General features: G+C 67.8%; 57 protein-coding genes and 1 tRNA gene (2 of these 58 cut by a window edge). 17 read left to right on the top strand and 41 right to left on the bottom strand.

Going from position 1 to position 54,658, the window contains the following annotated elements; translation table 11 throughout:
* The 5 genes in view from kdpD to kdpF are tightly spaced (at most 60 nt apart) and all read right to left on the bottom strand, a layout consistent with a single transcriptional unit that may run on beyond the window.
* Nucleotides 1-60: the beginning of a two-component system sensor histidine kinase KdpD gene (gene kdpD, locus METUNV1_RS01245; protein WP_008058041.1), read on the bottom strand. Its footprint begins 2,691 nt before the window's first position; the window shows 60 of its 2,751 coding nt (coding positions 1-60); its start codon is at nt 58-60; its stop codon lies off the left edge, out of view.
* Nucleotides 61-120: 60 nt separating this feature from the next.
* Nucleotides 121-714: a potassium-transporting ATPase subunit KdpC gene (gene kdpC, locus METUNV1_RS01240; protein WP_008058039.1), complete on the bottom strand. Its 594-nt coding sequence runs from the start codon at nt 712-714 to the stop codon at nt 121-123.
* A gap of 14 nt (nt 715-728) precedes the next feature.
* Nucleotides 729-2,810: a potassium-transporting ATPase subunit KdpB gene (kdpB, locus tag METUNV1_RS01235; protein ID WP_008058037.1), complete on the bottom strand. Its 2,082-nt coding sequence runs from the start codon at nt 2,808-2,810 to the stop codon at nt 729-731.
* 8 nt (nt 2,811-2,818) lie between these two features.
* The gene (kdpA, locus tag METUNV1_RS01230; RefSeq protein WP_008058030.1) at nt 2,819-4,558 is read right to left on the bottom strand and encodes a potassium-transporting ATPase subunit KdpA; all 1,740 of its coding nucleotides are present in this window, start codon (nt 4,556-4,558) and stop codon (nt 2,819-2,821) included.
* The gene (gene kdpF, locus METUNV1_RS01225; RefSeq protein WP_008058029.1) at nt 4,558-4,647 is read right to left on the bottom strand and encodes a K(+)-transporting ATPase subunit F; all 90 of its coding nucleotides are present in this window, start codon (nt 4,645-4,647) and stop codon (nt 4,558-4,560) included. Before kdpF ends, kdpA begins: the two co-directional genes overlap by 1 nt.
* Nucleotides 4,648-4,844: 197 nt before the next feature.
* Here kdpF and METUNV1_RS01220 point away from each other — a divergent pair, with 197 nt between their 5' ends.
* On the top strand, nt 4,845-5,558 hold the full coding sequence (locus METUNV1_RS01220) for an alpha/beta fold hydrolase (RefSeq protein WP_008058028.1): 714 nt from the start codon (nt 4,845-4,847) through the stop codon (nt 5,556-5,558).
* Between the two features lies 1 nt (nt 5,559).
* Here METUNV1_RS01220 and METUNV1_RS01215 read toward each other — a convergent pair whose 3' ends face one another.
* The 4 genes from METUNV1_RS01215 to METUNV1_RS01200 form a co-directional block, all read right to left on the bottom strand.
* A complete protein-coding gene (locus METUNV1_RS01215) occupies nt 5,560-5,817 on the bottom strand; it encodes a MoaD/ThiS family protein (protein WP_008058027.1) in 258 nt (85 codons plus the stop codon).
* A 10-nt stretch (nt 5,818-5,827) separates the two neighbouring features.
* Nucleotides 5,828-6,979: a WD40/YVTN/BNR-like repeat-containing protein gene (locus METUNV1_RS01210; RefSeq protein ID WP_008058021.1), complete on the bottom strand. Its 1,152-nt coding sequence runs from the start codon at nt 6,977-6,979 to the stop codon at nt 5,828-5,830.
* A gap of 140 nt (nt 6,980-7,119) precedes the next feature.
* Nucleotides 7,120-8,760, bottom strand: a complete 1,641-nt coding sequence (locus METUNV1_RS01205; RefSeq protein ID WP_008058018.1) for a phosphoethanolamine transferase — start codon at nt 8,758-8,760, stop codon at nt 7,120-7,122.
* Between the two features lie 127 nt (nt 8,761-8,887).
* Nucleotides 8,888-9,691: an AraC family transcriptional regulator gene (locus tag METUNV1_RS01200; protein WP_008058017.1), complete on the bottom strand. Its 804-nt coding sequence runs from the start codon at nt 9,689-9,691 to the stop codon at nt 8,888-8,890.
* 176 nt (nt 9,692-9,867) lie between these two features.
* Between METUNV1_RS01200 and METUNV1_RS01195 the strand changes: the two genes are divergently transcribed.
* Nucleotides 9,868-11,037: a YbfB/YjiJ family MFS transporter gene (locus METUNV1_RS01195; RefSeq protein WP_008058015.1), complete on the top strand. Its 1,170-nt coding sequence runs from the start codon at nt 9,868-9,870 to the stop codon at nt 11,035-11,037.
* 9 nt (nt 11,038-11,046) lie between these two features.
* Here the strand turns inward: METUNV1_RS01195 and METUNV1_RS01190 are convergent, their stop codons facing one another.
* The 3 genes from METUNV1_RS01190 to asd form a co-directional block, all read right to left on the bottom strand.
* On the bottom strand, nt 11,047-11,808 hold the full coding sequence (locus METUNV1_RS01190; RefSeq protein ID WP_008058013.1) for an RES family NAD+ phosphorylase: 762 nt from the start codon (nt 11,806-11,808) through the stop codon (nt 11,047-11,049).
* Nucleotides 11,805-12,200, bottom strand: a complete 396-nt coding sequence (locus tag METUNV1_RS01185; RefSeq protein ID WP_008058011.1) for an MbcA/ParS/Xre antitoxin family protein — start codon at nt 12,198-12,200, stop codon at nt 11,805-11,807. Before METUNV1_RS01185 ends, METUNV1_RS01190 begins: the two co-directional genes overlap by 4 nt.
* 120 nt (nt 12,201-12,320) lie before the next feature.
* The gene (gene asd, locus METUNV1_RS01180) at nt 12,321-13,184 is read right to left on the bottom strand and encodes an archaetidylserine decarboxylase (protein ID WP_008058009.1); all 864 of its coding nucleotides are present in this window, start codon (nt 13,182-13,184) and stop codon (nt 12,321-12,323) included.
* Between the two features lie 309 nt (nt 13,185-13,493).
* Between asd and METUNV1_RS01175 the strand changes: the two genes are divergently transcribed.
* Nucleotides 13,494-14,180 carry a PEP-CTERM sorting domain-containing protein gene (locus METUNV1_RS01175; RefSeq protein WP_008058006.1) on the top strand — a complete coding sequence of 229 codons (687 nt, stop codon included), beginning with the start codon at nt 13,494-13,496 and terminating at the stop codon, nt 14,178-14,180.
* 87 nt (nt 14,181-14,267) lie between these two features.
* On the opposite strand, the gene METUNV1_RS01170 is transcribed toward METUNV1_RS01175, so the two are convergent.
* Nucleotides 14,268-14,543: a cupin domain-containing protein gene (locus METUNV1_RS01170; protein ID WP_008058005.1), complete on the bottom strand. Its 276-nt coding sequence runs from the start codon at nt 14,541-14,543 to the stop codon at nt 14,268-14,270.
* Between the two features lie 217 nt (nt 14,544-14,760).
* On the opposite strand from METUNV1_RS01170, the gene METUNV1_RS01165 reads away from it, so the two are divergent.
* Nucleotides 14,761-17,334: an excinuclease ABC subunit UvrA gene (locus METUNV1_RS01165; RefSeq protein WP_008058003.1), complete on the top strand. Its 2,574-nt coding sequence runs from the start codon at nt 14,761-14,763 to the stop codon at nt 17,332-17,334.
* A 148-nt stretch (nt 17,335-17,482) separates the two neighbouring features.
* Here METUNV1_RS01165 and METUNV1_RS01160 read toward each other — a convergent pair whose 3' ends face one another.
* The 5 genes from METUNV1_RS01160 to METUNV1_RS01140 form a co-directional block, all read right to left on the bottom strand.
* Nucleotides 17,483-17,674, bottom strand: coding sequence for a YjfB family protein (locus tag METUNV1_RS01160; RefSeq protein ID WP_008058000.1), 192 nt, complete (start codon nt 17,672-17,674; stop codon nt 17,483-17,485).
* A 77-nt stretch (nt 17,675-17,751) separates the two neighbouring features.
* Entirely contained in the window at nt 17,752-19,044 is a 1,293-nt protein-coding gene (locus tag METUNV1_RS01155) for a sulfate adenylyltransferase subunit 1 (RefSeq protein ID WP_008057999.1), read from the bottom strand.
* A 38-nt stretch (nt 19,045-19,082) separates the two neighbouring features.
* Nucleotides 19,083-20,033, bottom strand: a complete 951-nt coding sequence (gene cysD, locus METUNV1_RS01150) for a sulfate adenylyltransferase subunit CysD (protein WP_008057997.1) — start codon at nt 20,031-20,033, stop codon at nt 19,083-19,085.
* Between the two features lie 10 nt (nt 20,034-20,043).
* A complete protein-coding gene (locus METUNV1_RS01145; RefSeq protein WP_008057996.1) occupies nt 20,044-22,593 on the bottom strand; it encodes a YbcC family protein in 2,550 nt (849 codons plus the stop codon).
* 89 nt (nt 22,594-22,682) lie between these two features.
* On the bottom strand, nt 22,683-24,236 hold the full coding sequence (locus METUNV1_RS01140; protein ID WP_008057995.1) for an NADH-quinone oxidoreductase subunit L: 1,554 nt from the start codon (nt 24,234-24,236) through the stop codon (nt 22,683-22,685).
* 97 nt (nt 24,237-24,333) lie between these two features.
* Here METUNV1_RS01140 and METUNV1_RS01135 point away from each other — a divergent pair, with 97 nt between their 5' ends.
* The gene (locus METUNV1_RS01135) at nt 24,334-25,248 is read left to right on the top strand and encodes a LysR family transcriptional regulator (protein WP_008057994.1); all 915 of its coding nucleotides are present in this window, start codon (nt 24,334-24,336) and stop codon (nt 25,246-25,248) included.
* Here METUNV1_RS01135 and METUNV1_RS01130 read toward each other — a convergent pair.
* The 6 genes from METUNV1_RS01130 to METUNV1_RS01105 are packed head-to-tail and all read right to left on the bottom strand — an operon-like array spanning nt 25,242 to nt 28,429.
* Complete coding sequence (locus METUNV1_RS01130) at nt 25,242-25,763, bottom strand: cupin domain-containing protein (RefSeq protein ID WP_008057993.1); 522 nt, start codon at nt 25,761-25,763, stop codon at nt 25,242-25,244. The two genes, METUNV1_RS01135 and METUNV1_RS01130, sit on opposite strands and share 7 nt — an antisense overlap.
* A complete protein-coding gene (locus tag METUNV1_RS01125) occupies nt 25,760-26,101 on the bottom strand; it encodes an antibiotic biosynthesis monooxygenase family protein (protein ID WP_008057992.1) in 342 nt (113 codons plus the stop codon). The genes METUNV1_RS01130 and METUNV1_RS01125 overlap by 4 nt, the downstream gene beginning before the upstream one ends.
* On the bottom strand, nt 26,098-26,538 hold the full coding sequence (locus METUNV1_RS01120) for a PaaI family thioesterase (RefSeq protein WP_008057991.1): 441 nt from the start codon (nt 26,536-26,538) through the stop codon (nt 26,098-26,100). The genes METUNV1_RS01125 and METUNV1_RS01120 overlap by 4 nt, the downstream gene beginning before the upstream one ends.
* A complete protein-coding gene (locus METUNV1_RS01115) occupies nt 26,516-27,118 on the bottom strand; it encodes a 2-hydroxychromene-2-carboxylate isomerase (protein WP_008057990.1) in 603 nt (200 codons plus the stop codon). Before METUNV1_RS01115 ends, METUNV1_RS01120 begins: the two co-directional genes overlap by 23 nt.
* Before the next feature lie 10 nt (nt 27,119-27,128).
* On the bottom strand, nt 27,129-27,995 hold the full coding sequence (locus METUNV1_RS01110) for a CmcJ/NvfI family oxidoreductase (RefSeq protein ID WP_008057989.1): 867 nt from the start codon (nt 27,993-27,995) through the stop codon (nt 27,129-27,131).
* A 17-nt stretch (nt 27,996-28,012) separates the two neighbouring features.
* Nucleotides 28,013-28,429 (bottom strand): MAPEG family protein, encoded by a 417-nt coding sequence (locus METUNV1_RS01105; protein ID WP_008057988.1) that lies wholly within the window; start codon nt 28,427-28,429, stop codon nt 28,013-28,015.
* A gap of 135 nt (nt 28,430-28,564) precedes the next feature.
* Between METUNV1_RS01105 and METUNV1_RS01100 the strand changes: the two genes are divergently transcribed.
* Nucleotides 28,565-29,554 carry a GlxA family transcriptional regulator gene (locus METUNV1_RS01100; RefSeq protein WP_043358772.1) on the top strand — a complete coding sequence of 330 codons (990 nt, stop codon included), beginning with the start codon at nt 28,565-28,567 and terminating at the stop codon, nt 29,552-29,554.
* Nucleotides 29,555-29,572: 18 nt separating this feature from the next.
* Here METUNV1_RS01100 and METUNV1_RS01095 read toward each other — a convergent pair whose 3' ends face one another.
* From METUNV1_RS01095 to METUNV1_RS01075, 5 genes are all read right to left on the bottom strand, one after another.
* A complete protein-coding gene (locus METUNV1_RS01095) occupies nt 29,573-30,643 on the bottom strand; it encodes a hypothetical protein (protein ID WP_008057984.1) in 1,071 nt (356 codons plus the stop codon).
* 72 nt (nt 30,644-30,715) lie between these two features.
* Complete coding sequence (locus tag METUNV1_RS01090) at nt 30,716-31,162, bottom strand: HIT family protein (protein WP_008057977.1); 447 nt, start codon at nt 31,160-31,162, stop codon at nt 30,716-30,718.
* 498 nt (nt 31,163-31,660) lie between these two features.
* Entirely contained in the window at nt 31,661-32,359 is a 699-nt protein-coding gene (locus METUNV1_RS01085) for a laminin B domain-containing protein (protein ID WP_232416280.1), read from the bottom strand.
* 78 nt (nt 32,360-32,437) lie between these two features.
* A complete protein-coding gene (locus METUNV1_RS01080) occupies nt 32,438-32,728 on the bottom strand; it encodes a type II toxin-antitoxin system RelE/ParE family toxin (protein WP_232416281.1) in 291 nt (96 codons plus the stop codon).
* Nucleotides 32,729-32,743: 15 nt separating this feature from the next.
* A complete protein-coding gene (locus METUNV1_RS01075; protein WP_008057974.1) occupies nt 32,744-33,025 on the bottom strand; it encodes a CopG family ribbon-helix-helix protein in 282 nt (93 codons plus the stop codon).
* A 236-nt stretch (nt 33,026-33,261) separates the two neighbouring features.
* Here METUNV1_RS01075 and METUNV1_RS01070 point away from each other — a divergent pair, with 236 nt between their 5' ends.
* From METUNV1_RS01070 to METUNV1_RS01055, 4 genes are all read left to right on the top strand, one after another.
* A complete protein-coding gene (locus tag METUNV1_RS01070) occupies nt 33,262-33,465 on the top strand; it encodes a type II toxin-antitoxin system VapB family antitoxin (RefSeq protein ID WP_008057973.1) in 204 nt (67 codons plus the stop codon).
* Nucleotides 33,462-33,842, top strand: a complete 381-nt coding sequence (locus METUNV1_RS01065; RefSeq protein ID WP_008057972.1) for a type II toxin-antitoxin system VapC family toxin — start codon at nt 33,462-33,464, stop codon at nt 33,840-33,842. The genes METUNV1_RS01070 and METUNV1_RS01065 overlap by 4 nt, the downstream gene beginning before the upstream one ends.
* Before the next feature lie 208 nt (nt 33,843-34,050).
* Nucleotides 34,051-34,374, top strand: a complete 324-nt coding sequence (locus METUNV1_RS01060; protein ID WP_008057971.1) for a hypothetical protein — start codon at nt 34,051-34,053, stop codon at nt 34,372-34,374.
* A gap of 516 nt (nt 34,375-34,890) precedes the next feature.
* Complete coding sequence (locus METUNV1_RS01055) at nt 34,891-35,469, top strand: hypothetical protein (protein ID WP_008057967.1); 579 nt, start codon at nt 34,891-34,893, stop codon at nt 35,467-35,469.
* Nucleotides 35,470-35,754: 285 nt separating this feature from the next.
* On the opposite strand, the gene METUNV1_RS01050 is transcribed toward METUNV1_RS01055, so the two are convergent.
* From METUNV1_RS01050 to METUNV1_RS01005, 10 genes are all read right to left on the bottom strand, one after another.
* Nucleotides 35,755-36,906, bottom strand: a complete 1,152-nt coding sequence (locus tag METUNV1_RS01050; protein ID WP_008057965.1) for a ribonucleotide-diphosphate reductase subunit beta — start codon at nt 36,904-36,906, stop codon at nt 35,755-35,757.
* Nucleotides 36,907-37,053: 147 nt separating this feature from the next.
* Nucleotides 37,054-39,927 carry a ribonucleoside-diphosphate reductase subunit alpha gene (locus tag METUNV1_RS01045; RefSeq protein ID WP_008057956.1) on the bottom strand — a complete coding sequence of 958 codons (2,874 nt, stop codon included), beginning with the start codon at nt 39,925-39,927 and terminating at the stop codon, nt 37,054-37,056.
* Nucleotides 39,928-40,220: 293 nt separating this feature from the next.
* Complete coding sequence (gene ampD, locus METUNV1_RS01040) at nt 40,221-40,793, bottom strand: 1,6-anhydro-N-acetylmuramyl-L-alanine amidase AmpD (RefSeq protein WP_008057955.1); 573 nt, start codon at nt 40,791-40,793, stop codon at nt 40,221-40,223.
* A 249-nt stretch (nt 40,794-41,042) separates the two neighbouring features.
* Nucleotides 41,043-42,392 carry a sigma-54-dependent transcriptional regulator gene (locus tag METUNV1_RS01035; RefSeq protein WP_008057954.1) on the bottom strand — a complete coding sequence of 450 codons (1,350 nt, stop codon included), beginning with the start codon at nt 42,390-42,392 and terminating at the stop codon, nt 41,043-41,045.
* Nucleotides 42,362-43,987: a sensor histidine kinase gene (locus METUNV1_RS01030; RefSeq protein ID WP_008057953.1), complete on the bottom strand. Its 1,626-nt coding sequence runs from the start codon at nt 43,985-43,987 to the stop codon at nt 42,362-42,364. Before METUNV1_RS01030 ends, METUNV1_RS01035 begins: the two co-directional genes overlap by 31 nt.
* Nucleotides 43,965-44,207 (bottom strand): PP0621 family protein, encoded by a 243-nt coding sequence (locus tag METUNV1_RS01025; RefSeq protein ID WP_008057952.1) that lies wholly within the window; start codon nt 44,205-44,207, stop codon nt 43,965-43,967. The genes METUNV1_RS01030 and METUNV1_RS01025 overlap by 23 nt, the downstream gene beginning before the upstream one ends.
* Before the next feature lie 107 nt (nt 44,208-44,314).
* On the bottom strand, nt 44,315-45,304 hold the full coding sequence (locus METUNV1_RS01020; protein WP_008057951.1) for a CapA family protein: 990 nt from the start codon (nt 45,302-45,304) through the stop codon (nt 44,315-44,317).
* Entirely contained in the window at nt 45,301-45,693 is a 393-nt protein-coding gene (locus tag METUNV1_RS01015) for a hypothetical protein (RefSeq protein ID WP_043358729.1), read from the bottom strand. The genes METUNV1_RS01020 and METUNV1_RS01015 overlap by 4 nt, the downstream gene beginning before the upstream one ends.
* 322 nt (nt 45,694-46,015) lie before the next feature.
* Nucleotides 46,016-46,092, bottom strand: a tRNA-Pro gene (locus METUNV1_RS01010).
* Nucleotides 46,093-46,160: 68 nt separating this feature from the next.
* Complete coding sequence (locus METUNV1_RS01005) at nt 46,161-47,090, bottom strand: polyprenyl synthetase family protein (protein ID WP_008057946.1); 930 nt, start codon at nt 47,088-47,090, stop codon at nt 46,161-46,163.
* A 184-nt stretch (nt 47,091-47,274) separates the two neighbouring features.
* On the opposite strand from METUNV1_RS01005, the gene rplU reads away from it, so the two are divergent.
* From rplU to proB, 4 genes are all read left to right on the top strand, one after another.
* Nucleotides 47,275-47,586, top strand: a complete 312-nt coding sequence (gene rplU / locus METUNV1_RS01000; protein WP_008057945.1) for a 50S ribosomal protein L21 — start codon at nt 47,275-47,277, stop codon at nt 47,584-47,586.
* 28 nt (nt 47,587-47,614) lie between these two features.
* The gene (gene rpmA, locus METUNV1_RS00995) at nt 47,615-47,878 is read left to right on the top strand and encodes a 50S ribosomal protein L27 (protein ID WP_008057943.1); all 264 of its coding nucleotides are present in this window, start codon (nt 47,615-47,617) and stop codon (nt 47,876-47,878) included.
* 208 nt (nt 47,879-48,086) lie between these two features.
* The gene (cgtA, locus tag METUNV1_RS00990) at nt 48,087-49,217 is read left to right on the top strand and encodes an Obg family GTPase CgtA (RefSeq protein ID WP_008057941.1); all 1,131 of its coding nucleotides are present in this window, start codon (nt 48,087-48,089) and stop codon (nt 49,215-49,217) included.
* Nucleotides 49,214-50,329, top strand: coding sequence for a glutamate 5-kinase (gene proB / locus METUNV1_RS00985; RefSeq protein WP_008057939.1), 1,116 nt, complete (start codon nt 49,214-49,216; stop codon nt 50,327-50,329). The genes cgtA and proB overlap by 4 nt, the downstream gene beginning before the upstream one ends.
* Before the next feature lie 19 nt (nt 50,330-50,348).
* Here the strand turns inward: proB and METUNV1_RS00980 are convergent, their stop codons facing one another.
* Nucleotides 50,349-51,818: a sensor histidine kinase gene (locus tag METUNV1_RS00980; RefSeq protein ID WP_008057938.1), complete on the bottom strand. Its 1,470-nt coding sequence runs from the start codon at nt 51,816-51,818 to the stop codon at nt 50,349-50,351.
* A gap of 116 nt (nt 51,819-51,934) precedes the next feature.
* Here METUNV1_RS00980 and METUNV1_RS00975 point away from each other — a divergent pair, with 116 nt between their 5' ends.
* From METUNV1_RS00975 to METUNV1_RS00965, 3 genes are all read left to right on the top strand, one after another.
* On the top strand, nt 51,935-52,096 hold the full coding sequence (locus METUNV1_RS00975; RefSeq protein WP_008057937.1) for a DUF1328 domain-containing protein: 162 nt from the start codon (nt 51,935-51,937) through the stop codon (nt 52,094-52,096).
* Between the two features lie 45 nt (nt 52,097-52,141).
* Nucleotides 52,142-52,780 carry a response regulator gene (locus METUNV1_RS00970; protein ID WP_008057936.1) on the top strand — a complete coding sequence of 213 codons (639 nt, stop codon included), beginning with the start codon at nt 52,142-52,144 and terminating at the stop codon, nt 52,778-52,780.
* Between the two features lie 104 nt (nt 52,781-52,884).
* The gene (locus METUNV1_RS00965) at nt 52,885-53,292 is read left to right on the top strand and encodes a response regulator (RefSeq protein ID WP_232416282.1); all 408 of its coding nucleotides are present in this window, start codon (nt 52,885-52,887) and stop codon (nt 53,290-53,292) included.
* On the opposite strand, the gene METUNV1_RS00960 is transcribed toward METUNV1_RS00965, so the two are convergent.
* Nucleotides 53,293-54,658: the 3' portion of a TonB-dependent receptor domain-containing protein gene (locus METUNV1_RS00960; RefSeq protein ID WP_008057934.1), read on the bottom strand. The gene runs 641 nt beyond the window's last position; the window shows 1,366 of its 2,007 coding nt (coding positions 642-2,007); the start codon falls outside the window, past its right edge; the stop codon is at nt 53,293-53,295.

Here is a 54,658-nt window from a genome sequence, read left to right as displayed (position 1 = left end):
AGCGGCCCGGGCCGCTGCCAGCAGCGCGTCCGGGTCGGGGCGGAGGGGTTCTTCGCTCATGCCTTCAGTCTAACCCTGGCCGCGCGTGCGGACGCGGCCGGCAGCGGGCGGCCGGGCATGTCAGCGCACACCGTCCAGCGCGCGGTTCAGCAGCACCACGTTCACCCGCGGTTCGCCGATGAAGCCCAGCCAGGGCAGCCGGGCGTGCGCGTCGATCAGTGCGTCGACCGCCCGCCTGTCCATGCCCCGGACGCGGGCGATGCGCCCGGCCTGGTAGTGCGCCGCGGCCAGACTGATGTCCGGGTCCAGCCCGCTGGCCGATGCGGTCACCAGATCGACCGGCACCGGCAGGGCGTTGTCCGGATCAGCCGCCCGCAGCGCCGCCACGCGGGCCGCGACCGCCTCGCGCAGCGCCGGCGCGTTCGCGCCCAGATTGCTGCCGCCGGAGGCGACGCCGTTGTACGGCACCGGGGCGGTGACCGAGGGCCGCGACCAGAAGCGGCCGGGATCGGAAAAGGACTGTCCGATCAGCACGGAGGCACCCGCGCCGCGATGGCTCGGCGCCAGCGAGCCGGCCGCCGCCTCCGGCCACAGCAGCCGGGCCAGCCCGGTGACGGCCAGCGGATACGCAAGGCCGGTGATCAGCGTGAGCAGGACGAACACCGAAAGCGCCGGGCGCAGTGTGCTCAGGCATACGGACAGACGTGCATTCATCGGGTTCTCCTTGTTCAGGCCAGATGCAGCGCGGTAAGCGCCAGGTCGATCAGCTTGATGCCGGCGAAGGGCAGCAGCAGGCCGCCCAGACCGTAGACGAGGCCGTTGCGCCGCAGCAGCGCGGCCGCGCCGAGCGGCCGGTAGCGCACGCCGCGCAGCGCCAGCGGAATCAGCGCGACGATGATGAGCGCGTTGAAGATGACCGCCGACAGGATGGCCGACTCGCCCGATGCGAGCTGCATCACGTTCAGCGCGCCGAGCTGCGGGTAGGTGGCGGCAAAAGCGGCAGGCAAGATAGCGAAGTACTTCGCGACATCGTTCGACAGGCTGAAGGTGGTCAGTGCGCCGCGTGTCATCAGCATCTGCTTGCCGATCTCCACCACCTCGATCAGCTTGGTCGGATTGCTGTCGAGATCGACCATGTTGCCGGCCTCCTTCGCCGCCTGGGTGCCGCTGTTCATCGCCACCGCGACGTCGGCCTGGGCCAGCGCCGGCGCGTCATTGGTGCCGTCGCCGGTCATCGCCACCATGCGGCCTTCGGCCTGGTAGCGGCGGATCAGCGCGAGCTTGGCTTCCGGCGTCGCTTCGGCCAGCACGTCATCCACGCCGGCCTCGGCCGCGATGGCGGCCGCGGTGAGCCGGTTGTCGCCGGTGATCATGACGGTGCGTATGCCCATGCGGCGCAGTTCGCCGAAGCGCTCGCGAATGCCGCCCTTGACGATGTCCTTGAGCTCGACCACGCCCAGCACCTGCGCGCCGTCGGCCACCACCAGCGGCGTGCTGCCGCGGCGTGCCGCGTCGTCGACGATGCGCTGCAGCTCGGGCGAGAAGCCGCCGCCGAGCGCCTCGACATGCCGGCGCACCGCCTCGGCCGCGCCCTTGCGGATCTGCCGGCCCGCCCAGTTCACGCCGCTCATGCGGGTCTGCGCGGTGAAGGGCACGAAGGTGGCGTCATGCGACAGCAGCTGGCGCTCGCGCAGCGCGAACTGCTGCTTGGCCAGCACCACGATGCTGCGGCCTTCCGGCGTCTCGTCGGCCAGCGACGCAAGCTGCGCGGCATCGGCCAGTTCACGCTCGCTCACGCCGGGCGCCGGCAGGAAGGCGGCGGCCTGGCGGTTGCCCAGCGTGATGGTGCCGGTCTTGTCGAGCAGCAGCACATCGACGTCGCCCGCCGCCTCGACCGCCCGGCCGGAGGTGGCGATCACGTTGGCCGCCAGCATGCGGCTCATGCCGGCCACGCCGATGGCCGACAGCAGACCGCCTATGGTGGTCGGGATCAGGCACACCAGCAGCGCCACCAGCGCGGTCACCGTGACCGCACTGCCCTGTCCGCCGGCCTCGACCGCGAACAGCGAGAATGGCAGCAGCGTGGCAGTGGCCATCAGGAAGGCCAGCGTGAGCGACACCAGCAGCAGCGTGAGCGCGATCTCGTTGGGCGTACGCCGCCGGCGGGCGCCTTCCACCATGGCGATCATGCGATCGAGAAAGCTGTCGCCCGGATTGACGGTGCAGCGCACGACGATGCAGTCCGACAGCACGCGGGTGCCGCCGGTGACCGACGAGAAGTCGCCCCCGGCTTCGCGGATGACCGGGGCCGATTCGCCGGTGATGGCGCTTTCGTCCACCGAGGCCGCCCCCTCGATCACCTCGCCGTCACAGGGCACGAGATCGCCCGCCTCCACGCGCACACGGTCACCGACCCGCAGCGTGGTGAGGTCCACGCTGTCCCAGCCGGTGTCGTCGCCGGCGCGCAGCTTCCTCGCATTGCCGCGGCTCTGCAGGCTGCGCAGGCTGGCCGCCTGCGCCTTGCTGCGCCCCTCGGCCAGCGCTTCGGCGAAATTGGCGAACAGCACGGTGAACCACAGCCAGGCGGCATTGGCGCCGATGAAACCGGCCGGCGCCTCGCCCTGCCCGGCCAGCGCCTGCAGCCACAGCACGCTGATCAGCGCAGCGCACAGCCACACCGTGAACATGACCGGATTGCGCCACTGCGCGGCCGGATTGAGCTTGATCACCGCGTCGCGGACGGCGCCGCGCAGCAGCGTGCGGTCGAACAGTGCGGCCGGCTGGCGCGACGTTGACGGAAATGCGTTCATGGTCGTCCTCAGCGAATCAGGTTGATGTGTTCGACCAGCGGGCCGAGCGCCAGCGCGGGCAGATAGGTGAGCGCACCGACCAGCAGCACGGTGAGCACCAGCAGCACGACGAACATCGGGCCGTGGGTGGGCAGCGCGGCGGACACACTGTCGGTGGCTGCGCGCGTCGCACGGATGCGGCCGGCCAGCGTGCCGGCCAGGGCCAGCACCGGCACGATGACCGCGAAGCGGCCGAGCGCCATCGCCAGCGCCAGTGCGCAGTTGTAGAAGGGCGTGTTGGCGGACAGGCCGGCAAAGGCGCTGCCGTTGTTGTTGGCCGCCGACGAGAAGGCGTACAGCACCTCGGTGAAACCGGCGGCGCCGGCATTCAGCAGGCCCGCACGGCCGGCTTCGCTGCCCACCGCGATCGCGGTGCCCAGCAGCACCAGCAGCGGCGTGACAAGGATCGCGATGACCACCGGCTTCATTTCCGCCGGCGATATCTTCTTGCCGAGGTACTCCGGCGTGCGGCCGGTCATCAGGCCGGCCACAAACACCGCCAGCAGCGCGAACAGCAGCATGCCGTAGAGGCCGGAGCCGACGCCGCCGAACACCACTTCCCCCAGCTGCATCAGCAGCAGCGCGACACCGCCGGACAGCGGCATCAGCGAGGCGTGCATCGCGTTGACCGCACCGCAGGACGCGGCGGTGGTGACTGCGGCGAACAGCGCGCTGGCGGCGATGCCGAAGCGCACCTCCTTGCCTTCCATATTGCCGCCGGCCTGCAGCGCACTCGCCGCCTGATCCACGCCCAGCGCAGCGAAGTGCGGATTGCCGGCCTGCTCCTGCGTCAGGATCACCGCCACCGCGGCGACGAACAGCACGGTCATCGCCGCCAGCAGCGCCCAGCCCTGACGACGGTCGCCCACCACCCGGCCGAAGGCCATGCACAGCCCGGCCGGAATGGCGAAGATGGCCAGCATCTGCAGCACATTGGTCCAGGCGGTCGGGTTCTCGAAAGGGTGGGCCGAATTGGCGTTCATGAAGCCGCCGCCATTGGTGCCCAGCATCTTGATCGCCTCCTGCGACGCCACCGGTCCCATGGCCAGCGTCTGGCTGCCGACCACACCGGCATCGGTATGCAACGGTTCGAGCAGCGCGACCGTCAGGTCAGGCGACAGGTTCTGGATCACGCCCTGCGCCGCGAACGCCAGCGCCAGCAGCACCGACAGCGGCAGCAGCAGCCACAGCGTGATGCGCACGACATCGACCCAGAAATTGCCGATGCCGGCCGCGGCGCTGCGGGCGAAGCCGCGCATCAGCGCAAACGCCACCGCGATGCCGGTCGCCGCGGACAGGAAGTTCTGCACCGTGAGCCCCAGCATCTGGGTCAGATGGCTCATCGTGGTTTCGCCGGCATAGCCCTGCCAGTTGGTATTGGTGACGAAACTCACCGCGGTATTGAGCGCGGAATCCCAGGTGGGCGCCGCGAAGTGCTGCGGGTTCAGCGGCAGCACCGGCTGCAGCTGCTGCAGCGCGTACAGAAACAGCGCACCGGCCAGATTGAACAGCAGCAGCGCGCCGGCATAGCCGCGCCAGTCCTGCTCGGCGCCGGATACGCCGCAGGCGCGCAGCAGCCGACGCTCGACGCCGGCCAGCGGCTGCGGCGCGCGCTCGACCAGCAGGGCCAGCACCCGCCCCAGCGGCACCGCGATCAGCCACACCGCCAGCACGAAGGTGGCCAGCAGCATCCACATCTGCGTGGTCATCAGAAATCCTCCGCGCGCCACAGCGCGTAAACCAGATAGAGGGCCAGCGCGACCGCCAGCGCGGCACAGACGGGATAGAGCGGATTCATGGCGACGAGTCCCCGGTCAGCAGCGGCGCCCGCACCATGCGGACGTCCATGGATGAAAGGCTAGACAGGCCGGTGCAAAGACGGCCTATAAATCGCGGACGCCTGCGTAAACACCGCGTAAACGCGCCATCGCGGCGGCAATCTTTCTGCAACCGGCGCGTGACGGTTCTGCAGCCCGTGGCCTTCAAACTGTGCGGATGGCCCCGCCTCCACCCATCCATACGCTGGTACTGCTGCCCGGACTGGACGGCAGCGACCGCTTCCTGCGGCCGCTGGTCGAGGCGCTGCCGGCGCACATCCGGCCGCGTGTGCTCAGCTATCCGCGCGATGGGGATCAGCGCTACCCGGCGCTGCTCGCCGGCGTCAGCGCGCAGGTGCGCGATCTCGAGCGCTACTGGCTGCTCGGCAGCTCGTTCGGCGGGCCGCTGGCGCTGCGGCTGGCCGCCGAGGCGCCGTCGCGCGTGTGCGGCGTGGTGCTGTCGACCAGCTTCGTGCGCATGCCGCGGCCGGAGCTGGCGAAGTGGGCGCCGTACGCGAATGCGGCGGTGATCGGCGCACTGCGCACGGTGCGCCGGCTGCCGGTGTGGCTGGGCCGGTCGCCGTCCGACCCCTTCCGCCGCGCCAAGGCCGACACCTGGCGCGGCGTGTCGTCGCGCGAACTGGCGGCACGGGTGCGCGCGGTGATGCGGGAGGATGCCTCCGCACTGCTGGCGGCGCTGAAGGTACCGCTGCTCTGCCTCGCAGCCGAACAGGACAGCGTGGTGCCGGCCCACAATCTGGACGCGATGCGCGCACTGCGCCCCGACCTCCGGGTGGCCCATCTGCCCGGCTCGCACATGGCGCTGTTCCACCACGCGGACAGCGCGGCCCGCATCATCACCGGCTTCATCGACCGCCCGACCGATCGCTGACTCAGCCCCCGCTGAGCGCCTGCACGATCACCAGTTCGCCCTGCGGGTCGGCCGGCCGGCCGAGGTCGTGCACCGGCTGTCCGTCGACGAAGAAACGGATGTGGCGGCGGATGCGCCCCTGCTCGTCGACCATGCGGAAGGCGATGCCCGGATACTGAAGGTCGAGCGCGGTCACCACCTCGGCCAGCGTGGCGCCGTCGGCCTCGGCCTGCGCGCTGTCGGTGTAGCTGCGCAGCGCCCCTGGAATGAGCACTTTCACGGCAGCCCCTTCATCGGGCAGCAGGTTCGGCCACCTCGACCGCGTAGATGTCGGGCAGGTGGCGGGCGATGCAGCACCAGTGCGCACCCTCGTCGGTACTGGCCCACAGTTCGCCGCTGGTGGTGCCGAAATAGAGGCCGACCGAAGGCTGGCTGTCCGCGGTCATCGCCTGCCGCTTCACGGTCCACCACGCCTGTTCGGCCGGTAGGCCGGCGTCCTGCCGCTGCCAGCGCTCGCCGCCGTCGCGGGTGACGAATACCGCCGGCCGTCCGCCCGGGCTGGTACGCGGCCACACCGAGGTGCCGTCCATCGGAAACACCCAGGCGGCGTCGGGGTCGCGCGGGTGCACCACCATCGGAAAGCCGATGTCGCCCACGTCGGCCGGCATGCCGCCGCCGATGTGACGCCAGCGGGTGGCGGGCCGGTCCAGCCGGAAGAGGCCGCAGTGGTTCTGCTGGTAGAGCCGGTCCGGATTGGCCGGGCAGAGGCGGATGCAGTGCGGGTCGTGGAAGGTGGCGTCATTCACGTCGAAGCCCTCGACCACCTTCAGACCGTCGATCAGCGGCGCGAAGCTGCGGCCGGCGTCGAAGGATTCATGCACGCCGCCGCCGGACATCGCCATATACATATGCGCGGGGTCGCGCGGGTCGATCAGGATGGAATGCAGCTTGGGGCCGTCCGGCGTGCCGTCCTGCACCGTGCCCATCCACTTTCGGTACTGCGGATCGTCGTTGATGGCCGAGCACGGTGCCCAGCTGACGCCGCCGTCTTCCGAGCGGAACAGGCCCTGCGGGCTGGTACCGGCGTACCACACGCCCGGCTCGCTCGCGTGCCCCGGTGTGAGCCAGAAGGTGTGGTCAACGCTGCGCCCCCTGCCGTCTTCGGCCTTGGCGAACGCCGGCGGCCGAGTGGCTTCGGCCCAGTTCCGGCCGAAGTCGGTGGAGCGGAATATCGTGGGGCCGAGGTGACCGGTCTTGGCCGCGGCCAGCAGCGTGCGGCCGTCTCGCGGGTCGAGCACCAGATGACTGATGACATGGCCGAGGAAATGCGGGCCATCGACCTGCCAGGTCCGGCGCTCGGCATCGGCATGGTAGAGCCAGGCGCCCTTGCGGGTGGCGACCAGCAGCGTGACCGGGCCAGCGGTGTCGCGGGGTGGGTTCATGACGCATCCTCCAGAGTCGGTCGGATTTCCGGCGGCCCGATCGGCCACCGGCATGTCCGGTCGACGAAGCAGCGGGCGCCGTTTCGACAGTCGACGGCCGCGTCATGATGCGCCGCCGGCGACGGCGCGCCCAGCCCCGCTCAGCTGGCGGGTTGCGTCGCGGGCACCGGCTCCAGACCCAGTTCGCGGTTGTAGTAGAGGATGTTTTTCGGGCCGTCGCACATGCGGGTGCGGATTTCGAAGGCCGACATGAGCACGCAGAACAGGTCGTCGTGCCGCATCGGCGTGTCGCGGTGGGGTCTGAGCTGTTCCATCGTGTAGTCGAAGTGCCTGCCCAGCCACACGATGGCCGGTACGCGGAGCTGCTCCTCCGGCGCCAGCATGCGGGGCGCCGAGTGCAGATAGAGCCCGCTTTCGCCCAGCGACTCGCCGTGATCCGACACATAGAGCATGGCGGTCTCGTACTCGCCGTCATAGCGCTTCAGCAGTCCGATCACCTCGGCCAGGAAGTGATCGGTGTACAGGATGGCGTTGTCGTAGGCGTTGTCGATTTCCTGCTTGGAGCAGTCGCGCAGCTCCTTGCTGCGGCACACCGGCGTGAAGCGTTCGAATTCCTTCGGGTAGCGGCGGTAGTACTCCGGTCCGTGGTTGCCCATCTGGTGCAGCACGATGAGCATGTCGCGCCCCTTGTGCGACTCGATGTAGCGGTCCAGCCCGTCCAGCATGCCGACATCGCGGCACTCGTCGTCGCAGGCCGGATTGCGCTTGGGCGAGCGGAAATCCTCGTAGGTCATCCGGGTGGCGACGCCCTTGGAATCGGAATTGTTGTCGCGCCACAGCACGTGCACGCCGTTCTCGAACAGCACGTCCAGCGCGTTCTCGGTGCGCAGCGCCTCGCCGCGGTTGAAGTGCTCCTGCTTCTGCACCGAGAACATGCAGGGCACCGACTCGGCGGTGGAGGTGCCGCAGGCGGTCACGTTGCGCAGGCTCACCACGTCTTCCTGCGCCAGCCGCGGGTTGGTCGGCCGGCCATAGCCGTTGAGCGAGAAGCGGTCCGCGCGGGCGGTTTCGCCCACCACCAGCACCACCAGTTCCGGCCGGTGCTGCGGGCCGATGTGCTGGGCGTCCTCCGCCACCTGTCCGAGAACACCGGTGTCGCGCTGCTCGAAATGCTCGCCGACATAGCGCACCAGTGAATAGCTGAAGAAGATGGGGTTCGCGTACATCCGCGTGGTCTTGTGCTCGCGGATGAAGGAGGCGTAGCCCGAGGTGAAGGGTGCCGCCACCGCGACCAGGCCGACCAGCAGCAGCAGCGACAGCAGCGCGCGCGCGCCCAGTTCACGCCAGATCGACGTTGTACGCGGCCAGTTGCGCACGACCCACCAGGCGGGCAGCACGCCGAACAGCACGGTGCGCCAGATCAGGCTGAAGCTGAACAGGCCGGCCACTTCCTCGCGCTGGGTGGCTGCGATGTTCTCGATCATCACGGTGTCGATCACCACCGCGTACTGGTCCATGAAGTAGGCCGCCTGCGACGCCGCGACCAGCAGCGTGGCCAGCACCCAGCGCCCGGCACGGCCGGGCGTCAGCAGCACCAGGAAGAGCACGGTGGACAGCGTGAAGAACAGCGTGAGCGACGACAGGAAGGGCAGATTCGCACCGGTCAGCGGATAGACCTCGCCGAGCCGTTCGAACAGCTCGAGATTGCCGGTGACCATGATGAACAGCCCGGCGAGCGCGGCAATGCGGCTCTGCGGGGTGAGAACTGAAAATTTGCGCACGATCGAATTGTGTCCGGCGGAGCGCTTCAAATGATTAAGGAAGCCAATAAACCGCCGGCGGCCCGGTGCCCCCGGGTGCGCGGCCTCGCTCCGGCTGCGCATTATAGGGAGGTGCGCCGCCCCGTACTCAGCGGCGTCGCCAGGCCGACGGCGTGCAGCCCATTTCCAGCCGGAACATGTAGGAAAAGGCGGAGGTGGAGGCATAGCCGAGGTCGAGCGCGATGTCGGTCACGTTGCGCCCGGCGCACAGCCATTCCACCGCCAGAAACACCCGCAGCCGGTGACGCCACGCGCGCAGCGAGAGCCCCACCTCGCTTTCGAAGCGGCGCAGCAGCGTGCGGCCGGACCAGCCCAGTTCGCGCGCCCAGGCGTCCGCGCTGCGGTCATCGGCCGGCTCGGACAGCAGGGTTTCGCACAGATGGTGCAGCTGCGGGCTGCGCGGCCAGGGCAGGTGGAAATCCTGCACCCTGAGCCGCTGCAGCTGCGCGCGGATGAGCGCGTTCAGCGTGCCGATGTAGTCCGCGCTCTCGGCACGCGTGCCGGCCGCCTCCAGTTCGATGATGAGGGCGCGCATCAGCGGCGACACCGACAGCACGGTGCAGGTGGCTGGCATGTCCAGCCCGGGCACGTCGGCCACGTAGAGATTGCGGAAGGCGGCGCCGTGCAGCGCGCCGGTGGTGTGCGGCACGCCGGTCGGCACCCAGATCGCCTGTTCCGGCGTGATCACGTACCAGGCGTCGGCCACGGTCACCACCAGCGTGCCGGAGGTCGCGTAGACGAGCTGGTTCCAGCCGTGGGTGTGCATCGGAAAGATTTCGCGCGGCGCGAGGTTCTGCGCACGCATCACCACGTCGGCCGGCAGCGTGTCGAATTCCGGCACCGCTATCGTCGTCCATTCCTGCAGCCGGAACACCGCGCCCTCCTCCCGCATCGTCTGTCCGCGCCCCGTGAGCTGACGCGGCGCCCTGTCATTTCATCGACAGCGATGGTCAGTGTATCGAAAGACATACCGATCACGGCGCCCTAGCATGGCAGACCCTCCCTGTCCGCCGCACCGCCATGTCTGCCGCTTCGCTTCCCCTGCCTCACGCATCACCGGAAACCCGCGTGCGGGTCATCCTGGCCGGCATCTGCGCGCTGGTGCTGACCGTCGGCCTCGCCCGCTTCGCCTACACGCCGCTGCTGCCCATCATGCGCAGCCAGGCCGGGCTGTCGCACGTGGCCGGCGGCTGGCTGGCGACCATCAACTACGCCGGCTACATGACCGGCGCGCTGATCGCCGCCTCGGTCAGCGATCTGCGCTTCAAGTACCTGTTCTACCGCTTCGGGCTGGTGGTCGCGGTGATCAGCACCGCCGCCATGGGCCTGACTGACGACACCGTGCTGTGGGGCGTGCTGCGCTATCTGTCCGGCGTGTCCAGCACCGCCGGCCTGCTGCTCGCCTCCGGTCTGGTGCTGAACTGGCTCATCCGCAACGGTCACCGGCCGGAACTGGGCCTGCACTTCATCGGCCTCGGTCTGGGCGTGGCGGTGTCGGGTGTCGCGGTGGCGGCCATGGTCGAGTGGCTGCGCTGGGACCAGCAGTGGCTGGGCCTGGGCCTGCTGGGCGCGGTGCTGTTCGTGCCGGCCTGGCGCTGGCTGCCGCCGCCGGTGGTCACGCAGGCGGACGGCCGCGCATTGCCCGCGAGCATGGTGGCGCCGCCGGCGACCCGCTGGACCGGCCTGCTGATGGCCACCTATTTCTGCGCCGGCTTCGGCTACGTGATCAGCGCCACCTTCATCGTCGCCATCCTGGAAAAGCTGCCGCTGCTGGCCGGGCGCGGCGGCTGGGTATGGGTGCTGGTCGGTGCCACGGCGACGCCGTCCGGCTTCATCTGGGACCGCGTGGCGCGTGCCGTTGGCCAGATCCCGGCGCTGCTGATCGCCTACGCGCTGCAGACCGTGTCCATCCTGCTGCCGGTCGTCAGCGACGACCCGCTGCTCAATCTGCTCGGTGCGGCGCTGTTCGGCGGCACCTTCGTCGGCATCGTGAGCCTCACGCTGACGCTGACCGGGCGCCACTATCCGGATGCGCCGGCCAAGGCCATGGCGCGCATGACTTTGAGCTATGGCGTGGCGCAGATCGCCGCGCCGGCGATGGCCGGCTATATCGCGGCAGCCACCGGCAGCTACCGCGGCGCGCTGGCGATGGCGGCGGCCTTCATGATCGCCGGCATGGTGCTGCTCGAACTGCTGCGGCGGACCGACACGATGCCGGAGGCGCCCGCCGGGCACTGAGCCGCGGCTTCAACCGCCACCGCCGAAATCGCCGGCATCGATGCCGAACCACACCACGCCCGGCGTCTTTTCGACCACCACGGTGTCGCCGTCGAGCCGGTAGCTGAGCTGCAGGTGGTGGCGCGGGTTGGCCAGCACCGCCGGATTGAACACCGCGCAGTTCTGACCGGCCGGGCGCCGGACCGACTGGATGAGCAGACCGGGGTGCCCCTCGCGGTGAATGCGCGCGCCGACCGACTGCGGAAAGCGGTAGTCCGCCGGGTGCAGCAGATCCGGCCAGTCGGCGGTGAGCGGCCGGAAATCCAGCAGCGCCGCCTGGCAGCTCACCATGTACACCTTGCGCTCGGCCACCACCGATTCGCGCTCGAAGCCGGCGTCGGCCAGCAGGCCCATGCGCCAGTGCCAGGCGGATTCATACACCGTGGTGTCGACCGACTCCGAGCCGTACCACACGCCATGGTGGCCGTCGGAAAAGCGGCTGGCCTGCCAGTGCTGGAACGGCCAGGCGATGGCGTTGAACCAGGCGGCGTCCTCGAACGGGCGGTGCACGACAGGCGTGGGCGAGCGGTAGGGCGGCGGCTTGGCGTCGCCCTCCACCTTCTGCGCCAGCGCCCATTCGGCCGGGTCTTCGCTCAGATCGTCGAACAGATCCTGCGAACTGCGCAGCGACACGATGTTGCGGAACACGTCCTGCCGGACATCGGCCAGCGTGAGCCGCGCAAACAGATCGCCCTGCCCCGCCGGCACGCGGCCGGCATCGGAACCACTCACTGGCCGCGTGCCCGGTCGAGGTAGGCGCGCACCATTAGCAGGCCGGCGAAGCCCCACTCCTTCACCACCTCGACCGGCGTCAGGTTGTCGAAAGCGCGGTTGCGGGTGCTCATCCAGCGGTAGGCCAGATCGCGGTTCTGCGGAAACAGCAGGCGCAGATTCTTGTGGATGCCCAGCAGATGACCGACCCGCTCGTACTGGTCGCGGCTGCCGCCGATCGGCTCGCCGCGGCGGTAACGCGCCAGCGCCGCGCGGTTGCTGGCGGCGATGCCGAGCAGCGCGGCCTGGTCTTCGGTGCCCAGCTGCCAGTGGTCAAGCAGGGTCATGGTCATGCGGGCCAGCGCGCCGCGGTCTTCTGACCCGGTGACGGGCTTGTCGGCCAAGGCGCCCATGGCGGCTCTCCTGTGGGAATCGGTTTCAGGCTTCAGCATAGCCTATTGGTTTCGATTCACACTGATTTTGTTCCGAAAGAAACAAAATCTGCACACGGGTTGGCCGCGCAGCGTGCCGGGTCAGCCGGGCAGCGCCTCCGCCATCGCTTCGCCCATGCGCACCGTGCGGCCCGGCTGCCAGTCCGGACGGGCGCGCAGCACGCCCTTCGGGAACAGCATCACCACGGTCGACCCGAGCAGGAAGCGGCCCATTTCCTCGCCGCGGGCGAGCCGGATGTCCTGATCCTCGTAACGCCACTCGCGCAGCGCGCCGGTGCGCGGCGGATTGATCAGGCCGTGCCACACGGTCTGCATGCTGCCCACCACCATGGCGCCGACCAGCGTGAGCACGAAGGGGCCGAAGGCCGATTCGAACAGGCACACCACCCGCTCGTTGCGCGCGAACAGGCCGGGCACGCCCGCCACGGTGGCCGGATTCACCGAATACAGGCTGCCCGGCACATGAATCATGCGCAGCAGTCGCCCGTCGCAGGGCATGTGGATGCGGTGGTAGTCCTTGGGGCTCAGATAGATGGAAATCGCGTCGCCGCCTGCGAAGGGCGCGGCCAGTGACGCATCGCCGCCGACCAGCGCGCGTGCGCTGTAGGGGTGGCCCTTCACCTGCAGGATGGTGTCGTCCTGCAACCGCACGCAGTCGATCACCGCGCCATCGACCGGGCTGACGAAAGGCGCATCGGCCAGCGGACGCGCATCCGGGCGCAAAGCGCGGGTGAAGAAATCGTTGAAACAGGCGTAGCGGGACGGATCCGGCTCGACCGCCTCGCTCATGTCCACGCCGTACTTGCGGATGAAGCGGGGGATGATGCCGCGCGTCCATGCGCCACGCGAATTGGCAACGAATTCGGCGAAACGGGTCAGGCCCATCTGGGGCGTCACGTGCTGCATCAGCACGAACAGGCGATCGCGAAGATCAGGTGACGACATTGTCGGATCTCATATGGGGGCGCCTTTCCGGGCCGATGCGAAGGCGGGCGGACAGACGTCAGCGCGCTGCGCGGCCGGAGCACCCCGTTTTTTTGGTCCCGCATATTAATTGAAGCACCGCACCCCGGCATGCGCCACGCAGACAGCGCGCACGTCAGCGCCCCGGGCGGAAGCGGTATCGAAGCACTGATCACGATGCTAGGCTCATCACTTCACCCGACCGCACACCCCACCCGCCCCCTCACCCGACGCCCGGTCGGCACACCGCAGCGCGCGACCGCACGTGCGTTACCGAAACAGGAGCACGACATGAAAACTCTCAGTCCGGCACTGCTTTGCCTCGGCTTCGCGCTCAGCCCCGGCGCCTGGTCCGCCAGCGGACGGATCGACAGCTTCGGCGCCAGCCAGACCACAGTGCAGACCGGCAGCACGGTGGATTTCTTCGTGTCCTTCAGCGTGAATACCTCGTCGCGTATGGACGGCGGCAACGACGCGGTCGAACCGGCACCGGTCGAGGGCGACCAGCAATGGGTGATGAACTGGTACGGGTACGAAGCAGAAAGCGTGAGCGCGGTCTTCCTGCAGGCCGGCGGCCAGAACTTCGCCGACTATCCGTCGTCAGCGCCAGGAAGCGGGTATGCGAACGGCTGGTCCTTCTCGCTGCTTTTTCCGACCGAAGGCAGTTTCGACATTGTCGTGGGCGGCGGCTGGAGCGCGGTCAATGCGGTGTCCTACGGCAGCGAAATCGCTTCCAGAACCTGCACCGGCGACGGGGACGGCGGCCTGAGCTGCTCGTCATGGGTGTACAGCTATCCGCAGTACGACACCACTACCTCGGCCGACGGATCGTTCGACGGCAGGTCGATCACCATCAACGTGACCGCGGTTCCTGAACCGACGGCCGCGGCGCTGTGGCTGGCCGGGCTGGGTGGCCTGCTGGCCGGCCGATCGGCCGACCGGCGTCGCCGCCGCGCGCGGGTCGCGCGCCCCGACTGAAAGAGAACGGGCCCGGCTTTCGCATGCTGTGCGAAAAACCGGGCCCGTCGCGTCGTCCGGCGTCTGCAACCGCCGGAAAACCCTCGATCAGCTGTGCTTGTAGTGCTTGCGCAGCGGCTTCACCACTTCCCACGACGACTTCAGGCCCTTCGGGAACACGACGAAATCGCCGGCCTTGATCACCACCTTCTCGCCACCGCGCGGCGTGACGTGGATTTCACCTTCCAGCAGGTAGGCGCTTTCGGTCATGTCGAAATCGAGCGGAAACTTCGACACTTCCTTTTCCCAGATGGACCAGCTGGCGACGCCCAGCTGTTTCAGTTTCTCTTCCGACGGATTGTGTTCAACGACGATCTGGGACATGTGAGCTCCTTGGATGGGTAAAGCGGAAAACCGGTCGTACGGCCCCCGGGACGGGGTGCCGGACAGCACGGGCCGCATTGTAGGCACACAGTGCGACGCACCCGGCGCGCCCGGCCTGGATCGCCGCCGGCGCGGCACAGCGGCGGGCACACTGCGACGCGCCGGCAACACCTTCGCGTAAGCTCGGCCCGCCCGCTGAACACTTTTCCCGCTCCGCATGCGCAAGACACCGCCTTCCGCCGACGCCCTGCTGCCCGCCGCCACCGTCCGCGTGCGCGGCGCGCGCGAACACAATCTGAAGGACATCGACGTCGATCTGCCGCGCGACGCGCTGGTCGCGTTTTCCGGTGTATCCGGCTCCGGCAAATCCTCACTGGCGTTCGGCACGCTGTACGCCGAGGCGCAGCGGCGCTATCTGGAATCGGTGGCGCCGTACGCGCGCCGGCTGATCGACCAGGCCGGCGTGCCGGATGTCGACAGCATCGAAGGCCTGCCGCCGGCGGTGGCGCTGCAGCAGCAGCGCGGCACGCCGGGCGCGCGCTCATCGGTGGGCAGCGTGACCACGCTGTCCAGCCTGCTGCGTCTGCTGTATTCACGCGCCGGCCGCTACCCGGCGCGCCAGCCCATGCTGCAGGCGGAGGACTTCTCGCCCAACACGCCGCAGGGCGCCTGCCCGGACTGTCACGGGCTGGGCCGCGTGTTCGAGGTGAGCGAAGACACGCTGGTGCTCGACCCCTCGCTGACGATACGGGAAGGCGCAGTCAGCGCCTGGCCGCCGGCCTGGCACGGGCAGAACCTGCGCGACATCCTGGTCAGCATGGGCATGGACATCGACCTGCCGTGGGCGAAGCTGCCGCGCAAGGTGCGCGACTGGATCCTGTTCACCGACGAACAGCCGGTGGTGCCGGTGTATGCCGGCCTGACGCCGGAAGAGACGCGCATCGCGCTGCGGCGGAAGATGGAGCCGAGCTATCAGGGCACCTTCACCAGCGCGCGCCGCTACGTGCTGCACACCTTCGCGACGACGCAGAGCGCGCTGATGAGAAAGCGCGTGTCGCGCTACATGCGGGCCAGCGACTGCCCGGCCTGCGACGGCAAGCGGCTCAAGCGGGAGGCGCTGGCAGTCACCTTCGCCGGGCTGGACATCGGTGCGCTGTCGCGCCAGCCGCTGTCCGAAGTGGCACGCCTGCTGGCCCCCGCCGCCGCCGGTGAGGCGGACGCACGGCTGTCCGAGGAAAAACGCCTCGCGGCGCAGCGGCTGGCCGGCGACGTGGTCGACCGCATCGAGGTGCTGCTGCGGCTGGGTCTCGGCTATCTGACGCTGGAACGCAGCACGCCCACGCTGTCGCCGGGCGAACTGCAGCGGCTCAGGCTGGCCACCCAGCTGCGCTCGCAGCTGTTCGGCGTGGTCTATGTGCTGGACGAACCGTCCGCCGGCCTGCATCCCACAGACGGCGAGGCGCTGTTCGACGCCCTGCTGCAATTGAAACAGGCGGGCAACAGCGTGTTCGTGGTCGAGCACGACCTCGACATGATCCGCCGCGCCGACTGGGTGGTCGATGTCGGTCCGGGCGCCGGCAGCGAGGGCGGACGCATCGTCTACAGCGGGCCGCCCGAGGGTCTGGCGGGTGTCTGCGGGTCGGCCACCGCGCGCTTTCTGAAGTCGGACCTGCCGGCGCCGCGTACCCCGCGCACGCCGTCCGGCTGGCTGGCGCTGCACGACGTGAGCCGCAACAACCTGCACCGGCTGGACGCGCGCATACCGCTCGGGGTGCTGTGCGCGGTGACCGGCCTGTCCGGCTCCGGAAAGTCCAGCCTGATCAGTCAGGCACTGGTCGAACTGGTGGCCGAACACCTGGGCCACGTGGTCGAAGCGGAGCCGGAGCACGACGACGGCGAACAGCCGCCGGCCGACAGTGCGCCGACCGAAGGCCGGCTGGGCGGAGGCGCGGACGCGATACGCCGGCTGGTGCGCATCGACCAGAAGCCGATCGGCCGCACGCCGCGCTCCAACCTCGCCACCTACACCGGCCTGTTCGACGAGGTGCGCAAGCTGTTCGCGCAGACGCCGGCGGCGCGCAAGCGCGGCTTCGACGCCGGGCGCTTCTCGTTCAACGTGGCCAAGGGCCGCTGCCCGACCTGCGAGGGGGAAGGCTTCGTCAGCGTCGAACTGCTGTTCATGCCCGGCGTGTACGCGCCCTGCGCCGACTGCCACGGCACCCGCTACAACCCGGCCACGCTGGCAGTGACCTGGCAGGGCCGCAACATCGCCGAAGTGCTGGACCTCACGGTCGATCAGGCCTGCGAGGTGTTTGCGGACGAACCCCGGGTGCGCGCCCCGCTCACGCTGCTGAGCCGGCTCGGCCTGGGCTATCTGCGGCTGGGCCAGCCGGCCACCGAACTGTCGGGCGGCGAGGCTCAGCGCATCAAGCTCGCCACCGAACTGCAGCGCAGCGGACGAGGCGGCACGCTGTACGTGCTGGACGAACCGACCACCGGCCTGCATCCGGCCGACGTCGAACGCCTGCTCGGCCAGCTCGAAGTACTGGTCGATGCCGGCAACAGCGTGGTGCTGGTCGAACACGACATGCGACTGGTGGCGCGCGCGGACTGGGTGATCGACATGGGGCCGGGCGCCGGTGCGGAGGGTGGCCGCATCGTTGCGCAGGGTACGCCGGCCGAAGTCGCACAGGCGGCGGACAGCCGCACCGCGCCCTATCTGCGCCGGGCGCTGCAGGGCAGCGGCACGATGACGGCGGCGAAGAAGGCGGCGATGAAGCGGAACAGATGAAGGGGCGTGCCGGCGGACGACCCGCGACCGGCACATGTGAAACGGGGCGCCGCAGCGCCCCTTGAATGAATATCCGGCATCCGCCCTGCCCGCGCTGAGTGACCTGCTTCAGGCCGCAGCATTCGGTGGGCGCGGACGGGCGCCGGGATCAGGCGTAGGTGTCGATGATGTTTTTCGACGACGGTGCGACCGGCTGCGGCGCCGGCAGGGCCTCCAGCAACTGGGCCGCGCTCTGCGCCTGAATGTCGAGCGCCTTCTTCAGCACCATCGTGCCGGCGGCGTCAGCCACCCGCTGCTGCGACATTGCGGTGGCCGCACTGGCGATTGCGGAAACGTCCATGAATGCTCTCCTGCACCGTGAAGCGGCGCGCAGTCCGTATTAACGGCCTGCGCGCCGCCGTCTTGAACGGGCGCGGCTCAGGCCTCCGCCGCCGGCCCGTCCGCCTCCACGATCATGCCCGCGCCCACGGTGCCGTAACTGCCCTCGTCGATCACCACGAAGGCGCCGGTCGAGCGGTTGGTCGCGTACGCGTCGGCGAACACCGGGTGAGCCAGTCTGAAACGCACGCGGGCGATGTCGTTCATCGCGAGCCTTTCGGCCGGCAGGCGTTCCTGCGTATTCACGTCCAGCCGGTGATCGATGGCCACCAGCTTCGCGCGGACTTCGCGCGTCGTGTGCCGGATCAGATAGGTGCGCGCGCGGTCCATCGGCTGCGCCGACAGCCAGCACAGGTCGGCGGTGATTTCGCGCAGCACCCGCGGCGGCTGTTCCGGCGCCACGATCATGTCGCCGCGCGACACGTCGATGTCGTCCTCGAGCAGCAGCGCGACCGACTGTTCGGCGATCGCGCGGTCGAGCGTATCGCCGCCGATCTGGATCGCCTTCACCCGGGTACGCAGCCCGGACGGCAGCACGCTGACCGGGTCGCCGACCGCGATCCGGCCGGATTCGACCCGCCCCATGAAGCCGCGGTAGTCGTGCAGCGCCGGGTTGGCCGGGTCCTGCGGGCGGCACACCCACTGCACCGGAAAGCGCAGCGGCTGCGCGTGCGCATCGGCGCGGGTGTGTGCGGTTTCCAGCATGTCCATCAGCGTCGGTCCCTCGTACCAGTCCAGCCGCTCACCGCGCTCGACCACCATGTCGCCATGCAGCGCGGACATCGGCACGAAGCGGACCGTGCCGATGCCGGCGCGGGCGGCGAACGCGAGGTAGTCGGCGCGGATGCGCTCGAACACCGACTGCGCGTGATCCACCAGATCCATCTTGTTGATCGCCACCACCAGATGGGGAATGCCGAGCAGCGCCGCGATCCAGGTGTGCCGCCGGGTCTGTGTCTGCACGCCACGGCGCGCGTCGATCATGATGATGGCCAGATCGGCGGTCGAGGCGGCGGTCACCATGTTGCGGGTGTACTGCTCGTGCCCCGGCGCGTCGGCGATGATGTAGGTGCGTCGGCCTGACGAGAAGTAGCGGTAGGCCACATCGATGGTGATGCCCTGCTCGCGCTCGGCCTGAAGGCCATCGGTCAGCAGCGACAGGTCTATCGTTTCCAGCCCGCGCCGCGCCGACGTGCGTTCGATCGCCTGCAGCGTGTCGGCAAGTATGGCCCGGCTGTCGTGCAGCAGCCGGCCGATCAGCGTGCTCTTGCCGTCGTCCACGCTGCCGCAGGTCAGAAAGCGCAGCAGGCCGTTGTCTTCCGGAATGTTCATATGCAGTCCTCGATGACAGGTCGCATGGCGACCGGTATTCAGAAATAGCCTTCGCGCTTGCGCTGTTCCATCGACGCGTCACCGGTCTGGTCGTCCAGCCGGGTGGCGCCGCGCTCGCTCTGTGCGCTGCGGGCGGTTTCGAGCACGATGCGCTCGATCGTGTCGGCGTCCGACTCGACCGGGGCGGTGCACGAAATGTCGCCCACGGTGCGGAAGCGCACCCGCCTGACCGTCACCCGCTCGTCCGGCCCCGGCACATTGGTCAGCCCGCCGCCGGCCAGCGGCACGTTCACCGGCATCAGCAGCCCGTTGCGCTCGACCACCTCGCGCGCATGGGCGAAGTAGATGGACGGCAGCGCCAGCCGCTCGCGCGCGATGTACTGCCACACGTCGAGCTCGGTCCAGTTCGAGATCGGGAAGGCGCGCACGTGCTCGCCGGCATGGGTGCGGGCGTTGTAGAGATTCCACAATTCTGGGCGCTGGTTCTTCGGGTCCCACTGCCCGAACTCGTCGCGGAAACTCATGATGCGTTCCTTCGCGCGCGCCTTTTCCTCGTCGCGGCGCGCACCGCCGATGCAGCCGTCGAAGCCGTGTTCCTCGATCGCTTCGAGCAGCGTCACCGACTGGTGGCGGTTGCGCGATTCATGCGCGTGCTTGAGCACCACCGAGCCGCGCCGGATCGAATCCTCCACCGAGCGCACGATGAGCCGTTCGCCCAGTTCCGCCGCGCGGCGGTCGCGGAAGGCGATCACTTCGGCGTAGTTGTGACCGGTATCCACATGCAGCAGCGGAAACGGGAAGCGGCCGGGCCGGAAGGCCTTTTCGGCGATCCGCAGCAGGCAGACCGAATCCTTGCCGCCGGAAAACAGCAGCGCCGGGCGTTCGCACTGGCCGGCGACCTCCCGCATGATGTGGATGGCCTCGGCTTCCAGCCAGTCCAGATGCGACAGCCGGGTGGCGTCGGGCAGCATCGGCATGCGTGCATTCATGACATTGACCTCACTGGACAGTCGGTGCGGACGCTACGGGTACCGCAGCGTCGCTGAAAGGCAGGTCCTGCCACTGACCCGCGTGGTAGCGCAGCAGCCGCGCGCCGTCGAAGCGCCACAGGTGCAGCCAGCCGTGATCGACCAGCTGGCGCACCACCGCGTGCGTGGCCAGCACCCGCTCGATGGCGGCCGCCGGCGCGTCGATCGCCACGGTGAGCCGCACCGGCGCATGCACCCAGCGCTCGCCGTCGTGCAGCGACTGCCGCGACAGGCCGACGCGCAGATCGCCGCCATTGCCCTCGAACACGCCGATGCGGCCGCCCACCACGTTGTGCAGCAGCTTGTTGCCGCTGCCGAAGTGATCCGGCGCGCAGGTCGAGGCGTGGTACTGCCAGTTGATCCAGTGCGTCACCAGCATAGGCGCGGTCATCAGCAGTTCGAGCAGGCTGCCGTCCGGGTCGCTCGCGCTGTCGTAGTCGTGCAGGAAGGTGCGTCCGTCCAGCACCGCCGACTCGCTGCGCGCCCGCGACGCGATGATGAAGGCGGCATTGCCGGCCAGCCCCCACTCCGGCCGCGTCTGCGCACCGTCGTTGGCGCGCCGGCGCAGCTGGGCCAGCAGTTCGCCGTGACCGGTGCGCGGATCCAGCCCGAGCCGCGGCGCGCGCTCGCGCCTGACCTGGTCGCCGGCCTGGGCGAACACCGGCGCCAGCGCGTTCCAGCGCGCCTGTGCTTCGGCCGGCAGCAGGTCGAGGTCGAAGCCCTCGATCTCGTCGGTGGTGGTGTTGTGCAGACCGGCGACGAACACGGTGTCCGGCGGCAGGTCGAGGCCGCGCTGTACCAGCTCGGCGCGCACCTCGGCATCGTTGAGCAGCCGCGCCAGCGCGCGGGCATTCACCTCGCCGGTCTGGCCGCAGCAGGCGCCGCAGTCCAGCGCCGCGGCGTGCGCGTTGTTCGCGCTCTGGCTGCCATGACCGACCAGCAGCACCAGCGGCGCGAGCCCACGCTCCAGACCCATGGCGCGCAGCACCCGCGCGGCGAGCGCGGCGCGGCTGTCGAGGTCGAGACCGGCCAGCGCCGGACGGCACAGCGCGCGGTAGCGCGACGGCAGACCGTCCAGATGGTCACGCGCGCGGGCGGCACGCGACGGCCGCAGCCAGCGCGCCAGCTTGCCGACATAGCTCACGCCGGCCGCCTCGACGAAGGAGAAGGCCGCGCCCGGCCAGCGGCTGGCGGCCCGCCAGGAGCGCTGGCCGGCGAACTGGCGGCCCCGCGCGGCGCCGGCCGCGCGGTCGAGATCATGCGCGGGCCCGGTCTGCGCGCCGGCGCCTTCGATCCGGTCGCTCACCTCGATCGCCGGCGCCAGCAGCCCGGGCAGCTGCGGCCTGCGGGCGTCGGTGGCCAGCGGGGTATAGGCGATCGGCAGGCCGAAGAAGCCGGCAAAGCCCAGCGTGCGGATGCCGGGCCACACCGCCTCCAGCGCCCGCCGCATCGGCTCGCTGCGCACGTCGATGCAGAAGGCCGCCTGCACCTCGGGCCTTACCGCCGCGCCCTCCAGCGCGCGCGGGCTGCTGGCGCTGCCCAGGCGCAGCGCGAGCTGCCGCTGGTAGCGGGCGTCGAGCGCCGCCTGCCACACCTCGTCGATGCGCAGGGCGTCTTCGGCCTGCGCCAGCGCGAGCGGTGCGCGGGCCCACGCGGCCTGTACGGTGGCGAAGGAACGCTGTGCCGCCTCGTCCGCCTTGCCTTCGAGCAGCAGCGCGCCCCAGGCCAGACGGATGGCCAGCAGGTCGCGCAGATGCGGGTCCTGCTCGCCGCGCTGCGCGGCCTCCCAGCCGAGATAGGCGCACCACGAGGCCCAGCCATTGACGGTCAGCAGCACCGATTCGAGATAGTCGGCCCACACGTGTTCGGGCAGGCCCAGACGTTCCAGCACCCAGCGCTCGGCCTGCGCACGGTCGGCAGGCAGCGCGTGCAGCCGCCGGCTCAGGTCAGGCAGGCCCATCAGCACGCCGATGCCGTGGTCATGGCTCAGCGTATCGCGCCAGAAGGCGTACAGCCCGCCGGCCCGTTCCGGCTGCCAGTCGGCCTGGTGCTCGTCGAAGTAGGCGGCGCAGGTCTGGCTCACCTGATGGGTGATGGCCTGCCGCCAGGACAGCCGCTCGTGCCGTGACGGGTCGTCGTCGAGCACATCGATCAGCAGCGGCAGCCGCGGCAGCGCGGCCGGCTGCTCGAGCGCGGCGATGCAGGCGGCGGCATCCGGTCCGCCGGACGGCTGCAGCGCCCGTGCGGCGTCCAGATCGGCGGCGCTGAGGGCGCCGCTCTGCCAGGCCTCGCGGATGTAGTCGCGCGACGGAAACACCGGAATGCCGGCCAGCACCGCCATGCGCGCCGCCACCGCCCGCACGCTGCGGCCGATGCGCGACCAGTGCGGGTTCACCGCGATCGCGCGGTCCAGCGGCCAGGCGGGCGCAATTGCGCTGCAGGCGCGGGTGCAGGCGTCGTCGATCCGCTGCTGCAGCCGCCCGTCGTCCAGCAGGACGCCGTGGGCAGACACATCGTCCATGCCGGGCTGCGGGGCAGCAGGCGCATACGGGTGTGCGGATTCGGGAACAGTCGTCATCTGCATGGTCATCTCCATTCGATCAGATCAGGTCAGGACTGCGACGGGGCCGCGGCCACCGGCGGCACCCAGCGGGCCGGCCACAGGCCGAGAGCCAGGCGGGTGTAGAACTCATCCACGTAGAAGCCGGCGTAGCTGAGCCGGCGCCAGGCCGACAGCCAGTGCGGGCGGGTCTGCAGCACCGCCATGCCGGCGTAGAGCAGGGTCATGCCGGCCAGCGCGACGGCGCCGGTCAGGTCGTCCGGCCGGTCGGCCAGACCGAGCGGCAGGTGGTGTGCGAGACCCGCGGCCAGCGTGAGCAGGGCCACCGCCGCCAGACCGCTGCCGGCCTGCCACCAGGCGGCCTGCGAACCTGCGGCCGGCGCAGCGGACGCGGGCAGCCAGAGCAGCGGCGCCCAGGCCAGCGCCAGCACCAGCGTCCACCACGCCGGCCAGTCGATGCCGGTCCAGCCGGCCAGGGCCAGTACCGTAGCCGCGGTCAGCACCGGCGCCAGCAGCAGGCTGGGCAGCGAGGCCCGCTGTTCGCCCAGCATCATGCGCAGCCGGGTGTCGCGCACCGCGGTCGAGGCGGCGAGGAAGGCGTGCGCCTTGTAGAGCGAGTGGCCGATCAGGTGCAGCGCCGCGAACACGTACAGACCGAGGCCGCACTCGAGCACCATGAAACCCATCTGGGCCACCGTCGACCAGGCCAGCCTGACCTTGATGCTCACCCGGGTCAGCATGACCATGCCAGCCAGCAGCGCGGTCGCCAGACCGGCAATCACCAGCAGCCAGCGCGCGGCGGGCACCGTGTCGAGGAGCGGCGAGAAGCGGATGAGCACGACGCCGCCGAGATTGACCACGCCGGCGTGCAGCAGCGCGGACACCGGCGTGGGCGCTTCCATCACCTGGATGATCCAGCCGTGGGCCGGCAGCAGCGCGGTGCGCAGGACCACCGCCAGCGCCACGCAGAGCGCGGCGGCCTGCAGCGCCGGCGAGGCGCCGTGCGCCGCGACGTGCGCCCACAGGTCGGACAGCGAACCGCTGCCCACCGTGTACCAGGCGAGCGCCGCCGCCGCGATCAGCAGCAGGTCGGCCAGACGGTCGGCGAGATTTTTCTTGTGCGCCGCCAGCAGCGCGAACGGCCGGTCGGCGTAGAAGCACAGCAGCCGCTGCAGCGCGATGCCCACCAGTGCCCAGGCGGCGATCAGCAGCAGCCAGTGATCGGCCACCAGCATCACATGCACTGCCGCCAGCACGCCGGACAGCGCGCTCACGTAGCCGCGCTGGCCGGCTTCACCCTGCAGGTAGCGCGACGAGAACACGCCGATCACCGTGCCCACTGCCTGCACCAGCACTGCCATCGCTGCGGTGAAGGGGCCGAGCGCCACCCAGCCGTCCAGCCGCGGACCGGCCAGCCCTTCGCCCAGCCACAGCACGGCCGGCACCGCCAGCGTGGCCAGCAGCGCAGCGGCCGACAGGCGGGTGAAGCGCTGCCACAGCGCCGCCCCCTCCGCCGCCGACAGCCGGCCCAGCAGCATGGGCACACACATCAGCAGTGCCGGCAGCAGGGCCAGCGCGCCGGATTTCAAACCCCAGGTTTCCATGTCGCCACTCCTCGATCAGATTGCTGTCGATGATGTGGCGCAGGGAACGTTCTGTAAAATACAATGAACAGAATGTTTTGTTCTGTTCAAAAGAACGATGAATCTCGAACAGCTCAACTTCCATCACCTGCTCTACTTCTGGCGCGTGGCCCGGGCCGGCCATCTGACCCGCGCCGCGCAGGAGCTGCACGTGTCGCAGTCGGCGCTGTCGGCACAGATCCGCCAGCTGGAGGAACGCCTCGGCGAAGCGCTGTTCGAGCGCGCCGGCAAGCGGCTGGTGCTCACCCGCACCGGGCAGATGGTGATGTCCTACGCCGAGGACATTTTCGGTCTGGGGCAGGAAATGCTGGGCCGGCTGCAGGGCCAGGCCGAAGGCATGATCCGGCTGCGCGTCGGCAGCGTGTCCACGCTGTCGCGCAACTACCAGGAGAACTGGATACGCCCGCTGCTGACCGACAGCTCGGTGGTGCTGACGCTGGAATCCGGCCTGCTCGACGGGCTGGTCGAGCGGCTGATCACCCATCAGCTCGACGTGGTGCTGTCCAACGAGGCGGTGGCGGCGGACGCCAGCCGCCCGCTGCACTGCCGCTTTCTCGGCAGCCAGGCAATCTGTCTGGTCGGCCCGCCGGACAGCGGCCGCGCACAGCCGATGCGGCTGCCGCAGGATCTGGACGGCGTCGATGTCGCGCTGCCCGGGCCGCGCCATGCGCTGCGCGCGCAGTTCGACGCGCTCTGCATGTCGGCCGGCGTGCGGCCGAGGCTGCGTGCCGAGGTCGATGACATGGCCATGCTGCGACTGATCGCGCGCGACAGCGGCTGGCTCACCGTACTGCCCGAGGTGGTGGTGCAGGACGAACTGCGGACCGGCACGCTGGTGATGCTGGGCCGCTCCGCCGAACTGCGCGAACACTTCTATGCCATCACCACCCCGCACCGGCACCGCATCGAGCGGCTGGAGAACCTGCTCGCCGGCTCCGGTCTGGCGGGCGTGGACGCAACGCCGGCTCAGTAGGGCCGGCCGTCGCGGTGGCAGAACACCCAGCGTCCGTCGATCAGATCCGCCCTCAGGTCGTCGTCCGGGTAGCGGGCCTGGTCGCCGCTGCTGCGGTCGCCGATTTCCAGATAGACCACGAGCGCGTCGGTGTCGTTGATCAGGTGATGGGCGTTGCCGCTGCCGGCCGCGAAGCCAGCGCACATGCCGGGCGCGAGGCGGGTCAGGCCCGTATCGGTGTGCAGTGCAGGCGCGCCTTCCAGCACGTAGATGAATTCGTCCTGCCGGCTGTGCGCGTGGCGCAGCGCGGACATCGCGCCCGGTTCGAGCCGGGTCAGATTCACACCGAAATTGCGCAGGCCGAACAGCTCGCCGAGCACGCGCTTCGTGCGGCCCGCCATGCGTGACGCGAAGGGCTCCGGGTAAAGCGAAGGCCGGTTGCGCGGCGGCAGGTCGGCGGCGAGCACGGCGACCGGATGTGCAGGTATCTGTGTGGATGCGTCCTCGGGTGAGCCGGATGAAGGCGCCGGCTTCATGGCTGCAGCCTCCAGCCCCAGGCACGTTCGACCCGCGCCACCCGCAGTGCGTAACGCGCATACCAGCGTTCGCGGCCGGTCTGCCGCGCGAGCGCATGTTCGGCGTGCGTGCGCCAGGCGGCGATGGCTTGTTCGCTCACCCAGTAGGACACGTTGAGGCCGAAGCCGTCCGGGTTGCGGGCGCGCTCGATGCCGAGAAAGCCCGGCTGCTGCGCCGCCAGTTCCACCATGCGCTCGGCCATGTCGGCATAGCCATCGTCGCCCGGCGTGCGCCGGGCGGAAAAGATCACCACGTAATAGGGCGGCTCGGGGGTGTCGGCAAAAAGGCGTGTGCTCATGAAGACGACCAGGTGGAAGAAATGCGGGTGCAGTGCGCCCTGATCAGCGCGACCGTGCGGTCGCCGACCCGGAATTCACCGGTCGCCATGCACTGGCGGCGACCGATGCGGTGGGCATGGATGTGACCGAGCAGCCAGTCGCCGGCACGGCTCGGGCCGAGGTAGTCGACGGTCAGGCTGGCGGTAACCAGACGCGCGTCGGCCGGCAGCTGTCCGGCGATGAAGCCGACCAGGAAGATGTCGGCCAGCGTGGCGATGACGCCGCCGTGGGTGATGCCCAGACCGTTGCAGTCCTCGCCGGCGATGCGGGCGGCGAAGCGGTCGCGGTTCCCGCCGGGACCGGCGTACACGGTGCGCCCGCCGAAGAAGGGGCCGCGCAGCACGACCGGCGTGCAGCCGGCCGTTGCATCGTCGTCATGCGGAATCTGCGGCGGCATCGAGCGCGTCCTCCAGCTGGTCATTGCCCCAGTACAGCGCGTCGCCGACAAAGAAGCTGGGCGCGCCGAACAGGCCGCGGCGCCTGCCCCGTTCGGTCTGTTCGCGCAGCGCCTGCTTCACCTCCGGCGACTGCGCGCGGGCGATCACCGTCTCCGCCTGCAGACCCAGGCCGGTCAGCAGCGCATGCATCGCAGCCGGGTCATCGATGTCGGCGTCCTGTACGAAATTCAGTTCGAACACCGCGGTGCAGAAGCGGGCGATCCACGGCGCGTCGCTGTGGGCGAGCGCGATGCGCGCCGGCAGCAGGCTGCTGCGCGGAAACTGCGACGGCCTGCGCCAGGGCAGTGCGTGGCGTGCGCACTGCCGCTCGAGATCGGTCCACATCCAGGCCAGCTTGGCCGGCTGCTGCAGGAAGGGCGAGCCCTGCCAGCCGGCCGCGCGGAACACCGGGCCGAGCAGCAGCGGGCGCCACAGCACGCGCAGGCCGCGCGACCGCGCCAGCACGTCGATGTGGGCGGTGCTCAGATAGCTGTAGGGGCTGGCGAAGTCGAACCAGTATTCGATGGCTGCATCGTTCATCGCCGCGCCCTCAGTCGAACAGCACCAGACAGCGCGCCTCGATGCTGGCGCGCAGCGGCGCGTCGCCCGGCGCGGCCGGGTCGAGGAAGGCCGCGTGCGGCGTGAAGCGCGATACCCCGCTGGCCTGCGAGTCGTACTGCTTGAACACCAGCACCTCGCGCGTCGTCATGCCGGAAAAGTAGTGCCAGCGATGCCGCGGCGAATGCTTCAGCACATAGATTTCGCCACTGCGCTCCGGATAGCGGATTTCCGCCGCCACCAGATCCTGCGCCATCACCGAGCGGGCGTCGCACAGCGCGAGCGGCGCATCGAACACCGGCTCGATCAGCGACCGCCACACATTCACCACCGCGAAGCGGCGTACGGCGGCACGCGCGGCTTCGTCGCCCAGCACCCGGGCCAGCCGCAGCTGGCCGCTCGCTTCCGAATAGTCGTTATGCACGCGGCCGACCGCCGACGGCTGGGCGTTCTGCCGGCCGAAAGTGAGCTGCCGCTCTTCCCGGCTGCGCCGGCGGATCTGGTGATCGAAGCACAGCGCGCGGGCGCCGCCGGTCGCATCGCAGGCGATGGCTTCGACCTGCGGGTAGTAGCGGGCACGGATGCGCGCGTCATCGCTCACATCGTCGAGCGCATCCGGCACCGTCTGCAGCTCGAAGCCGTGCCGCTCCAGCGTGAAGTGATGCGCCGCCGGTCGGGCATCGACGATGTCGACCACGTGGGTGCGGTAGCTGCAGTTCTCCCACGGTTCGCCGTCGGGCGGCGGATACATGTAGTTGAACGGCATGCCCGCACTGTCGTGCAGGTAGTCGAGGCCGCCGGTAGTACGCGCCAGGCGGGCGGTGTCGGTGTGCGGAAAGCGCAGGTGCGGGGGGTTCAATGTCAGCTCCTCGGTCGTCAGTCGGCGAACGCCCACAGAAGACGCACGACCCACGTCGTCTGCAGCGCAATCTGGACCACCATGAACAGGAAACGCAGGCGGATCGCCCGGCGCCGGCCCGAACTCAGGTGCGCCACGCTCTGCCCCGCTCGTGCCGCCAGCACCCACAGCGCGCTGCCGTCTGTAATGCCGGCGTGACCGCCGAGCAGTGCAGCGGCGACCAGCGCACCGAACAGCGGCAGGTTCTCGCAGCAGTTCGCGTGCGCCCGGCACAGCCGGCCGGAGAACGGCGACACGTCGTCACCGGCCGGACTGAAGGCCTCCGGGGTGCGCTGCCGGGTAACGACGAGCCAGAAGCGCATGACCGCGATCGCGATCAGCAGCGCCAGCGTGAGCGCAGCGTAGAGCAGCAGGGCAAGCAGCGACGGCGACATCGGACGGTCTCCCGGTGAGCCCCTGCCGTGGCCGTCGGGCGGCGTCCGGCATCGGTGGCGAGGTGTTCATGCTGCCGCCGCGGCGCATTCCGATCGAGTGTCCATATCGACATTGATCGGGCTAATATGGACATCATGAAAACCGCCGTACTCATCCTGCCCGGCGTGCTGGACATCAGCCTGGGCATCACGCTGGACGTGATGAACACCGCCAACCGCCTGTGCCAGCTGGCCGCGCGCCCTGCCCTGTTCGACGTGACGCTGACCGGCACCGGGCGGCGCCGCGAACGCAGCGGGTCCGGCCTGGAAGTCGGCCCGCTGGCGCGCATGAGCGACCTGCCGGCACCCGATCTGGTGCTGCTGCCGGGTGCCAACCGGGCGACCCGCGGCGAACTGGAAGACTGGCTGTCCACCCGAGACGTGCTGAAGGCCATGGAGCGCGTGGGCGGCTGGCTGGAAGGCGGCGCCGCGGTGGGCGCGTCCTGCGTCAGCACCTTCGCGCTGGCGCAGGTCGGCCTGCTCGACGGGCGGATGGCCACCACCAGCTGGTGGCTGGCGCCATGGTTCCGCGAACGCTTTCCGCGGGTCGATCTGGACATGGCGCGCATGGTGGTGAGCGACGGCCCGGTCAGCACCGCCGGCGCCGCGCTGGCCCAGGCCGACCTGATGCTCGCTCTGGTGGCGCGCCACGGGTCCGAGGAGCTGGCGCGCAACTGCGCACGCTTCCTGATGCTGGACCACCGGGTGTCGCAGAGCCGGTACGCGATCGCCTCGCATCTGGCGCGCCAGACGCCGACGCTGCAGCGCGCCGACCGCTGGCTGCAGACCCGCCTGGGCGAACCGGTCACGCTGGCCATGCTGGCCGACGCGCTGCACATGACGCCACGCACGCTGAGCCGGCACTTCGCCTCGGCGGTCGGCATGTCGCCGATCCAGTACGTGCAGAAACTGCGCGTCGAGCGCGCCACCCAGCTGCTCGAAACCGGCCACGCGTCGATCGAGTCGGTGGCGGCGCAGGTGGGCTACGCCGACCCGTCGATGCTGCGCAAACTGCTGCGCCGCGAGCGCGGGGTTACGCCGCGCGGAGTCAGACCGCGGGCCGGCCGGGCGGCAACGGGCGAATGAACGCGGCCGACCGGCTGCTCAGATGTTCTTGAAAATGCCGCCCAGAATGCCGCCGATCAGCCCGCCCAGCTCTGCGGCGTCCATCTTGCGGTAGCTCGCCTGCACCTTGGCGATATGACGTTTCAGGTTGCCGGTTTCCCGCGCGTAGATCTGTTCGAAACGCTCGGCATTCGCACGGAACACCGGCAGCAGGTCGTCGCGCAGGCCGGACGGAAACGCGGCAACCAGACGCCGCTCGCCGATGGCACCCAGCGGGTAGATCGCGTAGGCGCCGCCTTCGACCATCTGTTCCTCGGTCTTGAAAATGCCCTGCATGTCGGAAATGTAGGCTGCCTTCTTCAGCGAGAACTCGTGGTAGTCGGCCTTCCGGATCGCGTAACTCGACAGTGACTTCTCGAACGGCATGTTCAGCCCGAGCAGTTCGACCACATGGCCGAGCGGACTCTGGCTGGACACGTAGCGGCGCGCCTTGAGCGTGGACAGGATGCGCGAGATGGCCGCACCGTCCAGCGCGTAATAGCCGTTCTCCTTCGAAAACACCGAGAACCAGACACGGGACGCGAGCTCGGTCCGGGCCGACGCCGCCAGCGCGATCTTCAGATGCCGGTACAGCGCGTCGGAAAACCCCTGTTCGAGCTGCTTGATGTTGCGGAAGAACTCCTCTTCCAGCCAGGTGTAGGAGGCCGCGTAGATGACCGACACGGCGTCCACCAGCGCGGGCAGACGGCTCTTGATCGACGCCGGCACCTCGATCTCGAACGCGTTGAAGAAGCCGATGCCCGGGATGTCATGCCGACCGGACGACACCTTCGGCGCCAGCGGGTCCAGCGTGTTCAGCACGCAGATCTGCAGCGCCGGCGTGCCCAGCGCCGCGGCGGCACGCACCGTGTACAGCTTGTCGCTGAACAGGAACTCGTCGGCGCCGGCGGCACGAAAGCTTTTCTCGCCGGAAAAATGCCGGAGGATGGAGCCGGCCGCGAGGCGCTGTATCTCGTCCTCGATCGCCCGCGACTGTATGCGCAGCTCCACCAGGCTGGGCGAAGGAAACCGGCTTTCCAGCCGGGTGATCGGGTCAAGCTCACTGAACATCCGCTGCTTCATGCATCCCCCGGCAATAAAGGTCATCCGCCCCCGGACCCGCTGCACATGCAGCCGGTGCGGTCACTCAGCGCGCAACGCGCCAGCGAGCTTCAGGGCATACGCGTGCAGCGCTTCCATGCCGGGTTCCTTGCGCGGCCACGACAGCCCCACGCCGTCGTCCGCGTGCCGCGGCAGCACGTGCATGTGGAAGTGGAACACCGTCTGGTCGCCTTCCTTGCCATTGGCCTGCAGCAGCGTCAGCCCGGGCGGATCGAAGGTGTCGCCGATGGCCGCGGCCACGCGCTGCACGGTGCGCATCACCGCGGCACCCTCTTCCGGCGTGATGTCGAACAGCGTCGCGGCATGCCGTTTCGTCGCCACCAGTACATGGCCCGGATTGACCTGGCCGATGTCCATGAAAGCCATGGTCAGATCGTCCTCGAACACCCGCGCCGCGGGCAGTTCGCCGCGGGCGATGCGACAGAAGATGCAGACGCCGGGCGGCGAGGTATCGACGAATCGGGGCATGAGGGATGAACTCCTGTTTCGGAAAGGCGGAGGGCCGCTGCGGGGATGCTTGTGCGCATGCGGGGAGGATGACGCTGACGATACACGAGGCAGGGCACGTGCCGGCCAGCGTCCTGCGGGGCGGGGTGCGGATGCCCTACAGCCCTGAAGGCCGGCGGTCCAGACTGGAAACGATGCGGTGCCCTGACCGCCTGCCCTCATTTCTGGAGGACGCCGGAATGATCAGGCTAGTTACCGCTTCACCCGCGCTTCACCCGTTATCGCGATTGGCTGCATGTGCGTGCGCCTCATCCGCTGGCCGGCGGCCCTGGGGGACGACTGGCCGCGCACGCATGAAAGCGCCCAAACGGCCTATGTAAGCCAGCGGAGCGTGCCGTGACCGTCCCGCTCGCTAACGGACGGGGAACGGAGCAGAGCGCGCCCCATCGTCAGACCGATGAGGACACTGATGGCCGCAGCGCCCACGGTCATCCGCTGACGGACAAAACACGGGACGTCTCAGACCGCCGCGCGCTGCCTGCGGCGCGCAGCGAATGCCACGCATCCGATACCCGACAGCAGCATCAGGGCCGCAGCCGGTTCCGGCACCAGCGCCACGTTGTCCAGATAGCCGACGTCGGCACCGGTCTGATATTCCGCGCGAATCTTCAGCGCACTGAGGTTAGACAACACCGCCAGAAACTGCGCGTCGGTCGGGGTGGCGCCCGAAAGGCTGCCCAGCCGCCATCCGGTCGGCGACAGCGGCACCGAATACGAGGTCCAGCCGTTGTTGACCGGATTGTTCGCGGTGTCATACACGACGGTGAGGCCGCCGCCGGAAAGGATCACATCCTCCGCGTCGAACTGGTTCGGCCCGCCCGGATAGCGCTGCATCAGGTCGAAGGTCAGCTGCGAACCGAGGGCGCCGGCGAAGTTGCCGAGGAACAGCGAGGGCGCGACGAAGTAGGTGACGCCGCCGGTGGTCAGGTCGTCGATGAACACATTGCCGCCCGGATTGCCACCGGTGGCGCTCCAGGTCAGCGGCCCCTCGATGTCACCCTGGGCGCTCCAGCCCTCGGCATCGGTGTCGAAGGTGCTGGTGACGGCCAGCGCGGGGAGCGAAGCGGCGAAAAGGAATGCCGGTAGGGAAATACGAAGTGTGGTGCCTTTCATTGTCGTCGGCCTCCAATGGTCAAGCAGATCCGGGAACGTATTCAACCCGCCGACATGGTGATCCTAAGGTGGTCGGGACTGCAAGCGTCGCCATTGGAGGTCACCGCGCCGGGTTCAAGCGCCCTATCCACCCTCACGCCGATGCCGTACCGCAAGCACGACGACGACATCGCGACCGGCGTCGTAGTCATACAGGGCCACGCAACCGGTTCGGCCGCGTGAAATGACCAGTTCCCGGAGGTCGTGCTCGACCTTGCGTCCGATCAGGGGATGCTCGCGCAGCACAGCGAAGCCGGATTGCAGGATGGGCAGCGTCTCGGCAGCAGTTGCAGGCGCATCCGCCTGCAGCAGGAAATCGGTCAGACGTTTCAGATCCGCCAGCGCGCGAGGCGCCAGCACCACACGGGTACTCACGATCCCGTCCGCTGCTCAGATCGACGACGGATCAGGCTTGCGCGCGGGTTTTCCTTCGGCGCGCGCCTTCAGGTAATCGAACACCTCGTCAGCATCCACCACCAGTCCGTAACGCGCGACCTCTTCACGCGCCAGCAGCGCATCGGCCACGAAGGCTGTGCGACGTTCGGCCAGTTCGGTCTGCAGTTCGAGCGCCTCGACCATGAAAGCGTGCGCACTTTTGCCGGACTGCTGCGCCACCGCAGCGATACGCGCCTTCAGTTCGTCCGGAAGTTTCAGCGTGGTCGTAGCGGTCATCGCGGCCTCCTGAATATGGGTAACACCATAGTTGCACCCGCCAGACATCACAGACGCCCCCAGCGCAACCTGCAGCACTTCGGCGCGACGCTTGCTCATGCGTGAGCATCAGGACCCGAACACACGCTCGGAGCCCTTGCTGCACAGGAAAACGGGTCTGTCCCCGGCTAACCTTTGCGCAGCACATCCAGATTGGCGCATCATGTCATCAATTTCGATGCAAATAAGGACATCCCATGCGAACGACCGTGACGATAGACGACGCCCTGTACGAGCGGGCGCTCGAAGTGGCCGATCCGTCCATGGACAAGGCCGACCTGTTCCGCGAAGCGATCAAGACCTATGTCAGGGTGCAATCGGCCAGACGGCTTGCCGCGCTGGGCGCAACCCAGCCCGACATGCCAGACATCCCGCGCGCCCGGACTGGCGCCCCCCAGTGAGCGGAATCCTTGTCGATACCTCGGTGTGGGTGGATCACTTCCGCCACGGTAACGACACGCTCATCGGGCTACTGGATCGCGACCTCGTGCTGATCCACCCGCTGATCATCGGCGAACTGGCCTGCGGCACCCCACCAAGCCGCGCGCAAACACTGACCGACCTCGCCAGCCTGCAGCCCGCCCGTCAGGCCAGCGCGGCCGAAGTACTGGCTTTCATAGACCGCGAGCACCTGTTTGGCCTCGGCTGCGGCATCGTGGACATGCACCTGCTCGCCTCCACCTTGATCACGCAAGGCGCCAGATTGTGGACGCTGGACAAGCGGCTGGACATGCTGGCGGAGCGGTTCGGCGTGGCGCATCGGATTGGAGCGCACTGACTGATCGGGTCCAAGAGAATCGGCCCGGAACAATTGGGGTCTGTCCCCTATAAGTCCACTTCGTCCTGCAGGACCGAGGCGGCTGGCAGTCTGCCGAGATGGTGCGGCGGTATGCGCACCTGTCGCCGTCGGTCAACGCACGCTATGCAGGAGAGATTGATAAGGAGCTTTCGCGGGATTCCAACTCTTAACGCGGCCGTTTATAGTTATGCACGCGATTTACGATGTTGCCATGGAAGATGGGGAAGTAATGGACGTAAAGCTAGCGGTCGAACACGCAAAAGCCCAGATCAATGCGCTTTTCGGAGAAGAGGGCATCAAGAACGTCGGCCTCGAGGAGGTGATGTTCGACGAAAAACAAGCCGTCTGGCGCGTCACGATTGGCTTTTCACGCCCATGGGACGAGCCGAAGAATGCTCTCGCAGCCCTCGCAGGGCAAAACTCGTTTTGGCGGCGAGCATATAAGGTGGTGACCATGGACGATGTGACGGGTAACGTGATCTCCGTTAAGAGTGTGGACGTTCCCGAGTGACCTCTCTTTCGGTGCTGGTGGACAGCAACCTTCTACTCCTGCTGATTGTTGGGCTTACCTCTCGCGACTATGTCGCCAAACACAAGCGGCTCAGGGAATTCACGCCCGAGGATTTCGATCTGTTGAAGGAACAGTTGAGCGTTGCGTCTGAAATCCTAGTAACGCCGAACACGCTCACTGAGACTTCCAATTTGATTGATCACATCGGGGAGCCAGCGCGATCGAAAATATTTTCTAAGCTACGCGAGTTGGTCTCATTGTCGAGTACGCGTGAAACCTATCTCCCAAGTCACTCGGCGCTCAGTCGACTGGAATTACCTCGCTTAGGACTTACTGACTGTGCCCTCTTGGATGCGTGTGCGTCGGGCACCCCATTAATCACGGTCGATCTTCACCTCTATCTCGCCGCAGTCTCGGCAGGTAATAAAGCTCTAAACTTCAATCACCTTCGAGACGCACGGCTTTAGTGTGGTTTGTCGCCTAACTCCCAGCCAGTTCGGCTATTTCAGATAGAAAATGGAATCCGAAGAGGTAATTGCTGAGCTTCGCAAGCAGCTAGATCATGTCGAGGCGCAAGGAGCCAAGGACGTTCAAGTTTCTGCCTTGAGGTCGTATTTGGCGGCCATTGAGAAGGATGCTGGTGCTTCGCAAGCCTACAGAAGGCAGCAACATGAGGGCATGCTCGCGCACTATTCAGCGAAGAACGAGCACAGCATCGAAATGCTGAAAGCTGTACTCGAGGCGGGAAAAAGCGCGCTGCAGTCGCTACTTGTCATAAATGGTGGTGCGGTCGTAGCCCTGCTCGGAGTCTTCAGTAGCTTGGCTGGTAGAGAGGGGGGAGCTTTGCTCGCTCGGTATTTATCTTTGCCTCTTTTACAGTTTGGGTTCGGCGTTCTCGTTGCTGCCTTAGGCTTCGCGTTCCGTTATTTCAGTCAGGCGCTCTACTCTGAAGGCAACACAGATAACGATAGCTACAGGAAAGCTGGGGACTGGTTCCGTTACGCGGCCATTGCCTCGGCGGTATCCGGTTACATGCTATTCGGGTTTGCCGTCGTTAATGCCTACCATGCGGTAGTGTGGTCTTTTTCTCGCTAATCATTCTTCGCGATCTCGGGATTCCAAATGTCCGATGACATCGGTTCGAACGTCAGTGCGGCATCCGATTTCTGTGTAACGACTCAACCGAGGCCATAATGATGGGGCGCGTCGACAGATTTGGATAAGCTCCCCACTGCCGCCGGACTGTTAATCCGTGGATCAATCTGCGCGACAGCACGCCAGATGAGGCAAAAAAATTGGGGCGCCCGCTGGCGCCCCATTTTTTTGCCGGTCCGCAGACCGTGCAGATGAATCAGTCCCGCGAGCGGGCACCGACCTACATCAATCCCAACTCAACGCCCCACCCGTCTGATACTCGATCACCCGGGTTTCGAAGAAGTTGCGTTCCTTCTTCAGATCGATCATTTCGCTCATCCACGGGAAGGGGTTCTCCGCCCCCGGGTAAAGCACGTCCAGACCGATCTGCTGTGCGCGGCGGTTGGCGATGAAGCGCAGGTATTCCTTGAACATGTTGGCGTTCAGGCCCAGCACGCCGCGCGGCATGGTGTCTTCGGCGTAGCGGTATTCCAGCTCGACGGCCTTGCGGAACAGCGCCTTCAGCTCTTCGCGGAATTCCGGGGTCCAGAGGTGCGGGTTTTCGAGCTTGATCTGGTTGATCAGGTCGATGCCGAAATTGCAGTGCATGGACTCGTCGCGCAGGATGTACTGGTACTGCTCGGCGGCGCCGGTCATCTTGTTCTGGCGGCCGAGGGCGAGAATCTGCACGAAGCCGACATAGAAGAACAGGCCTTCCATCAGGCAGGCGAACACGATGAGGCTTTTCAGCAGCTGCTGGTCGGCTTCGGGCGTGCCGGTCTTGAAGGCCGGGTCGGTCAGCACGTCGATGAAGGGAATGAGGAACTCGTCCTTGTCACGGATGGAGGCCACCTCGTGATAGGCGTTGAACACCTCGCCTTCGTCCAGACCCAGCGATTCGACGATGTACTGGTAGGCGTGGGTGTGGATGGCCTCTTCGAACGCCTGGCGGAGCAAATACTGGCGGCACTCGGGCGCGGTGATGTGGCGGTAGGTGCCGAGCACGATGTTGTTGGCGGCCAGCGAATCGGCGGTGACGAAGAAGCCGAGATTGCGGCGGACGACGCGGCGCTCGTCTTCGGTCAGGCCGTTCGGAGACTTCCACAGTTCGATGTCGCGCTGCATGTTCACTTCCTGCGGCATCCAGTGGTTGGCGCAGCCGGCGAGGTACTTCTCCCAGGCCCACTTGTACTTGAAGGGCACGAGCTGGTTCACGTCGGTACCGCCGTTGATGACGCGCTTGTCTTCGGCGCGGATGCGGCGCATGTGCGCGTCACCCTGGGCGGCCGGCGTGGCCGGCGGGGACATCGGCAGGTCACGCACATCCGGCGCCGGGGTGCGCATCGCCAGGCCGGGCTGCGGCGCGGTCATCGGCAGGTCGTCTTCGAAACTCAGCATTGTTGTTTTCTCCTTCAGTCGGCGCGCGGGCGCGCCGGGTAGTGCGTCATGTCAGGTGGGGCGATGCGCGGAGCTGGCTCGCTAGTCCCTGGCCCCTAGCCCCTCATCCCCGCCCGCGCCTGCAAAGCAGGCACGGGCGGGACGTCCTTATTGGCAGGCTTCGCAGGTGGGGTCGTCGATCGCGCAGAACTTGGGCGCCGGCTCTTCGGCCTGGCTCGGCACCGCGTTCAGTTCGCCGCCGCGGCCGGTGGATTTCTCGGCGTGAGTGGCGCCCATGGCGCGCAGGTAGTAGGTGGTCTTCAGGCCGCGCAGCCAGGCGAGCTTGTAGGTTTCGTCCAGCTTCTTGCCGGAGGCGCCGGCCATGTAGATGTTCAGGCTCTGCGCCTGGTCGATCCACTTCTGGCGGCGCGAGGCGGCTTCGACCAGCCACTTCGGCTCGACTTCGAAGGCGGTGGCGTAGAGCGCGCGGATGTCGGCCGGGATGCGGTCGATGCGCGACAGCGAGCCATCGAAATACTTCAGGTCGGCGACCATCACTTCGTCCCACAGACCCAGCTTCTTCAGGTCACGCACCAGGTGCTCGTTCACCACGGTGAATTCGCCCGACAGGTTCGATTTGACGAACAGGTTCTGGTAGGTCGGCTCGATGCTGGCATCGACGCCGATGATGTTCGAAATGGTGGCGGTCGGCGCGATCGCCAGGCAGTTCGAATTGCGCATGCCGTAGTTCGCGATGCGGTTGCGCAGCGCGTCCCAGTCCATGGTGACCGAGCGGTCGACTTCGAGGTAGCCGCCGCGCTGTTCGGCCAGGATGTCCAGCGAGTCGTGCGGCAGGATGCCGCGGTCCCACAGGCTGCCCTTGTAGCTGGAGTAGCGGCCGCGCTCTTCGGCCAGTTCAGTCGAGGCCCAGTAGGCGTAGTAGGCCACCGCTTCCATCGAGCGGTCGGCGAACTCGACCGCCGCGTCGCTGGCGTAGGGCGTGCGCAGTTCGTGCAGCGCTTCCTGGAAGCCCATCAGGCCCATGCCGACCGGGCGGTGCTTCAGGTTGGCGTTGCGCGCCTTGCCGACCGAGTAGTAGTTGATGTCGATCACGTTGTCGAGCATGCGCATCGCGGTGCGGATGGTCTTGCGCAGCTTGTCGTGGTCGAGCGCCTTGCCGCCGTTGCCGTCGTCCTTCAGGTGGGCGACCAGGTTCACCGAACCGAGGTTGCACACGGCGATTTCGGTGTCCGAGGTGTTCAGCGTGATTTCGGTGCACAGGTTGCTGGAGTGAACCACGCCGACATGCTGCTGCGGCGAGCGCAGGTTGCACGGGTCCTTGAAGGTGATCCACGGGTGGCCGGTCTCGAACAGCATCGACAGCATCTTGCGCCACAGCGACACCGCCTGCGTCTTCTTGAACAGGCGGATTTCACCGCGCGCGGCCTTCTCTTCATAGCGGGTGTAGGCCTGCTCGAAGGCGCTGCCGTACAGGTCGTGCAGGTCCGGGCAGTCGGCCGGCGAGAACAGCGTCCATTCGCCGTTTTCCATCACGCGACGCATGAACAGGTCGGGAATCCAGTTCGCCGTGTTCATGTCGTGCGTGCGGCGGCGGTCGTCGCCGGTGTTCTTGCGCAGGTCGAGAAATTCCTCGATGTCGAGGTGCCAGCTTTCCAGATAGGCGCACACCGCGCCCTTGCGCTTGCCGCCCTGGTTCACCGCGACCGCGGTGTCATTGACCACTTTCAGGAAGGGGACCACGCCCTGCGACTTGCCGTTGGTGCCCTTGATGTGCGAGCCGAGCGCGCGCACCGGCGTCCAGTCGTTGCCCAGACCGCCGGCGAACTTGGCCAGCAGCGCGTTTTCCTTGATCGCCTCGAAGATGCCGTCGAGATCGTCGGCCACCGTGGTGAGGTAGCAGGACGACAGCTGCGGGCGCAGCGTGCCGCTGTTGAACAGCGTCGGCGTCGAGCTCATGAAGTCGAAGCTGGACAGCAGCTTGTAGAACTCGATCGCACGCTCTTCGCGATGGATTTCGTTCAGCGCCAGACCCATGGCCACGCGCATGAAGAAGATCTGCGGCAGTTCAATGCGGCGGTCGCGGATGTGCAGGAAGTAGCGGTCGTACAGCGTCTGCAGGCCGAGATAGTTGAAGCGCAGGTCGTTGCGGTGGTCCAGTGCGGCGCCCAGCTTGGCGAGGTCGAACTGGGCCAGCTTGGAATCGAGCAGTTCGGCTTCGATGCCCAGCTTGATGTAGCGCGGGAAGTATTCAGCGTAGGCGGTGGCCATCTGCGCCTGCGACACCTCTTCGCCCAGCACTTCGTGACGCACCGTGTGCAGCAGCAGGCGGGCGGTCACGTAGCCATAGGCCGGATCCTGCTCCAGCAGCGAGCGGGCGGCCATGATGGCCGACTTGCGCACTTCCTCGACCGGCACGCCGTCGTACAGATTGGACAGCGTGGCATTCAGGATGGCGTCGACCGACACCACGTCGCCCAGCGCCTCGCACGAGGCTTCGATCAGGCCGCGCAGCGCGGCGAGATCCAGCGGCAGGCGGCGGTCGCCGTCCACCACGTGCAGCACCGGCTCGGCGGCGGCCTGCGCCACCTCGTGCTGCTTGGCCGCACGTTCGGCGGCGCGCTTTTCGCGGTAGAGCACATAGGCACGGGCGACGTCGTGCTCGGCCGAGCGCATCAGCGCCAGTTCGACCTGATCCTGGATGTCTTCGATGTGGAAGGTGCCGCCATGCGGCTGGCGACGCACCAGCGCCTGCACCACCGAGGTGGTGATGCCGGCCACCTGTTCGCGCACGCGCGCCGAGGCGGCGCCCTGCCCGCCATTCACCGCCAGGAAAGCCTTGGTCACCGCGATCGAAATCTTGGCCGGCTCGAAGTTCACCACCGCACCATTGCGGCGGATCACCTTGTAGTCGGCGTGCAGCGCGGCAGCGCTCGGCAGTTCGTCGATATTGATCTGATCGATACCGGCGGACGGCGTACGGCTGATGGCGCTGGTGTGGCCAGCTTCGGCGGTCAATTGCATGCGGGCGTCTCCCGGTGGGCCGTCGAGGGCATCGACGACGGGGTTTGAGATAGGAACGTACGGGGTGGTACGGGGTGCTGCAGAAGGTACTTCCGGCACTCACACCACTAGATATAGTGGTCGATGAGCACTGAGCTACTAATTCTAGTGAGCCACCCTCTCCCCCGCAAGCGCGATTTTTCTGCTAGGCGGTGTCACCGGCGGCGTGAAAAGACCCTGCACCGCGCAGGGGATCAGCGCCGGAAAAGGCATTGCGGGAGAGATTCCGGCTCAAACGCCGGCAGGACGGTGGATCAGTCCGGACGAACCGCGTCCGGCAAGCGTTTCCAGTCGAAACAGGCGCCCGGGTCCACCTTGCGGCCGGGCGCGATATCCGAATGGCCTACCACGTCCGCCACCGGGTGCCGCCGCTTCAGCGCGGCCACCAGCGCGCGCAGCACCGCGTACTGGACGTCCTCGTAGGGCAGCACATTGCAGCCTTCGAGCTCGATGCCGACCGAAAAGTCGTTGCAGCGGCTGCGCCCGCGCCAGCTGGACACGCCGGCGTGCCAAGCACGACGCACCGTGGGCACGCACTGCAGCAGTTCGCCGTCGCGACGGACCACGAAATGCGCCGACACGCGCAGCGGCGCGACATCGACGAAATACGGGTGAGCCGCCGGGTCGAGCCGGTTCAGGAACAGATCCTCGATGTAGGGGCCGCCGAACTCGCCCGGCGGCAGGCTGATGCAGTGCACCACCACCAGCGACACCGGGTCGGCATCCGCGCCGTCCGGCCGGTCAGGGTCGGGCCGGGCGTCCTGATTCGGCGATTCGACCCGGCGGGCGGTGGTGCACCAGCCGTCGGCGTCTATCGTCAGTTCCATGACCGCGTCGCTCCACCGCCGTGTTCCAGGCCCAATCGGCTGCCACGGCCTGTGGGAGCGGCGCCCCGCCGCGATTCCGCGGTGGATCGGGAGCGTGTGGTGTTCAACTGGCGCATCGCGACGGGGGCGTCGCTCCCACAACGACGCACCGGCGCGGGAGCATGGCTGACTGCACCGGGCACGCTCATGACCGCGGCGCCGCTTCCACAGCGGCGCACGGGTACGGAAACCGGCGTACGGCCGGGGAATTCAGTCATTGATGCCGAGCCGCTGCAGCCGGTAGCGCAGCGAGCGGAAGGTGACGCCGAGCAGACGGGCGGCGGCGGTGCGGTTGTAGCGGGTCTTGCGCAGCGCGTCCTCGATGGCGGCGCGCTCCATGCGGTCCAGGTAGTCCTGCAGCGGCAGTTCGCCGGCCGGCAGTTCGGGCGTTTCGTCGTCGACCGGCATCAGGCCGAGGTCGGCCGCCTCGATGCGTTCGCCGCCGCACAGCGCGTAGGCGCGCTCCAGCACGTTTTCCAGCTCGCGCACATTGCCCGGAAAAGGATAGGCGCACAGCGCGTCCACCGCTTCGCGGCTGAGCGCAGGTGGCCGGTCACCGCCGGCGGCGATGCGGGTGAGCAGCGTGCGCGCCAGTTCCGGTATCGACTCGCGGCACTCGCGCAGGCTGGGCATGCGCAGCTCCAGCACGTTGAGGCGGTAGTACAGATCCTGCCGGAAGCGGCCTTCGTCCACCATCTGCTTCAGATTGCGGTGGGTGGCGCTGATCAGCCGCACATCGGTCGCTTCTTCGCTGCGGGCGCCGACCCGGCGCACCGACTTTTCCTGGATGGCGCGCAGCAGTTTCACCTGCATGGCCAGCGGCAGGTCGCCCACTTCATCGAGGAAGAGCGTGCCGCCCCGCGCGGCCTGGAAAAAGCCTTCGCGGTCGGCATCCGCCCCGGTGAAAGCGCCCTTGGCGTAGCCGAAGAATTCGGACTCGACCAGGTTTTCCGGAATGGCGCCGCAGTTGACCGCGACGAAGGGCCCGTCGCGCCGTGCGCCGGCTTCGTGGATGAGCCGGGCGGCGCGCTCCTTGCCGCTGCCGGATTCGCCGTGGATATGCACCGGCGCGCCACTGCGCGCCAGCTTGGCAATCAGTTCGCGCACCTGGGCCAGCGCCGGCGACTCGCCGACCAGCACATCGGCGCCCACCGCCTCCGGCTCGCTGCCGCGGCGCGGCAGATCGAGCGCGGAGCGCACCAGTGCGCGCAGCTGTTCGATCGACACCGGTTTGGCAAGATAGTCGAAAGCGCCCGCCTTCAGCGCAGCGACCGCGTTGTCCATGCTGCCGAAGGCAGTGATGACCGCCACCGGCAGTTCGCGATGGTGCTCGGCGATGTGGCGCACCAGATCCATGCCCTCGCCGTCCGGCAGGCGCATGTCGGTCAGGCAGAGCGCGAAACGCTCGGCCGCCAGCAGTTCGCGCGCCTCGCCGACCGACGCGGCGAGCGACGCGTGCAGCCCCATGCGCGCCAGCGACATGGCCAGCAGTTCGCGCAGGTCGTCCTCGTCATCAACGACCAGCACCTTCAGCTCACGCTCGGTTCGCCGCCTTTCCATGATTCCTCGATGCTCCTGTTCAGTCCGCGCAGGCGAAAGCGCGCACCCGGTGAATTATCCACGAAGTCCAGCCGCGCCCCGTTGGCGTCGCTCAGTTCCCGCGCGATGTACAGACCCAGTCCGGTGCCGCGGCTGTGGGTGGTGAAGAAGGGTTCGAACAGATGGGCGCGCGCGTTGTCCGGCACGCCCTGGCCGTCGTCGACGATGTCCATGCGGGTGCCGTCGTCGTCGCTGTGCACCGTGATGCGCACCGCGCCCTCCGCCGCACTGGCGTAACGCAGCGCATTGCCGAGCAGGTTCCACATGACCTGGTGCAGGTGGCCGCGGTCGAACAGCAGCAGCGCCGCACCTTCGCCCTCGCCTTCGATGTGCACGCGGCTGCGGACGTCGGGCTCGCGCATCGCGTATTCCTCGACGAAGCCGCGCAGATAGGCGACCAGATCTAGCAGCTCCGGTTCGGCGCGGTCGCGCCGTCCCAGTTCGAGCACGTCGCTCACCATGCGGTCGAGCCGCAGCGCGTTGTCAGCGATGATGCGGGTGAGCCGCGCCTGCGTGTCGGCGCGCCGTTCGTCGGCCAGCAGTTCGGCCGCCTGGCTGATGGCGGCCAGCGGATTGCGGATTTCATGCGCCATGCTGGCGGTGAGCCGGCCCAGCGCAGCGAGCTTGATCTGCTGCGCCTGTTCGCGCAGTCGGGCCAGGTCCTCGATGAACACCAGATGACCGCCGCCCTCGCCCGCCGGCACGCAGCGCACCCGCAGCGCAGCAGGTCGCGAAGGCAGGTCCAGCGCGAACACGCGCTCGCGCGACAGATCGGCCAGCGCGTCGATCGCCGCCGCCAGCGCCGGCGAATAGTCGGCCAGCGTGACCGGCCGCGGCATGACCGGGTCGAGCAGGCGGCGCGCCTGCGGGTTCGCCTGGCGTACGTGCCCGCCGGGATCGACCACCAGCACGCCGTCGTCCATGTCGCGGATGACGCGCTCGTTCACCCGCATCTGCTCCGCCAGATCGCGGCCGCGGTCGCGCGCCAGCGCTTCATTGGCGATCACCCGCCGCGCCAGCAGCCGTACCGCGATCGCGGTCGCGAAATAGCCGATGCTGATGGTGCCGACATGGACGAAGCGGGCGGAATCGCTGCCGATGTTCACCCACTGCATGGCCTGTTCGAACAGCATGGCCAGACTGGCCACCGCGGCATAGAACAGCGCGAGCCGGCCCTGCCCCATCAGCGCGGCGAACGCGAGCACCACCACATGCATGAAAGGCAGACCGCTGCCCACGCCGCCGGCGGCGTAGGTCAGCAGCGTGAGGAAGAGGATGTCGCTGAGCACGCCGGCGGTCAGCCGCGCGTCGAAGGTGGGCAGCAGCCGGTCCAGCCCGGCCATCATGCAGGCCGCGAACAGCCAGTAGGCGCGCACCACGGTCGAGAACAGCGGGCCTTCATAGTCGCCGAAACTGATTTCACCGGGCACGCCGTACACCAGCGCCACCAGCACCGACGCGATGACCAGCCGGTACAGGCTGAAATAGCGCAGCGAAGGCATACCGACCGGCAGCAGGCCGCGCGCGCCGGCCTCAGTCGCGACCGATGTGTGCATTCCGGTGCTCGATGCTGCAGAAATGCCGCTGCTCGCCATCGGCCAGCGCTTCGCCCTCGGGCAGACGCAGCCCGCAGTGGGCGCACTGCACGATGCGCTCGACCGGTTTCTGCTGCGGCGCCCGCTCGCGCCGCCCGCTGCCGTCACGGACCGACGGGCGCTTGAAGAACCAGATCCAGGCCAGGGCGGCCAGCAGCAGGAAAAAGAGGATGCGCGACATCGGGGTGCTCGGGAACGACAGACATGAAGACGCGCCAGCGTACCAGCTTGCGGCGGCTGCCCGTCAGCGGCTGCTGCGCTCACCCCGTACGGTGCGCATGACGTCCTTCATGGCCGGACCTTCGCGCACGGCGACATCACGGCCTCGCCCCGGCACCAGCAGGGGCCGGCCCTGTCCGGGTCCGGCAGCGGTGTGCCGGAGGCGTCGATCTTCACCACACGCGTGGTCGCCGACACCACGCCTTGCCGGTCGACGTCCACGAACGCCACCCATCCGGTGTTGTTGTCCTCGTCCTCGAAGCCGTCGAACACGAAGTTCCCGAGGGAGTAGAGGACGGGCTTGCCCCGGAAGACTTCATGGTCCTGGACGACATGGGGATGCCCGCCGATGACCGCGTCCGCCCCGGCGGCCAGCAGCGCACGCGCCGCGGCACGCTGCCTGCGGTGCGCACGGGGTTCGTGTTCCACGCCCCAGTGCGGCACCACCAGCACGACATCGGCGCCGTCATGCCGCGCGCGGGCGATGTCTAGCGCCGCCTGATCGGTATCCAGCCAGGCCACGCCGGGCCGGCCGGGCGTGGCGGCAAACCAGCGCGGGAAGAAATCGAGATAGCCGAGCAGCGCGATCCGCACACCCTTGCGCTCGATCATCAGCGCGCGGTGCGCGGTCTTCAGATCAGGGCCGCCGCCGAAGGTCTGCACGCCGGCGGCCCGCAGGGCGGTAAGGGTTTCGGCGAAATCCTCGCGACCGAAGTCGCCGGCGTGGTTGTTGGCCACGCCGGCAACATCGAACACCGACGAGAACACCCGCAGTGCCGGCTGCGCGGTGCGGAAGGAAAAGGGCTTTTCCGCATCCGGTCTGCCCTGCGTACCGGCGGACGATTCGAAATTCGCCACCCTCAGATCGGCGGCGGCAAGCAGCCCGCGCACGTGGGCGAAGGGATCGCCGCCCTCGGCAATGAGCTGGCCGGTCCGTTCGCTTTCGGCCAGCATCACGTCGCCGACAAAGGCGATGCGGACTACGCTGTCGGCAGCGCGGGCCAGGGTGGTCCCGAGAACCATCAGCATGACGAGCGCAACAGCTTGCCAGCGACTCATCGGGCAGCTCCGCAGGCGTAGGCGAGGATGCGGCCGAGCCGCGGTTCAACCACTTCGATGCGACCGGTATCGAAGGGCTGATGCGTCTTCTGCGAAGAAATGAGGCGGACGTCCCCGTCCGCCGCCTTCGCGTGGACCTCGACCAGCAGCCAGGGCTTCGCCCTGGGTGGCGCGACCAGCGTCGCGCGCAGGCTGAACACCCCGGCCTCATGCCATGCACCGCCCAGCGCATCCACCTCGGCGCGGACCGGTATCACGGTCTGCTGCCCGTTGTAGTCCACAACGCAGGACACGTGAGGCACCGCCATGGCACAGCATGACCACAACACGCCGATGCAGACGCTGAAGGCGCTGAGTTTCCGGGTGCAGCAGAAAGGTTTGTCGCTCATCCAGCTGTTCATTCCGCATCGACACGGCCGGGCGCAACCCGCTTGCGCGGCCGGCTGTGCCCTCCCGTCGCAGTAAGGGCTGAATACTCGCCTGCGGCAGCGCGGTCTGCAACGCGTGCGTGCCGGGTGTCCGGAAACCGGCCGGCGGGAGCGATGCGGAAGCGTCTTGCGTACTTCGGGTGAAACGATGAGTACGGAAGGTGCGGGACGCGTGGCGGCGTGCGGAAGCCGGGCGCCATGGAATGCACGGCATGCGGCGCGAACGCGCCAGACGCGAAAAACAAAAAAGCCACCCCGAAGGGTGGCTTTTCCGCGGGATTTCTGGTCGGGGAAAGAGGATTCGAACCTCCGGCCCCTGCGTCCCGAACGCAGTGCTCTACCAGGCTGAGCTATTCCCCGAACTTCACTTCAAACTGCGGAGCAGCTCTTTGTGCCTCGTCGCCGTAAGCAACGAGGCGCGCACTATACTAAAACTTTCGCTCGACTGCAAACTTTGCGAGATCGAGCAGACTTTGCAGGTAGTCGTTGGCCGGCAGACCGTCGAGTTCCGCGATCGCCAGCGCCGCTTCTTCACGGGCGCGGACCCGCGCGACTTCGAGCGCACCGCTGTCGACCACCGCCTTCATGACCGGCGCCCAGTCATCACGGCCGCCCTCTTCGATCGCATGGCGCACTGCGGCCACCTGGTCCGGCGTGCCGTTCTTCATGACGTGGATCAGCGGCAGCGTCGGCTTGCCCTCGGCCAGATCGTCGCCGAGATTCTTGCCGATCGAACCTTCGTCGCCCGAATAGTCGAGGATGTCATCGACCAGCTGGAAGGCGGTGCCGAGGTGCATGCCGAAGCGGGCAAAGCGCTCTTCGACGTCGGGTTCGGAACCGGCCAGCATGGCACCCAACCGGCTCGCCGCTTCGAACAGCTTGGCCGTCTTGTAGCGGATGACCTGCAGGTAGCGATCTTCATCAACGTCGGCGTCATGACAGTTCAGCAGCTGCAGCACCTCGCCCTCGGCGATGATGTTGGTGGCTTCAGCCAGCACCGACTGCACCCGCATGCTGCCGACCGACACCATCATCTGGAAGGCGCGCGAGTACAGGAAGTCGCCGACCAGCACCGACGCTGCGTTGCCGAACAGCGCATTGGCGGTCTTGGCGCCGCGACGCAGTTCGGATTCGTCGACCACGTCGTCATGCAGCAGCGTGGCGGTATGGATGAACTCGACCACCGCGGCCAGCTCGGTCCGGTGGTCGCCGCGGTAATTGCAGGCACCGGACGTGAGCAGCACCAGCGCAGGCCGCAGGCGCTTGCCGCCGGCACCGATGATGTACTCGGCCACCTGGCGCACCAGCACCACATCGGAGTGCAGGCGGGCGCGGATCACGGCGTCCAGGGCACGCATGTCATCCGCAATCAGGCTGTAAAGACGGTTCAGAGAAGACAAGGAAGGACTGCCGGACGCGGAAAAACGCGGATGGTAGCAGCGCCCCAAAACCCGTCAAGCCGTTGATGTATTGGGGGCTTTGACACGGCCTGCGGTACTTCGCTATACTTGTGGATTCCCTTAAACCTTACTGGGGTTACACATGTACGCGGTCATAAAAACCGGCGGCAAGCAGTATCGCGTCGCTGCCGGCGAAAAAATCAAGGTAGAACAGATACCTGCGGATGTGGGCTCGGAAATCGTGATCGACCAGATTCTGATGGTCGGTGAGGGCGAATCGGTCAAGATCGGTTCCCCCCTGGTTGCCGGTGCCAGCGTTCGTGCAACGGTGCTCACGCAAGGGCGCCACAAGAAGGTGACCATCTTCAAGATGCGCCGTCGCAAGCACTACCAGAAGCATCAAGGTCATCGTCAGAACTACACTGAACTGCGCATCGACGCCATCAACGGCTGATCGCTGAACTTTTCCAGGAGCACATCTCATGGCACATAAAAAGGGCGGCGGCAGTACCCGTAACGGCCGCGACTCGGAATCGAAACGCCTTGGCGTCAAGAGCTACGGCGGCCAGCTGATTTCCGCAGGCAGCATCATCGTGCGTCAGCGCGGCACCGAGTTCCATCCCGGCGATAACGTCGGCATGGGTAAGGACCACACGCTGTTCGCCAAGATTGACGGCGTCGTGCAGTTCGTCGTCAAGGGTGCAAACCGCCGTCGCGTGGTCACTATCGTTCCGGCCGCAGCCTGATCGCTGTCTGCCTGAACCGAAGCCCTGCCCGCGAGGCAGGGCTTTTCGTTTCTGCCGTCGGTAAAATGCGGCAGCCAGATGGACCGTCTGCCGTCGAACAACGAGACGGCAAGACGATCTCCGCCGTCAGACAACGAGACGGCACAACGATCCCCGCCGTAGCAGGACGAAACGGCAGTGAAGTCACCCCGCAAGGACGCAGCACGCAATGAAATTCTTTGACGAAGCGAAAATAGAGGTCATCGCCGGCGATGGCGGCAATGGTTCGGCCTCGTTCCGCCGCGAAAAATTCATTCCGTTCGGCGGTCCGGACGGCGGTGACGGCGGTCGTGGCGGCAGCATCTGGGCCATCGCCGACCGCAATCTGAATACCCTGATCGATTTCCGCTACACCCGCGTGTTCCGCGCCGAAAGCGGCGAGAACGGCCGCGGCGCCGACTGCTACGGCAAGGGCGGAGACGACAAGGAACTGCGCATGCCGGTCGGCACCACCATCACCGACCAGGCCACCGGCGAAGTCATCGCCGATCTCGACCACGACGGTGCCCGCGCGCTGATCGCCAAGGGCGGCCGCGGCGGCCTCGGCAACCTGCATTTCAAGTCCAGCACCAACCGTGCGCCGCGCCAGACCACGCCCGGCGAAGCCGGCGAGCGTCGCGAACTGAAGCTCGAACTGAAGGTGCTCGCCGACGTCGGGCTGCTCGGCATGCCGAACGCCGGCAAATCCACCTTCATCCGTGCGGTATCGGCCGCGCGCCCGAAGGTGGCGGACTACCCCTTCACCACGCTGGCACCCAATCTGGGCGTCGTGCGTGTCGACACCTCGCGCAGCTTCGTGATCGCCGACATTCCCGGCCTGATCGAGGGCGCGGCCGATGGCGCCGGCCTCGGCCACCAGTTCCTGCGCCACCTGCAGCGCACCCGCCTGCTGCTGCATCTGGTCGATCTGGCCCCGTTCGATCCGGACGCCGATCCGCTGCACGACGCACGTGCCATCGTCGAGGAATTGCGCCGTTACGACGAAGCGCTGTACCAGAAACCGCGCTGGCTGGTGCTGAACAAGCTGGATCTGATTCCGGAAGAAGAGCGCGAGCAGCGCGTGCGCGACTTCGTCGACGGCTTCGGTGCCGAACGCGCCTTCAGCATTTCGGCCATGACCCGCGAAGGCTGTGACGCGCTGTGCTACGCCATCATGGATCATGTCGAAGCCACCCGGCCGCCGGAACCGGTCGAGCCGGACGTGCGCCATCTGGAGTCCGCGGAAGAGACCGACGAAACGGCCAACACCGGGGCCAACTCAGGGGCCAACGACGAGGCCGACAACGGGAGCGCGCGATGAGATCGCGCCTGCAGAGCGCCCGCCGGCTGATCGTGAAGGTCGGCAGCGCGCTGGTCACCAACAACGGTGCCGGTCTGGATCTCGGCGCGCTGCAGGAGTGGGCGCGGCAGATCGCCGCACTGCGCGCCGAAGGCCGGGAAGTGCTGCTGGTGTCGTCCGGCGCCATCGCGGCCGGCATGCAGCGACTTGGCTGGAGCACCCGCCCGAGCGCGATGCACGAGCTGCAGGCCGCCGCCGCCGTCGGCCAGATGGGTCTGGCGCAGGCGTACGAAGGCGCGTTCTCGCAATACGGTCTGGCGTGCGCGCAGATTCTGCTGACGCACGAGGATCTGGCCGACCGCACCCGCTACCTGAACGCGCGCTCGACGCTGTCCACGCTGATGGAGCTGGGCGTGGTGCCGGTGATCAACGAGAACGATACCGTCGTCTATGACGAGATCAAGTTCGGCGACAACGACACGCTGGGCGCGCTGGTGGCCAATCTGACCGAAGCCGACTGTCTGGTCATCCTGACCGACCAGAGCGGCCTGTACACCGCTGACCCGCGCAAGGACCCGTCCGCGACGCTGATCAGCGAGGGCGACGCCGACGACGGGCGCTTCGAAGCGATGGCAGGCGGTGCCGGCACCGGCATCTCGCGCGGCGGCATGATCACCAAGGTGCGCGCCGCGAAGCGCGCCGCCCGCAGCGGCGCCGACACCGTGATCGCCAGCGGCCGCGAACCGGACGTGCTGCTGCGGCTGGTCGCCGGCGAAGCGCTGGGCTCCTTCCTGAAGGCCGGCAACTCGCCGCTGGCCGCCCGCAAGCAGTGGCTGGCCGACCATCTGCAACTGGCCGGCACGCTGGTGCTGGATGAAGGTGCGGTGAAGGCGCTGCACGAGGGCAAGAGCCTGCTGTCGATCGGCGTGACCGAGGTGCAGGGTCAGTTCGAGCGCGGTGCGGTCGTCGCCTGCCGCGACGCGGCCGGTCGCGAACTGGCGCGCGGGCTGATCAACTATTCCGCATCCGAAACCCGGCGCATCGCGCGCCGCCCCTCGGCCGACATCGAGGCGCTGCTGGGCTATGTGGATGAGCCGGAACTGATTCACCGCGACAATATGGTGCTCGCCTGAGCACCGCGCTGCGTGCCGTTCAGGCGCGCGGCACCTCGCGCGGCACCTCGAATTCCAGCAACGTACCGCCCCCCGGCGCGGCGCCGATCGCGAAGCGCCCGCCGAGCGCGTCCGCCCGGTATTTCATGCCCAGCAGTCCGTGCGAACCGGTCTTGCCGCGAGCGCCCTCCGGCAGCCCGACGCCATCGTCACGGATGTCCAGCCTCACCGTATTGCCCTCCTCGCTCAGCCGGATGGTGACCGCATTCGCCTGCGCATGCTTGCGGATATTGGTGAGCGCTTCCTGCGCCACGCGATAGATCGCGATCGCGCGTTCGCGCTCCAGTTCAAGTTCTCCGGGCAGTTCGAGTTCGACCGCGAACGGCGCCGATGCCCGGGTCTCTTCGGCCAGCGCCTCCAGCGCCGGCAGCAGGCCGAGATGGGTGAGCACGGTCGGCACCAGCCCCTCGATCACCCGCCGCTTGATCTGCACGCCCTGCTCCAGGATGTCGCATACCCGCCCCAGCGATTCGACGTCCGGGCTGTTCTGCTTGCGCGCGCGGCGCAGCAGCATCGACGCCTCCATGCGGCTGGCGGTCAGGATGGACCCCAGCTCGTCGTGCAGTTCGCGCGCCAGCGCCGATTTCTGTCGCTCGGCTTCGGTCTGCAGGTGGCTGGCCAGTTCGCTCAGCTCTTCGGTGCGTACCCGCACCAGCGCGTCCAGCTCATCGCGTGCAGCACGCAGTCGGTCGGCCACCAGAGCCTCGGCCTCACTGCGCATCGCATAGGCGCGCAGCAGCAGGATGAGCATGAGCACGCCGACCGCGATCACCACGATGGCCGCGGCGCGCTGCCGCTCGATCTCCTCGCCCAGCAGCGTCATCTGCTCCTCGAGGTAGGCGCGTTCGGTGCGCACCAGGGGTTCCAGCGCCTGACGCAGTTCGGCCTGATCGATGACCGTGGGGAGGAAGGCGTCCATCACCTCGACCGGACTGGCGTCCTCCGGCAGCGCCTCGAGCCGCTTCAGCTCTTCCGATTCGGTGGCGGACAGCCGCCGGACCGCGCTGACTCTTTCCTCGTCTATCTGCCGGCGCACCGCCCAGCCCAGCACCACGTTTGATGCATCGGTCAGGCGCTGCAGCGTAGCGCGATGCTGGGCCAGATGGTCTGCCGACGGGTCCTCGATGTAGCGCTGCTCGGTCTGCTCGGCCTGCGCGTTGTCATAGACCAGATTGTTCAGCGCGGCCAGCGACAGCCGCGAGGCGTCGATCTCTTCGCGCTCGCGCTGCATCGCCAGGAAGGTCGATTCCGACAGCGCGGCGAAGGCGACACCGATCAGCACCACCAGCAGCGCGCCCCAGCGGAAGCGCGCCAGCTTCATCAGCACGCTGTCGGTCAGCCGTTCCGCGCCGTCGGTGGCCGAGCCGGCCCGGCGCGCGGCACGCGACAGGCCCTCGACCAGCGCGCGCCGGCGCTGCGCCTGCTGCGGGCTGCGGTCGGCGTCAGACATGTCCGACGCCCGGCACGCGGCAGGGACGACAGCCGCGGAAAACCGCTGCGCCTAGCATGGAGTCATGCAGGCAGCGGCACACCCGGACGCCGCCGCACTTCATCAAGGAGGCCGTCATGCTTCACTATGCCCTTATATTCTTCATCGTTGCACTGATCGCCGCATTGTTCGGTTTTGGCGGCCTCGCGGCAAGCGCGGCAGGCATCGCCAAGATACTGTTCTTCGTGTTCCTGGTGCTGACGGTCGCCTCCTTCGTGCTGGGACTGTTCAAGCGATGAAGCGGATAATCCCGCGCAACACCCACTTTTCGCCGTACCGCCACCATGCAAAAGAAACGCGTCCTGCTCGCCGATGACCATCAGATCGTGCGCAACGGTCTGCGCCAGCTGATCGATGCCGAACCCGATCTGGAGGTGGTCGCCGAGGCGTCGACCAGCGCTGAAACGCTCACGCTGCTGCGCCAGGCCGAGGTCGATGTGCTGCTGCTCGACATTTCGATGCCCGATCGCGACGGCATGGACACGCTGCGTCTGCTGCGCAGCCATCGTACCGACCTGCCGGTGCTCATCATCAGCGCCTACGCCGAGGAGCAGTACGCGCTGAACATGCTGCGTGCCGGCGCCAACGGCTACATCCGCAAGGATGCCGACGTGGACGACATCCTCGCCGCCATTCGCACCGTGCTGCGCGGCCGTCGTTACGTGAGCGATACCGTGGCCGACCTGCTCACCCAGCGCCTGAGCGGCGATGCTGATGCGCCGGCCCACCAGCAGCTGTCGGAACGCGAGTTCCAGGTGCTGCACAAGCTGGCCACCGGCAAGTCGGTCACCGAGATCGCCGACGAACTGTTCATCAGCGTGAAGAGCGTGAGTACCTACCGCAGCCGCCTGCTCACCAAGCTCAATCTGAAGAGCAACGCCGAGCTCACCTACTATGCGCTGAAGAATGGGCTGATCGAATGAACCGGTCTGTCGGCCCGCACCTACATACCGGTGACAGCTGTGGTGGAATACTGCGGACCGTGCATTCTTCCGACCGCCACTCTGACGCTTACGCGCACACCGCCGTGCCTTCCCGTCCCACCTCCGCCCCGATCGCCCGCACCCGGCCGTTGCGCGTGCTGCTGGTCGAGGACTCGATACTCATCCGCAAGCACCTGGTCGCGCTGCTGGAAGACAGCGAGGGCGTCGCAGTCTGCGGCGAGGTCGATACCGAAGCCGACGCACTGACCGCACTGCGGGTGGGCCGCTTCGACGCGGTGGTGGTGGATCTGCAGCTGCGCGAAGGCAGCGGTTTCGGTGTGCTGCAGCACCTCAAGCTGCACCACCCGGATCTGCTGGCCATCGTGCTCACCAACAGCAACACCGCCGCCATGCGCGCCCGCAGCCTGGCCCTGGGCGCTCACCACTTCCTCGACAAGTCGAGCGAGTTCGAGCGCGTGGCCGAACTGCTCGAAGGTCTGCGCGGCAACTGATCAGAAGGCCAGCCGGGCGCGCAGCCAGGCCAGCCGTCCCGGTTCGTTCACCCTCTCGGTCTGTACGAAACCTGCTGGCTGGAACACGCCGGTACGGCTGATGTGCTCGGCGTAGCTGCGGTCGAACAGATTGTCGATGCCGGCGCTCAGCTGCAGCCGGCTGTCCGGCGACCAGCCCGCCATCACCCTGACGGTAGCGAAGCCCGGCGTTTCGCCGATGTCGTTGCCCAGCGCGTTGCCGTAGCCGACATGCACCCTGTCCTGCCGGCGCACCAGACGCAACTGGGTGGCGGCGCTGAAGCGGCCGCTTTCGTACTCCAGTCCCAGACGCATTTCCGGCGGTGAGGTCTGCGCCAGCGGAACGTGCTGGGTCAGGTTGTCGGCGCGCACCCAGCTGGCGGCACCGGTCACGCTCCAGCCCTGACGCAGACGCCAGCGTGCGTCCAGTTCGCCGCCAAAGCGGCGTGCATCGACATTGAGCGCACGGGTGCCCTGCTCCGCAAGGATGAAATCATCCACCCGGCTCACGAAGGCATGCAGCGACCACTGCAGCGCATCGCTTCGGCCGTTCAGGCCGGCCCCCAGCTCGGTATTGGTTTCGGCGTCGATATGGAAGGCGGCGAAGCTCGCGCGCTCCAGGCTGCTGGCGGCACGCTGGGCCACGCCCAGCGCCAGATAGCTTTCCAGTCCGTCGCCATGGCGCATCTGCGCCCGCAGAAAGCCGCTGCCCAGCTTTTCGGTGCGCTCGTCGAAACTGCCCGGCAGCAGCTGGGTGCCGAGAAAGTTGCGCAGTTCTCCGGCCCGGGTCTGCAGCCGGTCGCTGCGCAGACCCGCGCGCAGCGTAAGGGAGCCGAGCTGCTGCGTCAGTTCGGCGAACGCCCCCTGATTGCGCGCATCCAGCGTGTAGAAAGCGCTGCGGGTCGAGGTGAACAGCGGGCAGTTCGTGGTGCCGGTGAAACAGGTGCGGGTGGTGCGCAGGTTGTCGCCGAAGTGGTGATCGTCACGCGCATCAATGCCCAGCAGCAGCGTGCTGCCGTCGGCCGGCTCCAGGGTGACCACCGCGCGCGCGCTGCGGCCGCGCTGGTCCTGCCGCATCAGCAAGGTGGGCAGCTGGTCGAGCACGCCGGGCACCAGCTCGACTGGCTTTACCGGCCGGTAGCTGTAGTCGTCCATCAGGTGGTTGATGTCCTGCCAGCGCAGCGACAGTTCGAGCGCGGACAGCAGTCGGCCCGGCCGGCGATGGGTGAGCTTCGCGCCCCATACCGAGCGGTTGAAGCGGGTGCCGTCCATGTGGAAGGCCGGATAGCCGGCAATCGCGTCACCATTCTCGCTATCGGCTTCGAGCACGGTGTCCGGCCCCAGCTTC

It is taken from the genome of Methyloversatilis universalis FAM5 (genome assembly GCF_000214035.2).
Classification (GTDB): Bacteria; Pseudomonadota; Gammaproteobacteria; order Burkholderiales; family Rhodocyclaceae; genus Methyloversatilis; species Methyloversatilis universalis.
This window is presented reverse-complemented; position numbering and strand designations above follow the sequence as displayed.

What these genes read in the sequence shown, in the direction of transcription:
- kdpC (WP_008058039.1), bottom strand. Translation starts at nt 714, where the DNA reads ATGAATGCACGTCTGTCCGTATGCCTGAGCACACTGCGCCCGGCGCTT.
- kdpB (WP_008058037.1), bottom strand. Translation starts at nt 2,810, where the DNA reads ATGAACGCATTTCCGTCAACGTCGCGCCAGCCGGCCGCACTGTTCGAC.
- kdpA (WP_008058030.1), bottom strand. Translation starts at nt 4,558, where the DNA reads ATGACCACGCAGATGTGGATGCTGCTGGCCACCTTCGTGCTGGCGGTG.
- kdpF (WP_008058029.1), bottom strand. Translation starts at nt 4,647, where the DNA reads ATGAATCCGCTCTATCCCGTCTGTGCCGCGCTGGCGGTCGCGCTGGCC.
- METUNV1_RS01220 (WP_008058028.1), top strand. Translation starts at nt 4,845, where the DNA reads ATGGCCCCGCCTCCACCCATCCATACGCTGGTACTGCTGCCCGGACTG.
- METUNV1_RS01210 (WP_008058021.1), bottom strand. Translation starts at nt 6,979, where the DNA reads ATGAACCCACCCCGCGACACCGCTGGCCCGGTCACGCTGCTGGTCGCC.
- METUNV1_RS01200 (WP_008058017.1), bottom strand. Translation starts at nt 9,691, where the DNA reads ATGCGGGAGGAGGGCGCGGTGTTCCGGCTGCAGGAATGGACGACGATA.
- METUNV1_RS01185 (WP_008058011.1), bottom strand. Translation starts at nt 12,200, where the DNA reads ATGGGCGCCTTGGCCGACAAGCCCGTCACCGGGTCAGAAGACCGCGGC.
- asd (WP_008058009.1), bottom strand. Translation starts at nt 13,184, where the DNA reads ATGTCGTCACCTGATCTTCGCGATCGCCTGTTCGTGCTGATGCAGCAC.
- METUNV1_RS01175 (WP_008058006.1), top strand. Translation starts at nt 13,494, where the DNA reads ATGAAAACTCTCAGTCCGGCACTGCTTTGCCTCGGCTTCGCGCTCAGC.
- METUNV1_RS01170 (WP_008058005.1), bottom strand. Translation starts at nt 14,543, where the DNA reads ATGTCCCAGATCGTCGTTGAACACAATCCGTCGGAAGAGAAACTGAAA.
- METUNV1_RS01165 (WP_008058003.1), top strand. Translation starts at nt 14,761, where the DNA reads ATGCGCAAGACACCGCCTTCCGCCGACGCCCTGCTGCCCGCCGCCACC.
- METUNV1_RS01160 (WP_008058000.1), bottom strand. Translation starts at nt 17,674, where the DNA reads ATGGACGTTTCCGCAATCGCCAGTGCGGCCACCGCAATGTCGCAGCAG.
- METUNV1_RS01155 (WP_008057999.1), bottom strand. Translation starts at nt 19,044, where the DNA reads ATGAACATTCCGGAAGACAACGGCCTGCTGCGCTTTCTGACCTGCGGC.
- cysD (WP_008057997.1), bottom strand. Translation starts at nt 20,033, where the DNA reads ATGAATGCACGCATGCCGATGCTGCCCGACGCCACCCGGCTGTCGCAT.
- METUNV1_RS01145 (WP_008057996.1), bottom strand. Translation starts at nt 22,593, where the DNA reads ATGGACGATGTGTCTGCCCACGGCGTCCTGCTGGACGACGGGCGGCTG.
- METUNV1_RS01140 (WP_008057995.1), bottom strand. Translation starts at nt 24,236, where the DNA reads ATGGAAACCTGGGGTTTGAAATCCGGCGCGCTGGCCCTGCTGCCGGCA.
- METUNV1_RS01135 (WP_008057994.1), top strand. Translation starts at nt 24,334, where the DNA reads ATGAATCTCGAACAGCTCAACTTCCATCACCTGCTCTACTTCTGGCGC.
- METUNV1_RS01130 (WP_008057993.1), bottom strand. Translation starts at nt 25,763, where the DNA reads ATGAAGCCGGCGCCTTCATCCGGCTCACCCGAGGACGCATCCACACAG.
- METUNV1_RS01125 (WP_008057992.1), bottom strand. Translation starts at nt 26,101, where the DNA reads ATGAGCACACGCCTTTTTGCCGACACCCCCGAGCCGCCCTATTACGTG.
- METUNV1_RS01120 (WP_008057991.1), bottom strand. Translation starts at nt 26,538, where the DNA reads ATGCCGCCGCAGATTCCGCATGACGACGATGCAACGGCCGGCTGCACG.
- METUNV1_RS01115 (WP_008057990.1), bottom strand. Translation starts at nt 27,118, where the DNA reads ATGAACGATGCAGCCATCGAATACTGGTTCGACTTCGCCAGCCCCTAC.
- METUNV1_RS01105 (WP_008057988.1), bottom strand. Translation starts at nt 28,429, where the DNA reads ATGTCGCCGTCGCTGCTTGCCCTGCTGCTCTACGCTGCGCTCACGCTG.
- METUNV1_RS01100 (WP_043358772.1), top strand. Translation starts at nt 28,565, where the DNA reads ATGAAAACCGCCGTACTCATCCTGCCCGGCGTGCTGGACATCAGCCTG.
- METUNV1_RS01095 (WP_008057984.1), bottom strand. Translation starts at nt 30,643, where the DNA reads ATGTTCAGTGAGCTTGACCCGATCACCCGGCTGGAAAGCCGGTTTCCT.
- METUNV1_RS01090 (WP_008057977.1), bottom strand. Translation starts at nt 31,162, where the DNA reads ATGCCCCGATTCGTCGATACCTCGCCGCCCGGCGTCTGCATCTTCTGT.
- METUNV1_RS01075 (WP_008057974.1), bottom strand. Translation starts at nt 33,025, where the DNA reads ATGACCGCTACGACCACGCTGAAACTTCCGGACGAACTGAAGGCGCGT.
- METUNV1_RS01070 (WP_008057973.1), top strand. Translation starts at nt 33,262, where the DNA reads ATGCGAACGACCGTGACGATAGACGACGCCCTGTACGAGCGGGCGCTC.
- METUNV1_RS01060 (WP_008057971.1), top strand. Translation starts at nt 34,051, where the DNA reads ATGCACGCGATTTACGATGTTGCCATGGAAGATGGGGAAGTAATGGAC.
- METUNV1_RS01055 (WP_008057967.1), top strand. Translation starts at nt 34,891, where the DNA reads ATGGAATCCGAAGAGGTAATTGCTGAGCTTCGCAAGCAGCTAGATCAT.
- METUNV1_RS01050 (WP_008057965.1), bottom strand. Translation starts at nt 36,906, where the DNA reads ATGCTGAGTTTCGAAGACGACCTGCCGATGACCGCGCCGCAGCCCGGC.
- METUNV1_RS01045 (WP_008057956.1), bottom strand. Translation starts at nt 39,927, where the DNA reads ATGCAATTGACCGCCGAAGCTGGCCACACCAGCGCCATCAGCCGTACG.
- ampD (WP_008057955.1), bottom strand. Translation starts at nt 40,793, where the DNA reads ATGGAACTGACGATAGACGCCGACGGCTGGTGCACCACCGCCCGCCGG.
- METUNV1_RS01035 (WP_008057954.1), bottom strand. Translation starts at nt 42,392, where the DNA reads ATGGAAAGGCGGCGAACCGAGCGTGAGCTGAAGGTGCTGGTCGTTGAT.
- METUNV1_RS01030 (WP_008057953.1), bottom strand. Translation starts at nt 43,987, where the DNA reads ATGCACACATCGGTCGCGACTGAGGCCGGCGCGCGCGGCCTGCTGCCG.
- METUNV1_RS01025 (WP_008057952.1), bottom strand. Translation starts at nt 44,207, where the DNA reads ATGTCGCGCATCCTCTTTTTCCTGCTGCTGGCCGCCCTGGCCTGGATC.
- METUNV1_RS01020 (WP_008057951.1), bottom strand. Translation starts at nt 45,304, where the DNA reads ATGAGTCGCTGGCAAGCTGTTGCGCTCGTCATGCTGATGGTTCTCGGG.
- METUNV1_RS01015 (WP_043358729.1), bottom strand. Translation starts at nt 45,693, where the DNA reads ATGAGCGACAAACCTTTCTGCTGCACCCGGAAACTCAGCGCCTTCAGC.
- METUNV1_RS01005 (WP_008057946.1), bottom strand. Translation starts at nt 47,090, where the DNA reads ATGCGTGCCCTGGACGCCGTGATCCGCGCCCGCCTGCACTCCGATGTG.
- rplU (WP_008057945.1), top strand. Translation starts at nt 47,275, where the DNA reads ATGTACGCGGTCATAAAAACCGGCGGCAAGCAGTATCGCGTCGCTGCC.
- rpmA (WP_008057943.1), top strand. Translation starts at nt 47,615, where the DNA reads ATGGCACATAAAAAGGGCGGCGGCAGTACCCGTAACGGCCGCGACTCG.
- cgtA (WP_008057941.1), top strand. Translation starts at nt 48,087, where the DNA reads ATGAAATTCTTTGACGAAGCGAAAATAGAGGTCATCGCCGGCGATGGC.
- proB (WP_008057939.1), top strand. Translation starts at nt 49,214, where the DNA reads ATGAGATCGCGCCTGCAGAGCGCCCGCCGGCTGATCGTGAAGGTCGGC.
- METUNV1_RS00980 (WP_008057938.1), bottom strand. Translation starts at nt 51,818, where the DNA reads ATGTCTGACGCCGACCGCAGCCCGCAGCAGGCGCAGCGCCGGCGCGCG.
- METUNV1_RS00975 (WP_008057937.1), top strand. Translation starts at nt 51,935, where the DNA reads ATGCTTCACTATGCCCTTATATTCTTCATCGTTGCACTGATCGCCGCA.
- METUNV1_RS00970 (WP_008057936.1), top strand. Translation starts at nt 52,142, where the DNA reads ATGCAAAAGAAACGCGTCCTGCTCGCCGATGACCATCAGATCGTGCGC.